Annotated in this window: 57 protein-coding genes (2 of these 57 running past the window's edge); 38 read left to right on the forward strand and 19 right to left on the reverse strand. The window is 35.3% G+C overall.

What is annotated here, in order from left to right; translation table 11 throughout:
• From LV842_RS05590 to LV842_RS05620, 7 genes are all read left to right on the forward strand, one after another.
• Positions 1-176: the end of a cation:proton antiporter gene (locus tag LV842_RS05590; protein ID WP_233110473.1), read on the forward strand. The gene continues 1,111 nt to the left of window position 1, outside the view; 176 of the gene's 1,287 nt are visible here — the last part of the coding sequence; its start codon lies beyond the left edge, outside the window; its stop codon occupies positions 174-176.
• A 23-nt stretch (positions 177-199) separates the two neighbouring features.
• On the forward strand, positions 200-910 hold the full coding sequence (locus LV842_RS05595; protein ID WP_233110474.1) for a DNA alkylation repair protein: 711 nt from the start codon (positions 200-202) through the stop codon (positions 908-910).
• 20 nt (positions 911-930) lie between these two features.
• Complete coding sequence (locus tag LV842_RS05600) at positions 931-1,599, forward strand: hypothetical protein (RefSeq protein WP_233110475.1); 669 nt, start codon at positions 931-933, stop codon at positions 1,597-1,599.
• Positions 1,600-1,688: 89 nt separating this feature from the next.
• Positions 1,689-3,644 (forward strand): hypothetical protein, encoded by a 1,956-nt coding sequence (locus LV842_RS05605; RefSeq protein WP_233110476.1) that lies wholly within the window; start codon positions 1,689-1,691, stop codon positions 3,642-3,644.
• Entirely contained in the window at positions 3,644-4,873 is a 1,230-nt protein-coding gene (locus tag LV842_RS05610; RefSeq protein WP_233110477.1) for a hypothetical protein, read from the forward strand. Before LV842_RS05605 ends, LV842_RS05610 begins: the two co-directional genes overlap by 1 nt.
• Before the next feature lie 26 nt (positions 4,874-4,899).
• Positions 4,900-5,238 carry a DUF6122 family protein gene (locus LV842_RS05615; RefSeq protein ID WP_233110478.1) on the forward strand — a complete coding sequence of 113 codons (339 nt, stop codon included), beginning with the start codon at positions 4,900-4,902 and terminating at the stop codon, positions 5,236-5,238.
• Between the two features lie 64 nt (positions 5,239-5,302).
• Positions 5,303-6,373, forward strand: coding sequence for a calcium:proton antiporter (locus tag LV842_RS05620; RefSeq protein WP_233110479.1), 1,071 nt, complete (start codon positions 5,303-5,305; stop codon positions 6,371-6,373).
• A 17-nt stretch (positions 6,374-6,390) separates the two neighbouring features.
• Here the strand turns inward: LV842_RS05620 and LV842_RS05625 are convergent, their stop codons facing one another.
• A complete protein-coding gene (locus tag LV842_RS05625) occupies positions 6,391-6,771 on the reverse strand; it encodes a group III truncated hemoglobin (RefSeq protein ID WP_233110480.1) in 381 nt (126 codons plus the stop codon).
• Between the two features lie 140 nt (positions 6,772-6,911).
• Here LV842_RS05625 and LV842_RS05630 point away from each other — a divergent pair, with 140 nt between their 5' ends.
• Positions 6,912-7,883, forward strand: a complete 972-nt coding sequence (locus LV842_RS05630) for an ion channel (RefSeq protein ID WP_233110481.1) — start codon at positions 6,912-6,914, stop codon at positions 7,881-7,883.
• Positions 7,883-8,371, forward strand: coding sequence for a YkgJ family cysteine cluster protein (locus LV842_RS05635; protein WP_225687383.1), 489 nt, complete (start codon positions 7,883-7,885; stop codon positions 8,369-8,371). Before LV842_RS05630 ends, LV842_RS05635 begins: the two co-directional genes overlap by 1 nt.
• Before the next feature lie 122 nt (positions 8,372-8,493).
• Here LV842_RS05635 and gdhA read toward each other — a convergent pair whose 3' ends face one another.
• The 3 genes from gdhA to LV842_RS05650 all read right to left on the reverse strand — a co-directional run bounded on the left by gdhA (position 8,494) and on the right by LV842_RS05650 (position 11,957).
• Positions 8,494-9,852, reverse strand: a complete 1,359-nt coding sequence (gene gdhA / locus LV842_RS05640; protein ID WP_233110482.1) for an NADP-specific glutamate dehydrogenase — start codon at positions 9,850-9,852, stop codon at positions 8,494-8,496.
• A gap of 190 nt (positions 9,853-10,042) precedes the next feature.
• Positions 10,043-11,152, reverse strand: coding sequence for a DNA-processing protein DprA (gene dprA / locus LV842_RS05645; RefSeq protein ID WP_233110483.1), 1,110 nt, complete (start codon positions 11,150-11,152; stop codon positions 10,043-10,045).
• 37 nt (positions 11,153-11,189) lie between these two features.
• Positions 11,190-11,957, reverse strand: coding sequence for a rhomboid family intramembrane serine protease (locus tag LV842_RS05650; protein ID WP_233110484.1), 768 nt, complete (start codon positions 11,955-11,957; stop codon positions 11,190-11,192).
• Positions 11,958-12,168: 211 nt separating this feature from the next.
• Between LV842_RS05650 and LV842_RS05655 the strand changes: the two genes are divergently transcribed.
• Positions 12,169-13,101 carry a DUF3078 domain-containing protein gene (locus tag LV842_RS05655; protein ID WP_233110485.1) on the forward strand — a complete coding sequence of 311 codons (933 nt, stop codon included), beginning with the start codon at positions 12,169-12,171 and terminating at the stop codon, positions 13,099-13,101.
• Positions 13,102-13,168: 67 nt separating this feature from the next.
• Here LV842_RS05655 and LV842_RS05660 read toward each other — a convergent pair whose 3' ends face one another.
• The 4 genes from LV842_RS05660 to LV842_RS05675 all read right to left on the reverse strand — a co-directional run bounded on the left by LV842_RS05660 (position 13,169) and on the right by LV842_RS05675 (position 17,671).
• Positions 13,169-13,810 carry a 50S ribosomal protein L25/general stress protein Ctc gene (locus LV842_RS05660; protein ID WP_233110486.1) on the reverse strand — a complete coding sequence of 214 codons (642 nt, stop codon included), beginning with the start codon at positions 13,808-13,810 and terminating at the stop codon, positions 13,169-13,171.
• A 56-nt stretch (positions 13,811-13,866) separates the two neighbouring features.
• Positions 13,867-14,805: a ribose-phosphate pyrophosphokinase gene (locus LV842_RS05665; RefSeq protein ID WP_233110487.1), complete on the reverse strand. Its 939-nt coding sequence runs from the start codon at positions 14,803-14,805 to the stop codon at positions 13,867-13,869.
• 84 nt (positions 14,806-14,889) lie between these two features.
• Positions 14,890-16,422, reverse strand: coding sequence for an SGNH/GDSL hydrolase family protein (locus tag LV842_RS05670; protein WP_233110488.1), 1,533 nt, complete (start codon positions 16,420-16,422; stop codon positions 14,890-14,892).
• A gap of 10 nt (positions 16,423-16,432) precedes the next feature.
• Complete coding sequence (locus LV842_RS05675; protein WP_233110489.1) at positions 16,433-17,671, reverse strand: OmpP1/FadL family transporter; 1,239 nt, start codon at positions 17,669-17,671, stop codon at positions 16,433-16,435.
• Positions 17,672-17,947: 276 nt separating this feature from the next.
• Between LV842_RS05675 and LV842_RS05680 the strand changes: the two genes are divergently transcribed.
• From LV842_RS05680 to LV842_RS05700, 5 genes are all read left to right on the forward strand, one after another.
• Positions 17,948-19,375, forward strand: coding sequence for a PSP1 domain-containing protein (locus tag LV842_RS05680; RefSeq protein ID WP_233110490.1), 1,428 nt, complete (start codon positions 17,948-17,950; stop codon positions 19,373-19,375).
• On the forward strand, positions 19,368-19,829 hold the full coding sequence (locus LV842_RS05685; protein WP_233110491.1) for a gliding motility lipoprotein GldH: 462 nt from the start codon (positions 19,368-19,370) through the stop codon (positions 19,827-19,829). The genes LV842_RS05680 and LV842_RS05685 overlap by 8 nt, the downstream gene beginning before the upstream one ends.
• 6 nt (positions 19,830-19,835) lie before the next feature.
• A complete protein-coding gene (locus LV842_RS05690) occupies positions 19,836-22,211 on the forward strand; it encodes a penicillin-binding protein 1A (protein ID WP_233110492.1) in 2,376 nt (791 codons plus the stop codon).
• Positions 22,212-22,276: 65 nt separating this feature from the next.
• A complete protein-coding gene (locus LV842_RS05695) occupies positions 22,277-23,818 on the forward strand; it encodes a protein adenylyltransferase SelO (protein WP_233110493.1) in 1,542 nt (513 codons plus the stop codon).
• A gap of 100 nt (positions 23,819-23,918) precedes the next feature.
• Complete coding sequence (locus tag LV842_RS05700) at positions 23,919-25,193, forward strand: DUF6080 domain-containing protein (RefSeq protein WP_233110494.1); 1,275 nt, start codon at positions 23,919-23,921, stop codon at positions 25,191-25,193.
• A 48-nt stretch (positions 25,194-25,241) separates the two neighbouring features.
• Here LV842_RS05700 and LV842_RS05705 read toward each other — a convergent pair whose 3' ends face one another.
• Positions 25,242-25,775, reverse strand: coding sequence for an SPOR domain-containing protein (locus tag LV842_RS05705; RefSeq protein ID WP_233110495.1), 534 nt, complete (start codon positions 25,773-25,775; stop codon positions 25,242-25,244).
• Between the two features lie 184 nt (positions 25,776-25,959).
• On the opposite strand from LV842_RS05705, the gene LV842_RS05710 reads away from it, so the two are divergent.
• From LV842_RS05710 to ribH, 11 genes are all read left to right on the forward strand, one after another.
• Positions 25,960-27,327, forward strand: coding sequence for a c-type cytochrome (locus LV842_RS05710; RefSeq protein ID WP_233110496.1), 1,368 nt, complete (start codon positions 25,960-25,962; stop codon positions 27,325-27,327).
• Between the two features lie 22 nt (positions 27,328-27,349).
• Positions 27,350-30,415: a TAT-variant-translocated molybdopterin oxidoreductase gene (locus tag LV842_RS05715; RefSeq protein WP_233110497.1), complete on the forward strand. Its 3,066-nt coding sequence runs from the start codon at positions 27,350-27,352 to the stop codon at positions 30,413-30,415.
• Positions 30,416-30,440: 25 nt separating this feature from the next.
• Positions 30,441-31,838 (forward strand): NrfD/PsrC family molybdoenzyme membrane anchor subunit, encoded by a 1,398-nt coding sequence (nrfD, locus tag LV842_RS05720; RefSeq protein WP_027381049.1) that lies wholly within the window; start codon positions 30,441-30,443, stop codon positions 31,836-31,838.
• Positions 31,825-32,346 (forward strand): DUF3341 domain-containing protein, encoded by a 522-nt coding sequence (locus LV842_RS05725; RefSeq protein WP_233110498.1) that lies wholly within the window; start codon positions 31,825-31,827, stop codon positions 32,344-32,346. The genes nrfD and LV842_RS05725 overlap by 14 nt, the downstream gene beginning before the upstream one ends.
• A complete protein-coding gene (locus tag LV842_RS05730; protein ID WP_233110499.1) occupies positions 32,339-33,025 on the forward strand; it encodes a c-type cytochrome in 687 nt (228 codons plus the stop codon). The genes LV842_RS05725 and LV842_RS05730 overlap by 8 nt, the downstream gene beginning before the upstream one ends.
• Before the next feature lie 8 nt (positions 33,026-33,033).
• Entirely contained in the window at positions 33,034-34,365 is a 1,332-nt protein-coding gene (locus LV842_RS05735; RefSeq protein ID WP_233110500.1) for a quinol:cytochrome C oxidoreductase, read from the forward strand.
• A gap of 165 nt (positions 34,366-34,530) precedes the next feature.
• Positions 34,531-35,547 carry a hypothetical protein gene (locus tag LV842_RS05740; protein ID WP_233110501.1) on the forward strand — a complete coding sequence of 339 codons (1,017 nt, stop codon included), beginning with the start codon at positions 34,531-34,533 and terminating at the stop codon, positions 35,545-35,547.
• A 50-nt stretch (positions 35,548-35,597) separates the two neighbouring features.
• Positions 35,598-36,788: a hypothetical protein gene (locus LV842_RS05745; protein ID WP_233110502.1), complete on the forward strand. Its 1,191-nt coding sequence runs from the start codon at positions 35,598-35,600 to the stop codon at positions 36,786-36,788.
• Entirely contained in the window at positions 36,789-37,325 is a 537-nt protein-coding gene (locus tag LV842_RS05750) for an adenine phosphoribosyltransferase (protein ID WP_233110503.1), read from the forward strand.
• A gap of 180 nt (positions 37,326-37,505) precedes the next feature.
• Positions 37,506-38,213: a YfgM family protein gene (locus LV842_RS05755; RefSeq protein ID WP_233110504.1), complete on the forward strand. Its 708-nt coding sequence runs from the start codon at positions 37,506-37,508 to the stop codon at positions 38,211-38,213.
• A 3-nt stretch (positions 38,214-38,216) separates the two neighbouring features.
• Entirely contained in the window at positions 38,217-38,735 is a 519-nt protein-coding gene (gene ribH, locus LV842_RS05760; protein WP_233110505.1) for a 6,7-dimethyl-8-ribityllumazine synthase, read from the forward strand.
• 50 nt (positions 38,736-38,785) lie between these two features.
• On the opposite strand, the gene LV842_RS05765 is transcribed toward ribH, so the two are convergent.
• Genes LV842_RS05765 through LV842_RS05775 form a run of 3 tightly spaced genes read right to left on the reverse strand, consistent with a single transcriptional unit; the run spans position 38,786 to position 40,574 of the window.
• The gene (locus LV842_RS05765) at positions 38,786-39,913 is read right to left on the reverse strand and encodes a glutathionylspermidine synthase family protein (RefSeq protein WP_262909387.1); all 1,128 of its coding nucleotides are present in this window, start codon (positions 39,911-39,913) and stop codon (positions 38,786-38,788) included.
• Between the two features lie 2 nt (positions 39,914-39,915).
• Positions 39,916-40,248 carry a hypothetical protein gene (locus tag LV842_RS05770; RefSeq protein WP_233110506.1) on the reverse strand — a complete coding sequence of 111 codons (333 nt, stop codon included), beginning with the start codon at positions 40,246-40,248 and terminating at the stop codon, positions 39,916-39,918.
• Between the two features lie 2 nt (positions 40,249-40,250).
• Complete coding sequence (locus tag LV842_RS05775) at positions 40,251-40,574, reverse strand: hypothetical protein (protein WP_233110507.1); 324 nt, start codon at positions 40,572-40,574, stop codon at positions 40,251-40,253.
• A 76-nt stretch (positions 40,575-40,650) separates the two neighbouring features.
• Between LV842_RS05775 and ypfJ the strand changes: the two genes are divergently transcribed.
• Positions 40,651-41,511 carry a KPN_02809 family neutral zinc metallopeptidase gene (gene ypfJ / locus LV842_RS05780; protein ID WP_233110508.1) on the forward strand — a complete coding sequence of 287 codons (861 nt, stop codon included), beginning with the start codon at positions 40,651-40,653 and terminating at the stop codon, positions 41,509-41,511.
• A gap of 48 nt (positions 41,512-41,559) precedes the next feature.
• Here the strand turns inward: ypfJ and LV842_RS05785 are convergent, their stop codons facing one another.
• The gene (locus LV842_RS05785; RefSeq protein ID WP_233110509.1) at positions 41,560-42,399 is read right to left on the reverse strand and encodes a GLPGLI family protein; all 840 of its coding nucleotides are present in this window, start codon (positions 42,397-42,399) and stop codon (positions 41,560-41,562) included.
• A 148-nt stretch (positions 42,400-42,547) separates the two neighbouring features.
• Here LV842_RS05785 and LV842_RS05790 point away from each other — a divergent pair, with 148 nt between their 5' ends.
• From LV842_RS05790 to LV842_RS05820, 7 genes are all read left to right on the forward strand, one after another.
• A complete protein-coding gene (locus tag LV842_RS05790; protein ID WP_039371260.1) occupies positions 42,548-42,877 on the forward strand; it encodes a HesB/IscA family protein in 330 nt (109 codons plus the stop codon).
• Positions 42,878-42,921: 44 nt separating this feature from the next.
• Positions 42,922-43,296: a four helix bundle protein gene (locus LV842_RS05795; RefSeq protein ID WP_233110510.1), complete on the forward strand. Its 375-nt coding sequence runs from the start codon at positions 42,922-42,924 to the stop codon at positions 43,294-43,296.
• 38 nt (positions 43,297-43,334) lie between these two features.
• Positions 43,335-44,783, forward strand: a complete 1,449-nt coding sequence (gene sufB, locus LV842_RS05800; RefSeq protein ID WP_233110511.1) for a Fe-S cluster assembly protein SufB — start codon at positions 43,335-43,337, stop codon at positions 44,781-44,783.
• 141 nt (positions 44,784-44,924) lie between these two features.
• On the forward strand, positions 44,925-45,668 hold the full coding sequence (sufC, locus tag LV842_RS05805) for a Fe-S cluster assembly ATPase SufC (protein ID WP_233110512.1): 744 nt from the start codon (positions 44,925-44,927) through the stop codon (positions 45,666-45,668).
• Between the two features lie 114 nt (positions 45,669-45,782).
• Positions 45,783-47,090, forward strand: a complete 1,308-nt coding sequence (sufD, locus tag LV842_RS05810; protein ID WP_233110650.1) for a Fe-S cluster assembly protein SufD — start codon at positions 45,783-45,785, stop codon at positions 47,088-47,090.
• A gap of 135 nt (positions 47,091-47,225) precedes the next feature.
• Positions 47,226-48,446, forward strand: coding sequence for an aminotransferase class V-fold PLP-dependent enzyme (locus tag LV842_RS05815; protein WP_233110513.1), 1,221 nt, complete (start codon positions 47,226-47,228; stop codon positions 48,444-48,446).
• Between the two features lie 146 nt (positions 48,447-48,592).
• Complete coding sequence (locus LV842_RS05820; protein ID WP_233110514.1) at positions 48,593-49,408, forward strand: T9SS-dependent choice-of-anchor J family protein; 816 nt, start codon at positions 48,593-48,595, stop codon at positions 49,406-49,408.
• Between the two features lie 125 nt (positions 49,409-49,533).
• On the opposite strand, the gene hemE is transcribed toward LV842_RS05820, so the two are convergent.
• From hemE to hemA, 6 genes are read right to left on the reverse strand one after another with little or no spacing between them, the layout of a single operon-like run.
• Positions 49,534-50,571, reverse strand: a complete 1,038-nt coding sequence (gene hemE, locus LV842_RS05825; RefSeq protein ID WP_233110515.1) for a uroporphyrinogen decarboxylase — start codon at positions 50,569-50,571, stop codon at positions 49,534-49,536.
• A 40-nt stretch (positions 50,572-50,611) separates the two neighbouring features.
• A complete protein-coding gene (locus LV842_RS05830) occupies positions 50,612-51,295 on the reverse strand; it encodes a uroporphyrinogen-III synthase (RefSeq protein ID WP_233110516.1) in 684 nt (227 codons plus the stop codon).
• Positions 51,295-51,951 carry a peptidoglycan recognition protein family protein gene (locus tag LV842_RS05835; protein WP_233110517.1) on the reverse strand — a complete coding sequence of 219 codons (657 nt, stop codon included), beginning with the start codon at positions 51,949-51,951 and terminating at the stop codon, positions 51,295-51,297. Before LV842_RS05835 ends, LV842_RS05830 begins: the two co-directional genes overlap by 1 nt.
• A gap of 5 nt (positions 51,952-51,956) precedes the next feature.
• Complete coding sequence (locus LV842_RS05840) at positions 51,957-52,538, reverse strand: DUF1287 domain-containing protein (RefSeq protein WP_233110518.1); 582 nt, start codon at positions 52,536-52,538, stop codon at positions 51,957-51,959.
• A 22-nt stretch (positions 52,539-52,560) separates the two neighbouring features.
• Positions 52,561-53,469, reverse strand: coding sequence for a hydroxymethylbilane synthase (gene hemC, locus LV842_RS05845; protein ID WP_233110519.1), 909 nt, complete (start codon positions 53,467-53,469; stop codon positions 52,561-52,563).
• Positions 53,456-54,730 (reverse strand): glutamyl-tRNA reductase, encoded by a 1,275-nt coding sequence (gene hemA / locus LV842_RS05850; RefSeq protein ID WP_233110520.1) that lies wholly within the window; start codon positions 54,728-54,730, stop codon positions 53,456-53,458. The genes hemC and hemA overlap by 14 nt, the downstream gene beginning before the upstream one ends.
• A 380-nt stretch (positions 54,731-55,110) precedes the next feature.
• Here hemA and LV842_RS05855 point away from each other — a divergent pair, with 380 nt between their 5' ends.
• The 4 genes in view from LV842_RS05855 to LV842_RS05870 are tightly spaced (at most 30 nt apart) and all read left to right on the forward strand, a layout consistent with a single transcriptional unit that may run on beyond the window.
• Complete coding sequence (locus LV842_RS05855) at positions 55,111-56,136, forward strand: rod shape-determining protein (protein ID WP_039371224.1); 1,026 nt, start codon at positions 55,111-55,113, stop codon at positions 56,134-56,136.
• Between the two features lie 30 nt (positions 56,137-56,166).
• Positions 56,167-57,021, forward strand: coding sequence for a rod shape-determining protein MreC (gene mreC / locus LV842_RS05860; protein WP_233110521.1), 855 nt, complete (start codon positions 56,167-56,169; stop codon positions 57,019-57,021).
• Complete coding sequence (locus LV842_RS05865) at positions 57,014-57,520, forward strand: rod shape-determining protein MreD (RefSeq protein ID WP_233110522.1); 507 nt, start codon at positions 57,014-57,016, stop codon at positions 57,518-57,520. The genes mreC and LV842_RS05865 overlap by 8 nt, the downstream gene beginning before the upstream one ends.
• Positions 57,517-57,671 carry the beginning of a peptidoglycan D,D-transpeptidase FtsI family protein gene (locus LV842_RS05870; protein ID WP_233110523.1) on the forward strand. The gene runs 1,888 nt beyond the window's last position, so 155 of the gene's 2,043 nt are visible here — the first part of the coding sequence; its start codon is at positions 57,517-57,519; its stop codon lies beyond the right edge, outside the window. The genes LV842_RS05865 and LV842_RS05870 overlap by 4 nt, the downstream gene beginning before the upstream one ends.

Consider the following 57,671-nt stretch of genomic DNA (forward strand, 5'->3'; position numbering starts at 1 on the left):
TGGCGATGTCTATTCCTAAAAGTGAATACAGCGAAATTATTTTAAGTATTACTTATTGTGTGGTTGTTTTTTCTATTATTGTTCAGGGGCTTACTATTGCAAAAGTGGCAAATCCGAAGAAGATAGAGACAGAAGAAAAAGAGCAGGAAAGCATTGCTTTAGATGAAAACCATTAATGAATTGTAAATAAACACTTAATATGATAAAAGAAATTGAAGAAGCTCTTGCGGTTTTATCCATTCCTGAAAAAGCGGAGTTTTTCCCAAGGTTTTTCAAAACCGGAAAAGGAGAGTATGGCGAAGGAGATATGTTTTTAGGGGTAAAAGTTCCGGATCAGAGATCTGTAGCAAAAGAATATTATGCTAAAATTTCGCTGAACGAATTAAGTGTTCTGCTTTCATCAAAATATCATGAACATCGCTTAACGGCTTTGTTTATGCTGATCTCCAAATTTGAAAAAACAAAAGATAAAACGGTAAAAGATGAGATCATTGAGTTTTATTTAAACCATTTGCAGTATGTCAACAATTGGGATCTGGTGGATTCAAGTTGTTATAAAATTCTCGGGAGATATGCGTTTGAAAATCAGAAGGAAGATTTGTTGAGAAAACTCTCTTCTTCCGAAGAGATGTGGCACAAAAGAATTGCAGTGGTAGGAACAATGCATTATGTAAAAAAAGGCTCTTATGATCTGACAAAAGAGTTTGTAACACAGAATCTGAAGCATACCCATGATTTGATGCATAAAGCGAATGGCTGGTTATTGAGAGAAATGGGACAGAAGAATGAGGAAGAATTGCTTAATTATCTGAATCAATATTATAAAGAAATGCCTCGAACCTGTCTTAGATATGCCATTGAAAAGTTAGATGAGGATTTAAGACAAGACTATTTGAAAGGAAGAATTTAAAAAAATACAAAAAACCAAATATGAAAAATTTACTTAAACAGCTTGTTCTGTTGATACCGCTGTTGCTTCTGACGAGTTGCTTTGATATTTTAGATAAAGTGAACGTAAAAGCTGACGGAACTGGAGAGTATACTATTATTCTTAACGCAAGTAAAAGCAAAACCCGATTGGCTTCCATCTCTAAAATGGAAACAATTAATGGTAAAAAAGTTCCGAAAAGACCTGAAATTGAAGCTAAAATCAATGAAGCAGCGAGAGTTTTTAAAGCAACTCCGGGAATTTCCAATGTAAAAACTTCAATGGATTTTACCAATTACATCATTAAACTAAGCTGTAATTTCAAAAAAATCGAAAATATTAACGCCGGATTGGAGCAATTAAAGGCTAAAAATATTGTAGGAAAAATGATTCCTACACAGATTTACAATCAGAACCTTGAAAAGAAATCATTCCTCAGAAATAAGGTCAATACTTTCAAAAGCGATTATGACAAGATGAGTAAGGCAGATAAAGAAGTCTTTAATGACGCCAAATACACTTCCATCATGCAGTTTGAAAATACAATAAAATCTCAGACAAATAATTCGTATTTGCTTTCACCCAACAAAAAAGCGGTAAAACTTGAAGCAAATGTTCTGGATTTTATCCTTCAGAAAAAACAATTACAAAACACAATTTTATTTCAATAAATTTTTCACACACAATGAAATCTATTTTACAAAAAACACAAATTATATTTTTACTTTTTGGGTGTACGTTCGTATTCTCCCAACAGAAAATGAAGCTTCCGAAAGATGCTCTTTTTTATATGGAAATCAACGGAAAACAGCTAAATCAGAAAATAAATTGGCAGAAACTGAATCCTTTTTTGCTTGAAGTAATAAAAGAAGATAAAGAAAAGCAAGCCTCATGGAACGATTATTCCAAAACAGGAATCAAATATGATGCGACACAATATCACTATGCAAGTTTTAATGATTCTGTGAAGATTTATACTGCTCATTTTATTTTAGATCAAAAAGAAAAGTTTCAGGAATTTATTAATTCATCCAAGAAAAAAGGATTAGAAATTTCTAAGAAAAACAACTATTCTTATGTCAATCTTGATGATAATATGTTTGTAGCATGGAGCGGAGATCGTGCCGTTTTGAAAATGATAAGCTACACAAAACCATATAAATATGACTGGGATGATGCAACAGTGGTTGATAGTGTGGCAGTAACTATAGATAGTACTGCTGTAGCTGTTGATAGCGCGTATGTTGAAAAACCTTTCGATTATAAAGAAGAAATCAAATATCTGAAAGATGATATTAAATATTTAAAGGAAGATATTAAAGAACATAATGCTGAAATCGCAAGAAAGCAGAAAGATATCAAATACCTTGAAAAACATCACAAATACCCAGAGGAAAAGAAAGGTTCTACTGATAAGGACTATTCAGAGCCGGAAACTGAAGTTTTGCCTCCTGTTCAGGATGAAGAAATGGATGAAGTAACAGAAGAAGATCTGGCTTATCAGAAAGAGCTCGACTCTATAAGGATAGAAGAATTTAAAATTATAAAAAAACTTGCAGAAAGTGATTTTGACCAATATTTCAATTCCAATCTGGAGTTGGAGGTTCCAAAAGAAATGTTACGTTTCAGAGATTCCAATTCAGATGTTTTCGTATACACGGATTATGGAAATATCGTGAAAAATGGAGACTACGGAAAACTCATGAGTCGCTATGCTTTCGGCAGTTTGTTTGAAAAAGCATACAATTCCAATTCTTCTTACAATCTGTATTTTGATAAAGACAAAGTAAGACTGGTCAACAGTTATCAGCATAAAGATGCAGACGTTCAAAAAAGCATAGCATCGGTGTATAAAGGCAAGAAGAATAAAAAACTGACCGCTCTTATTAACGATAAAAGTATCGGATATTATGCAGTAAATGTAGACGGAAGCAAATATTTTGATATGATGTATAGCTTCCTGAAAGATTCCGGGGAAGGCGAATATCAGAAAGAAATGGAACTCGTGATGGAAACCATGAAAATCGTATTGGATGAAGAAGCGATTGCTAAAATTGCTCCAGGAAACGGAATTTTTGTTTTAAATGAGCTGAAATCAAAAACGGTAGAATATACAGACTTCGATTACGATGAAGATTACAACGAAAAAGAAGTAAAAAAGACCAAAGAAGTGATGATGCCGAATTTTACCTTTGCTTTTGCTACAGAAAATGAAGGATACTGGAATCGTATTTTCAATCTGTTGACCACTAATAAGAAAACGGCGAAAAAATTCTCTAAAAAAGGAGCGTTTTATCAATTTAAAGAAGGTGAAAGTGACGGGTATTTTGATCAGTTGTTTTTCACCGTGAAAGACGGAATTGTTTACGTGACATCCTCAACAGATAATCTTTTACCTAAAAATAAGTCAGAAATTTCTGAAAAATGGGCAAAAGATTCAGCTAAATATCCTTTATCGGGAAGATTTGATATCCAAAGACTTTTAATAGGTCTTGAAAAAGAATTCAAAAGTACTTCCGAAAGAAAGACTTTGGATTTGATGAGAAAAAATGTAGGTGAAGTCTATTTCAAAACGGAAGCAAAAGGCGAAAGAATAGAAACTGAAATTGATTATAACATCAAAAATTCTTCAGAAAACAGCTTAATGTATTTCTTTGATCTGTTTGATGAAATATATAAGATTCAGGAATCAGAGAAAAAACCAGCTGTTTTGTAATGAAAAAGAAGCTTATTGTTTTAGTTGTACTTTTGTTCGTAACGACGATCTATTTCGTGTTTTATCATAAGGACAAGACATTGAAATTCGTTCCTGAAAATGCGGATGTTTTGGTATTGATTGACGTGAAAAAATGTACAAGACAATATATTTCCAGCCTTGCAATGCATCCTTCGCAGTGGTTGAAGGAAAAAAACAAAAATGAAAATGTAATTTCTATACAAAAATCGGGAGTGAAAATTCCCGATTTTTTGCCCATTTTTCATATCGTTAACACAAAGTTTTCTGAATGGTACAGCGTTGTTGAAATTGAAGATGAGCAAAAATTTTTAAACTATCTGAAACAGCAAAAGTTTATCCATAAAGGGAAAAACAGATTTCAAAAAGATCAGTTATTTCTTACCATTGATGGGAAAAAATGCATCATCGGAACTTCTGATCTTGCTTTTAAAAATATAAGCAATTCAATTGCCTCGAAGAAAGAAAATTATCCGGTCACTTCTTTTATTCACGGGAGTCTGGGAAGTATTTCTTTTATTTCAGGATCACGAACCCGTAACTTTTCCATTGAGTTGAATGCTGATGATATTGAAATAAAAGACGAATTAAACGCTAAAGATTTTCATACTGTAATATCTAAACTTCAACAAAAAGAAAGCTTTTTAGAAACAGAGCTGGACTCTAAAAATCTCGGGAATTTGACTTCATTCTTCAATAAAAACTTTGTTGATTCTTCTCAGATTACTCATGTCAAAGCAACTGCAGACCTGGAGCAAGTGAACGACACAATTATTACGTATGGCTACGACGATAATTTTAACGAGATTGAAAAAAAATCTTTCCAGAAAATTATTCAGCCTAATTATGTAATGGCTCTTCAAAGTTCGGATCCTCAAAAAACAGAACAGCTTTTTCAGCATAAAAAATGGATTAATACACAAAATCAATTTACGGCGATCCCGTTTCAACCTAATGTAATTGAAAAAAATAAGTCAGGTTTTACAATACAATCAACCAGGAAAGCCGTTCAGTTGTCTTCAAAACTGAATGAAAACTATATTTTTGTTCGAAACACTACCTTATTATCTTCTTCTTTTAAATCTTTAACGGCTGATGAAAAGAAAATAATTTCAGACATAGATTATATTTTTTACGGAAATAAATCGGAAGATTATTATGTGAAATTGAAATTTAAAAAAGAAGAATTACCTCTTATTTTAAGATGGTGAAAACATATTTTAATATCTAATTATTGATGGATCAGTCGCAGATTTTATTATTGAAAACTTTTACGCACTATTTCCTACACTTTATTTTCCCGGTTTTTATCGCCTTGATTTTTTATCGTGAAAATTGGAAAAAAGTGTATTTGATTCTTTTAGCGACCATGCTTGTAGATCTGGACCATTTGTTTGCCAATCCTATTTTCGATCCGAATAGAGGAAGTATAGGCTTTCATTTTTTACATTCCTACTATGCGATTGCTGGCTATTTTCTGATGTTGTTTTTTAAAGGAAATATTAGAATTATTGGTATTGGTCTTTTACTTCATATGTTCGCCGATTTTCAGGATTTTTATTGGTGGAGTCACTAAAACCACATTATATTGTATTTGAATATTTCAAAATCTGCAGTTTTTTTGTAATTTGTAGACACTTATGAGACTAAAAGAATTATTACATTATACCTATGTTTTCCCCATTCTTGCAGTTGGGTATTATTTCTCCGGATTGTTGGGACAGGGAACAATTTATGATATAATTGGAGGAGCTTTGCTGATTGGAAGTGTTCTTTCTGCGGTGCATCATGCAGAAGTGGTGGCTCATAAGGTAGGAGAACCTTTTGGAACCATTATTTTAGCGCTTTGTATTACGATTATTGAAGTGGCTTTAATTATTTCGTTGATGGTTGCTGGTGGAGATCAGGCAATGACTTTGGCGAGAGACACGGTTTTTGCTGCGGTAATGATTATTTTAAATGGTATTTTGGGGATTTGTATTCTTGTAGGAGGAGTGAAGTATCATGAGCAGTTTTTTGCGAGAACTTCTGCTACCACTTATCTTGTAAGTATTGTTTCGATTCTTGTACTTACTTTGGTGCTGCCTAATTTTACCTCAAGTGTCAATGGTCCTTTCTACAATGAAGCGCAGCTTGCTTTTGTTTCCATTGCCTGTCTTGTTATTTATGGGGTGTTTCTGATGGTGCAAACGGTACGACACAGAAGCTACTTTATCATTCCGGAAGAACATCCGGAAGAGCATTATATTCCTTCATTGACTAAAACGATAGTTAGCTTTGTTTTTCTTGTGATTTGCTTAGCTATTGTAGTGATGATGGCAAAAGGACTGTCTTCAACAATTGAAGATATGGTACGGAGTTTTGGAGCTCCGAAATCTTTGGTTGGGGTAATTATTGCTGCCGTTGTTTTGCTTCCAGAAGGTGTTGCAGCGATCAGAGCTGCAAAAAGTAACCAGATTCAATCAAGTTTAAATTTGGCTTTGGGGTCGGCTTTAGCAAGTATTGGATTAACGATCCCGGCAGTTTCGGTGGTCTGTATAATGTATGATATTCCTTTGGTTTTAGGACTTGATAAGAAAGATATTATTTTACTTTCTCTGTCAGTATTTATCGTAATGCTTTCGTTGAGTAGAGGAAAAACCAATATCCTTTACGGAACAGTTTTATTGGTAAACCTTGCAGCTTACATCTTTACAGTAATTGTTCCGTAACTCAATATTTAATTGTTTTAAAGCCTTCTGGCAATTTCCATTTTAAAAGCCATCAATTTGGCTATGTTTTGAGCTTTGTAAATAGCTAAATCGGCATTTTCTCCGGTGAAGATTTCTTCCACAGTTTCTGTCCATAATTCAAGCCATCGGTTGAAATGCTCCTGTTCCATCGCTTTAATTTCATTGATGGGGAAGTGAGCGCCCATTGGATTGCCTTTGTAAGTCATTTGTCCGAAAAGAATAGATTCCCAGAATGAGTACATTTTAGGAAGATGCTGGTCCCAATTCACTTTTGCAATGTCTGTGAAAAACGATGCAATCTTCTCATTTTTAATGACTTTGGTGTAAAATGAATTAACAAGCTGTTCAATGTCTTCTCGTGTTTCCAATTTTTTCATATTTCAAATTTAGTTTAAAATCAAATGATAAATTCATTCGATGAGTTGATAAATTTCATGAAAACAATATTTTATCTTTGCAGAAGATGAGGAATGAAATTTTTAATGCAGATATCAGTAAATAAAATTAAACCATAAAAATGGCAAGAGGATTCAAACAAAAAATTCGCCAAAAAAATACGGAAAACAGTGGCTTTGGAAACAACGCTTCCGGAAGGTTTATCAATAAGGATGGCTTTCCCAATGTTAAAAGGAGAGGCGTGAATGTTTTCAACAAGCTCAGCTGGTATCACACCATGCTGAATCTTTCGTCATTCCGTTTTCTGTCTTATTTGGTGATTGCTTATATTCTTGTTAATCTTGGTTTTGCCTTTATCTATTATTTAATTGGAGTAGAACATCTTACAGGGATCGATAAAAGTGATCCATTGAACGAATTTATCGATGTATTTTTCTTCAGTTCTCAGACTTTTACCACAGTTGGATATGGAAGAATTGCTCCGGTTGGTTTTATGGCGAGTTTGGTGGCAACCTTTGAAGCTTTTTTAGGACTTCTTACTTTTGCTATTGCTACCGGTTTATTTTATGGAAGATTTTCAAGACCGAGAGCTTATTTACGATTTTCTGATCATACCATTATTGCTCCTTTTCAGGATACAACTGCTTTGATGTTCAGACTTGCTCCTTACAAAAATAATGCATTAACGGATGCAGATGTAATTGTCTCAACGGCGATCGAAGTGATTGAAAATGGCGTTCCCAAAAGTAATTTTTACAGATTAGAAATCCAGATGAGTAAGATTAATACGCTTGCTTTGAACTGGACGGTTGTTCATAAAATTGATGAAAATTCCCCATTCTACGGTTTTACAGAAGAAGATTTTAAAAATACAGATATTGAAATCATTGTTCAGGTAAGAGCGTTCGATGAAGTATTTTCCAATACGGTGGTGCAGAGGACTTCTTATGTTTCCGATGAAATCGTTTTCGGAGCTAAATTTGTCCCGATGTATTATCCTAGTAAAGACAATTTATCGACGATTCTTGATCTTGATAAAATAAATGCATATCAAAAAACAGAGCTTCCGGCTACAATGGAAGTACAATCATAATGAATTTAGATTTTTATAAAAAACAGGCGATACAAAAGCAGAAAGAGCATAAGAAGTTTTTGGACGGATTAAAGAAAAAACCGCCCAAAAATCTTGATTATATTGTCCAGGATACCCATGATGAAGTTTTTGAAAAAATAGACTGTTTACAATGTGCAAACTGCTGCAAAACGACAGGACCGTTGTACACCGAAAAGGATATTGAACGTATCGCAAAGCATCTTCGGATGAAAACAGCTGATTTCGAAGCGAAATTTTTGAGAGTAGATGAAGATAATGATAAAGTACTTCAAAACCTTCCTTGCTTTTTCCTGAATGATGATAATACCTGTTCTATCTATGAAGTGCGGCCGAAAGCTTGCAGAGAATATCCGCATACAGACCGAAAAAAGATTTATCAGATCAATAATCTGATGTTGAAAAATACGATTATTTGTCCTGCTGCCTATGAATTTGTAGAAAGCATGATGAAAAATATAAAGCAATAAATAAAAAAGCGTTGAAAATATTTCAACGCTTTCTCCTTTCACTTTTTACTTTTATCCCATTTATAATCCCGGGAACAGGTTGTATTAAAAAAGGTCGGGAATTTTTCCCAACCTTTATATTTTTATACTACTCCTTGAGCTAACATTGCTTCTGCAACTTTCACGAAACCGGCGATATTGGCACCTTTTACGTAGTTTACATAGCCGTCTTCCTCTTTTCCGTAGTCTCTACATGCTTTGTGGATTCCGATCATGATTTCTTTCAATCTTGCGTCTACTTCCTCAGAAGTCCAGTTTAGACGGATTGAGTTTTGTGTCATTTCAAGACCTGAAGTCGCAACACCACCTGCGTTAGAAGCTTTTCCTGGAGAGAACAATACTTTGTTGTCTAGGAAATAGTTGATTGCGTCTAATGTTGAAGGCATATTAGCCGCTTCAGTTACACAAACACATCCGTTTCCTACCAATACCTTAGCATCGTCAAGATCCAATTCGTTTTGAGTTGCAGAAGGGATAGCAACATCACACTTCACTTCCCAAGGACGTTTTCCAGCGTGGAATTCTGCAGATGGGTATTTCTTAGCATAATCTTCAGCTCTATTGTTTCCTGAAGACCTTAGCTCTAATAAATAATCGATTTTATCTCCATCGATACCGTCTTTATCATAGATGTATCCGTCTGGTCCGGAAATAGTAACTACTTTACCTCCCAATTCGTTTACTTTCTTGATAACTCCCCAAGCTACGTTTCCGAAACCTGAAACCGTTACTGTTTTATTTTTGAAATCTTGTCCGATAGTTTTAAGCATTTGCTCAGCGAAGTAAACAACTCCGTATCCTGTAGCTTCAGGACGGATTAGTGAACCTCCATAAGCCAATCCTTTTCCTGTAAGAACTCCGGTAAACTCGTTTCTGATTTTCTTGTATTGTCCGAATAAATATCCGATTTCTCTAGCTCCAACACCGATATCTCCTGCAGGAACGTCAGTTTCAGGACCAATATGTTTGCACATTTCTGTCATGAAAGCCTGGCAAAAACGCATTACTTCCATATCAGATTTACCTTGCGGATCGAAGTCAGAACCTCCTTTACCTCCTCCCATTGGAAGAGTTGTCAATGAATTTTTAAATACCTGCTCGAAAGCTAAGAATTTAAGAACAGAAAGGTTTACTGTAGGGTGAAAACGGATTCCTCCTTTATATGGTCCGATCGCAGAGTTCATTTGAATTCTGAATCCTCTGTTTACCTGAATTTCACCTTTATCATCAACCCATGGAACTCTGAAAATAATTACTCTTTCAGCTTCAGCCATTCTCTCTAGCAACTTCATCCCTGTATATTCCTTTTTAGTCATAATAAACGGAATTACAGTTACAGCAACTTCTTTTACAGCTTGTAAAAACTCTGGTTCATTAGGGTTTTTTGCCTCAATCTTTGCAATAAACTCTTGGATTTTCTGGTCAATATTATATTGTTCCATATATTAAGGTTGAAAATTATTGCCAACAAATTTAATTTTTTTTTCAAGATTCACAATACCTTGTTTGAACATTGCTGAAAGTTTAATAATAATGAGTCGAAATATTATTAAATTAATAATTATTGTTTAAATTTTATTAAAAATTAAATGTTATGTCTGAAATAATGTAATATTAAGAAATCGTTAAATCTTAAATAGATACAAATTGTCTCCCGGAAAATGATTTTACCTTCCCCAAAAGCTCTAACTCCAAAATTGTTGTCAAAATTTTATGAGTTGGCTGCTCTATTTTTTCGGCTAAATCATCTAAAGAAATTTGTGGATAGCTGGTGATAAATTTGTGTATTGATTCTTGATTTTCAGAAAGTTGAATTGTTGTGTCTGAGTAAGGAAATAATTCTTCTGTTTTTTCTTTAGGACTTTTGAAGCCTATTTGATTGATCAGATCTTTAACGGTTGATATAGCAATGGCTTTATTCTGAAAAATAAGATGATTGCAGCCTTGGCTGAATTTGTCTGTAACTTTTCCAGGGAGCGCAAAAACCTCTCTGTTGTAATTGTTTGCGAAAGTTGCCGTACTGATAGAACCTCCTCCAAAAGCTGTTTCTACAACAAGGGTTGAAGGGGATATTCCAGCAATAATACGATTTCGCTGGATAAAATTTTCTCTGTCAGGTTTTTTTGATGAGTTGAATTCTGTGAAAAGGGCTCCATTTTCAGATAAGATTTTCTCAGACAGGGTTTTGTGACCTGAAGGATATAGCGTGTGAAAACCATGGGCAAGAACAGCGATAGTTGGAATTTTTTGTCTGATAGATTCTTCATGAACTTCTTTATCGGTACCTAATGCTAACCCGCTTACGGATATGAACTTGTGCTTTTTAGTATTTTCAAAAAAAGTTTCGATAAAGTTTTTGCCGTAAGATGTAATGTTCCGGGTTCCTACTATGCTTAAAGGGTGTAATTTCCGATTAATCTTTCCTTTTTGGTAGAGTATAGCTGGAGCATCTTCACATTCTTTCAGTAAAAAAGGAAGCTGATCGAAATGGCGAAGGTTGATTTGAATATTGTTATTTTGACAAAAGGCAATTTCTTTTTCAGCAAACTTAAGATGCTTTTCGTTGCCAATGTCAGATATTATTTTTCTCCCAATTCCTGTTATTTTTTGAAGCTCCTTTGAAGAGGCTTTCCATGCATTTTGTGCACTTCCAAAACCCCGAATAATTTTGTGGAAGTTGATGTCGCCTATATTGATACATTCTCTAAGGGCAATAGAAAAAAGGTGTTCTTCCGTATACATTTGTGTGTTATTTTATTCAAATGTAACAAATTATGAATTATTTTTTTCTGATTTCTTCTAAATATTCCCAAATGTCGTCACTTTTTTTATAGGGCAATTCTAAAAAATCTTCGGGGTGATTTTCTTTGTATTCTTGCCACAGCTTATCATCTTTTTCGTTGTAATAATTAGGGAATTCCCAGATGTATTTCTTTTTTTTGTCACCGACTTGTTTGAAGGTGTAAGCAAGAATCACACCTACAATGGCTCCGGATAAATGTGCTTGCCAAGAGATTTTACTCGGCTCCTGAAGATTATAGAATAGCTCTTCGGGAACCATGCCCCAAACTAAGCTGCCATAATACAGTACCACAATCAGTGAAATGGTAAGGAGTTTCATATTCCATTTAAAAACCCCGCTGAAAAACAGAAAAAAAGCTAATACGTATACGATTCCACTGGCTCCAATCGTGCAGGTGTACATATAGTCTCCTGTCAGAATATCGATAGGAGGTAGTATCCAAAGAAGGAAACCGGTAGCAACCCATCCTAAAAGAAATACTTTATCAGCTACTAAAGGATAAAATTGATATAACAAGAACATTAAAATCGCTATAGGGATAGAGTTTCCTATAATATGCTCTAAATTTCCATGAAGTAGAGGGGAGGTGATGATTCCAACAAGTCCTTCAGGAAGTAGAGGAATGATGGCTCCGGTACAATTGGAGAAAAGCCCCATTGTTTGCAGAAGAAAACCTAGCCACATTACTGAGAGCATGAGTATAGGGTTTATGATTGCTTTTTTGTGAATGATATTCTTTAACATACTAAATGACTCTCAAATAAAAAGCCAGTACTAAATTTCGGAAATTTTGGCGAAAATTTTTATTTCTCTTTTTTTATTTTGACAAAAGAGGTCGGTTTTTTAAATTTATAAAAAATTTTGTCATTTATTTATTTTTTAGAACTCAATAAGTAGAAGATTTGTGCTGAAGTTTTTCTTTGGTCAATATAACGCAGGTAGAAGATTGTTTAATATGAAAAGAATTTTGTTGGTAATTTCTGTTCTGGCTGGAGGGGCAATTTCAGCACAGGAAATAAAAGAGGTAAAAGAAGAGTCAACGGTTGTAGATACTGTAAAAGTATGGTCTGTTCATGGTCAGAATACATTGATGTTGAATCAGGCGGCTTTTTCAAACTGGGTAGGTGGTGGAGCGAATAATGTAGGTTGGTTGGCCGGAGCAAATTATAATATCACCTACGAAAAAAACAAAGTACTGTGGGAGAATATCATTATTTTAGGGTTTGGACAAAATAATACAAAAGGAATAGGGACAAGGAAAACGCAGGATGTTGTAAACATTTCGACAAACTATGGGAGAGAATTTACAGAACATTGGTATTTTTCCGGAGGAGCAAGTTTGCAAACCCAGTTTGCATCAGGCTACGAAGATGGGAACAATCCTTCAGCGGCTAAAATTTCAAGCTTTATGGCTCCCGGATATGTAAATGTAGGAGCAGGTATCACTTACCGACCGAATAATGACCTTACAGTGACTCTTCGTCCGACCAACGCAAGATGGACGTTTGTTTTGGATAAAGATCTTCAGTACGCAGGTACATATGGTTTGAAAAATGATGGGGATTCTTGTTTGTTCCAGTTTGGTTTCCTGGGGTCGACAGTTTACAAATTGAAAGTAATGGAAAATGTTGATTTAGTAAATACGGGTTCTGTTTTTTCAAACTATCTGGATCATCCGACAAGGTTTGTTCTTTCGTATAACGGAGCATTGAATATGAAAATTAATAAATATATTTCAGCTAATATTACTTTAGATTTGCTGTATGATCATAATCAGATCCAAAAAACACAACTAAAACAAACGTTGGGAATTGGTTTTGCTTATACCATAGAAAAAGGAAAAAAACGTTCAGATAAAAAAGATAACCGTTCTTGGAAAAATAATTAAACGAATTTATATAAATAAAAAAACCTGTCATAAAGACAGGTTTAATATGTTGCGTAATAAGGAATTCTTATTCTGCTGCAGTTTCTTCTGCTGCCGGAGCTGCTTCTTCTGCTACAACTTCTTCTTCATCTTCATCATCCATTGCTGCTGCACCACCTTTCATTGCATTTCTAGACATCTTAACAGCTACAACAACTGCATTGTCTGGGTGCATGAAAGTATATCCTTCAGGCTTAAGACCTCCTACATAGATTTTGTTACCGATTCTTAAAGGAGTAACATCTACAACTACCTCATCAGGTAAGTTTGCAGGGATAGCTTTTACTTTTAATTTTCTGAAAGACTGACGTAGAACACCACCAGCTACAACACCTTTTGAACGACCAGTGATTCTTACTGGAACTTCCATAATTACTGGCTTATCATCAGCTAATTGATAAAAGTCAGCGTGAAGAATTTTGTCAGTAATTGGGTGGAACTGAATATCCTGAAGAACTGCAGGGATTACCTGTCCGTCAACTTCAATAGATACCGTGTGTGCTTCAGGAGTGTAAACTAAACCTTTGAAAGCTTTCTCTTCAGCAGAGAAGTTTAAAGGAGCTGTTCCTCCATAAACAACACAAGGAACTAATTCAGCATCACGTAAAGCTTTTGTAGACTTTTTGCCCACGCTTTCTCTTTTTGTACCTTGAATTGTAATAGATTTCATTTATAAAAATTTAAAAAATTGTTTCTTTTTTTAATTTGCAAAAACTTGAATATTAATTAAATAACAAACTTGCTGCTAATTGATTGGTGTTCGTGAACCATCTTCATAACATCCGCAAATAATGGGGCGCAAGATAGCACTTTTATTTTAGATGACAAATTATTTTTCACAGGAATTGAGTCAGTTACAATAACTTCCACCAATTTTGAGTTTTCGATATTTTCGTAAGCCTTTCCGGAAAGTACCCCATGAGTTGCCATTGCTCTTACAGATTTTGCACCTTTTTCAATAAGGATGTCTGCAGCTTTGCAAAGTGTTCCCGCAGTATCAATCATATCATCGATAAGAATAACATTTTTTCCCTCTACATCTCCGATAAGGAACATTTCTTCTACAACGTTTGCTTTCTTTCTTTCCTTATAAGCAATTACTACTTCAGCACCTAAATGTCCGGCATAGTTTTTTGCTCTTTTTGCACCTCCCATATCCGGAGAAGCAATTGTAAGGTCTTCTAAATTCAGATCTCTGATATAGTCTACGAAAATTGTAGAAGCATATAAATGATCCACCGGAATTTCAAAGAATCCTTGAATCTGATCTGCGTGAAGATCCATTGTCATTACTCTCGTTGCTCCTGCAGCAGTCAAAAGATTTGCTACCAATTTTGCACCGATAGGAGCTCTTGGCTTGTCTTTTCTGTCTTGTCTTGCAAGCCCGAAATAAGGAAGTACTACTGTAATGCTTTTAGCAGAAGCTCTTTTCGCAGCATCAATCATTAAAAGAAGTTCTAAAAGATTGTCTGCTGGAGGGAATGTAGATCCAATTAAGAAAACCCTTCCTCCTCTTACAGATTCGTCCAAAACAGGTTCGAATTCCCCATCGCTGAACTCCTGGAAGTTGATTTTTCCTAATTCCTGCCCATAATGCTGGGCAATTTTTTCTGCCAAGTCCTTACTCGTCCTTGTACAAAATAGATAACTTAACTGATCGGCCATTTTTACTTTTTAAAGATTTTGCAAATTTAAAAAAAAACCACAAGATTTACTCTTGTGGCTTCTAAGTTTTTATTTTACCAATTATTATGGGAATTTTACACCCGAATATTTGTTAGGATCTACCTGTGGAAGAGTAGATTTATATTTGTTGTTAATCGCTTTGATAAACTCATTCGCAACAATTGCGTATCCTCTACCTGTAAGGTGAACTCCGTCTAATGAGAAAGTTCCTCCTGTTACAAATTTTGCAGAATATTTTACACCATCCCAAGAAATTCCTGATTTCCCGTTTAGTTCTACCATTTTTGAGTTTGCATCTACAAAAGCTAATCCGTAAGAATCTGCTAAACCTCTAATTGAAGTATTGTAAGCGTCAACAGCTGTTTTTACAACTGCCGCTTCTGCTTTTGTTAATACATGCTGATTTTGTAAAGGGTAAGAAATTCCATATACATTTACCGGAGAAGGAGCTCCTGCTGCGGTTGTTCCGATTACGGATCTTGTCGTAAGAAGGATATAATCATCTACAGTGGTTTGTCTCGCCTGTCCGAAAATTTGTCCGAATGCAGCTGCGTTCACGGGACCTAAAGAAGGTGTTAAGGCAACTGTAAGCTGTGCAGATAAGTTCGTAAGAGAAGTATCTTTAATTAAGACAGGGTTTGAAGCTGTAGTAGAAAGTAAATTAATTCTGTCTCCTGCTCCTAAAGCTGTAAGCGCTTGCTTCAACGGACCGTATAAACTAGTGTTAAGTGTTGCTAGGTTTGATCCTAAAGCTGTTGGTGTCAACGGATTGTAAGGAACAGTTGTAAAGAAAGGAATGGAAGTTACATAAGGAATATTTGCAATAACTCCTTTAGTTGCTCCTCCTGCTTTTAGTTTGTCTAATCCTGCTTTGATTGCTCCTGCTACTACGTTCGGATCTGAAATATCGTTTGCTCCGTAAGTTGCGGGGTTTGTGTTTCCTGTTTGGTTGGTTCCGTTTCCTCCACTTGTTGCGTAGCTTAGCACGTCATTGTTTCCAATCCAGTAAGAAAAGAATGTAGGGTGCTTTAATACAGCGTCATCAATGACTGTCGAAGTAGTACTTGTAGAAAATCTTACATAATATGGATTCGCAGTTCCTAATAAAATTCCAGACGGATTTCCGTATCCTGGAGCTACCAAATGGAATGATTTTGCACCCGGAACACCAAAATTATTTAGTGGGCCTGTGATTTTCGTCATAACATCTGTTGTAGGTGTTGCAGCAACATTTACAATGTCCGGAGATCCGTTTGTAAATGATTTAATGTAAAGCTTCGTTGCCTGAATAGTATTTCCTAATAATATCAGACCACCGTTGTTGTCTGCCATTAAAGGTTGTACGAAGTTTCCGCCACCGGCAAGTTTCATCTGACCTGCGATAATGTTTGGATAAGATTCATTTTGTCCGTCAATATATAAAGCATTATCTCTATATCCTGAAGTTAATGAATTTCCGATAGAAACATAGTTTGAAAAATCGGCTTCACCTTTGGTTACAACAATATCTTGTACATCTGTGTCAAAATCATCCTGGCAACTTGTTGTAAAAAGAAGTGCGGAAATGGCGAATGTAGAAATTATAATTTTTTTCATAGTCTTTCAATTAAAAAGGGTTGTAAGATAAACCTAGACCTAAATAGAATGCAGTAGCTTTAGCTTGTCCGTAGAAGCCAAGGGTAGCATTTTTTACATCTCTTGCTTGAGGCATTGCATATCCTCCCGCAACGTCAACTCCGAATTGTTTTAATTTGAATCCAACTCCACCTGTCACTACAAAAGTGTTGAATGAAGGAGTTTCCGGAATAAAGTTTTCATCAGTATAAGGAGATTCATCGTAATATGCACCTAAACGACCGTAGATCATATTGGTGAAAGCGTATTGAGTTCCTAATCTAACTGTTTTGGAGTTTCTGAAGTTTTTAGGAGAAACTGAAATGGTAGGATCTGCCTGGTTTCCAATTGGAGCTGTGGCAAAATCCAATGTTAGCTGGCTGTATCTTTCCCATCCGTGATAGTTAAAGTCTGCAGAAACTAGCCATTTCGGAGTGATTTTATAAGTTAAACCTACAGTGTATTCTTCCACTAAAGGTAAAGTTGCTGTGAAATCATCCGTTCTTTTTGCAGGATCCAGTCCTAATAAAGGATAAATAGAATTTGATGGGAAGTTAAAGGTTGCTTTCCCGTTTTTAGCTTTCATATCTACCGCTGAACGGTAAGCGATACTTACATCTAATTTAGGATCAGGTCTGAAATAAAAACCGAATCCGAAACCATGTCCGCTTGCTTTTTCATCATTAATATTCACCTGACCGCCAAATTGAGTAATGGCTTTGTCCCAGTCCACTTTTCCTTTTGCGTAAATATAGCTTGCTCCAAAAGCTAACCAGTCATTAAATTTATATGAAACCATTGGTTGGAAATAGAAACTCTTTAGCTCAAGTTTCTGAACCATTTCTTTTCCTTCCCAATCATTTGGCCATTCAATAGTGCTTCCAAAAGGAGTAGTGAAACTAAATCCAACGGATAGTTTGTCTATTGGTTTGTAGGTAATTGCTGCGTAGATAGGAGTTCCTGTTGGATTGTCTGTTTGTGTACTTTGTAAAGTATTCAGATTTTGAAAAGTTATTTTGTTGCTTGCTCCAAATCCTCCTGCAACGATACTTAATTTAGAAGGAATGAAAGACATTCCTGCAGGGTTGAAAAATGCAACACTTGCATCTTCAGCATGAGCACTGGTGTGTGCCATTGCCAATTGTTTTACCCCTTGCAGGGAAACTCTAAAACCTCCTGCGTAGGATAGAACACCTGCCAATAAAGCGGTTGATACTAATATTTTTTTCATAGACTATTATTATATAACCCAAATATAAAATTATTTTAGTTACGACTGTTAATATTTCCCAATAATTTAAACAATATGATAAAAGAAAACTATGTTTAAAATAACAAGTGTCGTTTTTGTTTTTATAATATTTTGCTTTTTAGAGTTTTGTGGTGTTTTTTAGCTCTTTTATTGTTTTAAGTTTAAAATTAAACAAATACTGATTTTAATATTTACTATTTTTAGAATCGGATCAAAATAAAAATATATAAATTTGCAAGAATAAATAATTGTTATATGAGTTGTGGATGTAAAACATCTGGCGATTCTGCACATTCGTGTGGTCCTAAAAAAACAGCGAATGGTTGTGAAAATGTAAATACCTGTGGTAATAGTTATAAATTAAGTGTTTTCGATTGGTTATCTAATATACAAAACCCTGTGTCTAACAGGTGTGATTTTGTTGAAGTTAGATTTAAAAATGATAGGAAATCGTTTTATAAAAATGTAAATAATATCCCTTTACATATAGGTAGCGTAGTAACAGTAGAATCTAGTCCCGGACATGATATAGGTGTGGTAAGTCTCACCGGAGAATTGGTTAAGATTCAGATGAAAAAGAAGAAAGCTTCTGATGAATCTGCTCTTAAAATATACAGACAGTCAAACCAAAAAGATATTGAAGTTTGGCAAGAAGTCAGAAAAAAAGAAGAGACTGTAAAAATAGAAGCAAGAAAGATAGCTCAGAGACTGGGGCTTGAAATGAAAGTTACAGATGTTGAATATCAGGGAGATGCTTCGAAGGTTACGTTTTATTATACAGCTGACAATAGGGTTGACTTTAGACAGCTGATCAAAGAATACGCGGGTGCGTTTCGTACTAAAATCGATATGAAACAGATCGGTTTTAGACAGGAAGCTGCCAAAGTAGGTGGAATCGGATCTTGTGGAAGAGAACTTTGCTGTTCGACATGGCTTACAGACTTTAGATCTGTAAACACGAACGTTGCAAGATATCAGCAACTAAGTATCAATCCTCAAAAATTAGCAGGACAGTGCGGTAAACTGAAATGTTGTCTGAATTATGAATTAGACAGTTACTTGGATGCATTAAGCAATTTTCCTTCTTCATCTACAATGCTGGATACAGAGAAAGGACGTGCGTTTTGTATCAAAATTGACGTTTTCAAAAAGAAAATGTGGTTTGCCTATGTTGAAAACTCTATGGCTTGGTATGATTTCGATATCGATTTGGTGAAAAAATTAATTGCTAAAAATAAAAGAGGTGAAAAAACATTGCCGCTTGAAGAATTAAAGCAACCTGAAACTTCAATGAAGAGCATTGATTTGATTCAGGAAAATAATGTAGACCGATTCGAAAAGAAAAACAGAGGGAACAACAGGAATAAAAATCAAAACAGACCAAATAATAATCAGAACAATCCAAATCAGCAAGGTCAGGGTCAGAAAAAAGCCCATAACAGACCTGAAAGACAAGATCGTCCTGAGAATGAAAAATCTGCAAAACCTCAGAGACAGGAGAAGCAACAGCAAAATCCGAATGCAAATTCAAACAACAACCAACCAAGAGTACAAAAGCCTCAACAGCCGAAACCTCAGTTGGAAAAAGTAGCTGCTCCTAATTCTGATGCCGAGAAAAAACCGAACCCGAATAAGAAAAAATTCAAAAAGAAGTTTCCTCCCAAAAAAGATAACAATGCGTAAAATTTTCGGATTATTAACTCTTATCCTTCTCTTTAGCTGTAACTCTTCGGGTGAAGATGTGATCATGAATTCTATTGATAGCAAATGGAGCAAGAAGCAGGAACAAAAATTTAATCTTGAAATTTCAGATCCGCAGAATCCAAAAAATATTATTTTTGTTGTAAGAAATAATAATGATTATCCGTATAGTAATATCAGATTCATTGTAAATTTTACCAATCTTCAAAACAAGAAAAAAGACGTAGATACGTTGAATTATGTACTTGCCAAACCAAACGGGGAATGGCTTGGTACAGGTTTTGGAGATACGAAAGAAACTTTTTTTCAGTATAAACTGAAATATAAATTTCCGGAAAAGGGAAAATATGAAATCGGAATGATTCAGGCGATGAGAAATGATAATCTCCCGGGAATAGAAGACATCGGAGTAAAAATAGAAACGGCTAAACCGTAACCATACATGGAAGAAAACAAACAAAACAACGGAAGTAAGGGCAAAACATTTCCTCTTCCACCTAAAAAAAAGAAAGACACCGCTTGGAAAAAGTGGGCAAAAGTAGTCTGGATAGGATTTATTGCTGTCGTTTTAGGGATTTCAGGGCTTTTCTTTGCGGTATCTCAAGGTTTTTTGGGAGAAATGCCGGATGTGAAAGAGCTTGAAAATCCAAATATCTATGTGGCGTCAGAAATTATTTCTTCAGACGGAGTTGTTTTAGGAAAGTTTGAAAAAGAAAAAACACAACCTATTTTTTATAAAGACCTTCCTCCATATCTTGTGTATGCATTACAGGCGAAGGAAGACGAGCGTTTTAAAGAGCACTCGGGAATCGACTTAAAATCTATTTTAAGGGCGGTGAGATATGGTGGTGATAGAGGAGGAGGTTCCACAATTACCCAGCAGTTGGCCAAGCTTTTATTTACAAAAGAGCCTTCAAGAAATCCTGTATTAAGAGCTATTCAAAAGCTAAAAGAATGGGTGGTTGCGGTAAGCTTGGAAAAAAGATATACCAAAGAAGAAATTGTAACCCTGTATTTCAATAAGTTTGATTTCTTGTATAATGCGAATGGTATTGAAATGGCTTCAAAAGTGTATTTTAATAAAACCACTTCTCAACTTACATTACCAGAAGCTGCTGTTTTTGTTGCTATGTTGGAAGCTCCAAAGGCAAACAATCCAATGAAGAATCCTGAAAGAGCAAAGAGAAGAAGAGATGTTGTGCTTTCTCAGATGCTGGAAACAGGTTATATTGATAAAGAAACTTACGATAAAGCGATTGAAACACCCGTTAGTGTAGATTTTCATCCGATAAAAGATATTACAGAAGGGTATTCTGCATATTACAAACATTATCTGAGAAAAGAAATTGATAAGTATCTTGAAGATTACGAAAAGGAAACAGGAAAAAAGCTTAATCTTTATAAAGATGGTCTGAAAATATATGTGACATTGGATTCTAAAATGCAAAAATATGCGGAAGAATCTATTAAAGAACATTTAACTGATCTTCAGAAAAGATTTGATGCAGAGCAGAGAGGGAGAAAAGACAGACCTTTCTATTATCTTAATAGTACACAGATTAATAATCTAATGGTTCAGGCAATGAAAAGAACCGGAAGATATAAATTGTTAAAAGAAGATGGTCTTTCTGATGAAGCGATTATAGAAGAATTTAAAAAGCCGGTTAAGACCTCTCGTTTTACGTGGAGCGGAGAAGAAGAAGTGGAAATGTCTCCATGGGATTCTATCAAATGGCATAAGCAAGTTGCTCAGGCAGGGCTAATGTCGGTAGTTCCTGGGACAGGAGAAATTAAAGCTTGGGTAGGAGGTATCGATTGGCAGCACTTCCAATATGATCATATTAAACAAGGTAAAAGACAGGTAGGATCTACCTTTAAACCTTTCGTATATGCGACAGCTATTATGAAGTTAGGTTTAACACCGTGTTCTACGATTTCTAACGCAAGTTTCAATAAAGGAACCTATCATGTTCCGGGAAGAGGAGGAATGCTTACATTAAAAGATGCTTTAGCGCATTCTCAAAACCCGGTTGCATTACGTTTGGCTGAAATGACAGGAACACAAAGTGTAATCCAAACGGCAAGAGATTTAGGAGTTACAGAAGAAATATCAACCAGCTTGCCAATGGCATTAGGAGCTTCGGATATTACCATTTACGAAATGGTAGGAGCGTACAGTACTTTTGCTAACTACGGAAATTACAATAAGCCGGAAATGATCTGGAGAATTGAAGATGCCAACGGAAGAGTAATAAAAGAGGTGAATGTGGAGCCTAAAGAAGTAATGAATCCTTTGTATGCTTATACAATGATTGAGTTGATGAAAGGAGTTGCTCAGTACGGAACCGCATCCGGAGAATTAGGCAGAAAAGGAATCTCTAAAGATGTAGAAATTGCTGGGAAAACAGGAACAACTCAAAATAACTCTGATGGTTGGTTTATGGGAATTACTCCTAGACTGGCAACAGGAGCTTGGGTAGGATGGGAAGACAGAGCAACCCACTTCTTTGGAACAGGAGAAGGACAAGGTGCTAAAATGGCTTTACCTATTTGGGCGATTTATATGAAGAAAGTGTGGGCAGATAAAAGCTTAGGAATTTCTCCTCAGGATAAATTCATAAAACCATCAGAATGGAAAGATGGATGTTCCAATTTAAAAGGATTGGGAAGCGGATACGGAGATGATGGAGGATTACAGACTATGGATGAAATTAAAAATCCTAAGCCGGTAGAGCCTTCAAAAAAGAATCCGGAAAAGAAAGATGAAAATGTAAATGAAAATCTCAATAAAGGAGAAGAAATTGATTTCAATAAATAGATAAATTAAATAAAGCCTTCCAGAAATGGGAGGCTTTTTTGTATTCAAATTAATATCTTTGATAGATGAATCTTACTAGTATAAAACAGCCCTTTACAGATCTATTTCCGGGAGATTTTTCAGGAAATCCAATGCAGAGAATGACTCCCAAAGTTTTATTCTCAAGTGTTAGTCCGGAGGAATTTAAAAATCTTAAGCTTATTGTTTTTAATGAAAAACTTTCAGAGGAAATAGGATTGGGGAAATATGAAGAAAAGGATCTTGGTTTTCTGGTAGGAAATCATTTACCGGAAAATATTAAACCCTATTCGACGGCTTATGCAGGTCACCAGTTTGGAAATTGGGCAGGGCAATTAGGTGATGGCAGGGCAATTTTTGCAGGAGAGATCGAAAATCACTCAGGAAAAAAAACTGAAATACAGTGGAAAGGAGCGGGAGCAACACCCTATTCGAGACACGCAGATGGAAGAGCTGTACTAAGGTCTTCACTTCGGGAATATCTAATGAGCGAAGCAATGTTTTCTTTGGGAATTCCTACTACCAGAGCGTTGAGCTTGTGTCTTACGGGAGAAAATGTGGTTCGCGATATTTTATATAGTGGCAATCCTCAGGAAGAAAAAGGAGCAGTAGTGGTAAGAACCGCGGAAAGTTTTTTGAGGTTCGGTCATTTTGAGCTTATGTCTGCACAAAAGGAATATAAAACAGTACAAAACCTTCTGGATTTTACCATAAATAATTACTTCCCTGAAATTCAGTCTGAAGGGAATCAAAAATATAAAGATTTTTTTGAAAATGTTGCCGAAAGAACGGCTGATCTTATGGTGGAATGGTTTAGGGTAGGTTTTGTACATGGTGTTATGAATACGGATAATATGTCGATTCTTGGGCTTACAATAGATTATGGACCATTTTCAATGATGGATGAATATGATTTAAATTTCACCTCCAATACCACGGATCTGCCGGGAAGAAGATATGCGTTTGGGAAACAAGGGCAGATTGCTCAATGGAATCTTTGGCAGCTGGCAAATGCTCTTCACCCTATCATAAAAGATGAAAAATTTTTAGAAGATACATTAAATAAATTCGGAGACTATTTTTGGAAAGAACATGATAACATGTTGTGTAATAAATTCGGGTTCGATCAATTATTAGATATTGACGAAGCCTTTTTTATCAATTGGCAAGGTTTGATGCAGGAAATGCAGTTAGATTACACGCTCTTTTTTAATCTGTTGGAAAAAGAAGATGAAAAGCTGGATCTAAAATCTGAGTTTGAAAAAATAGCTTACCTTTTATTAGATGATAAAGCTTTGTCAAAAATCAAGGATTTTCTTAATCAATATGAATTAAGACTTGAAAAAAATAAAATTTCAAGAACAGAATCTATAGCACTAATGCAAAAAAACAATCCGAAATTCATGCTAAGAAATTATCTTCTTTATGAATGTATTGAAGAAATTGAAAACGGAAATACTTTTTTATTAGAAAAACTCATTACAGCGCTCGAAAACCCTTACGAAGAAAAATTTCCTGAATTTTCGGTAAAAAGACCGTCAAAATATGATGATGTATCGGGATGTTCTATGCTTTCGTGTAGTTCGTAATAATTGAGATAAAGAAACTTACTGCATTCAGATTGTTGGAAAATTTAAAATAGTTAGTCATTTCAGGTTGTGTTTTTTTATTTTTGCAAAAAATTGAACAGTGTCCATACAATCAAAACTTTATAGTTTTTTTAAAATAGTTTTCCCTTCTACTTATATAGAATTTGGTGTTTTTCTCTTCTTTCTTTGTGTTTATGGGATTTTGGGATCTTATATAGCGGTTAACTATACTGTTATTTTTGATAATAGAATTCCTTGGGATGCCTATTTTAGTTTTGACAATCGCTCGATCGTAATGACGGGAGGAAGTTTTGAACGACATCCTTTGTCATATTATTTTTTTAATTGGCTGCGTGAGTTTGCTTTTCTTTTTTCAGATGGAAAGAAAAATGATGTTTTCAGATTGGTTTTAGCTTGGGCGAGTAATCTGATGGTGAGTTTAAGTATTGTTCAGATTTTTAAATATTTGAAGAATATCATCAAATTACCTTTATTGATCAGTCTTTTATTGGTTGTTTTCTTTTCTCTTTTCTCTACAGCTATTTTGCTTTCATTTACCCCTGAAAATTTTACTTACACATTGTTTTTATTAATGTTGTTTAATTATTATGCAGCGGTAAGGCTTGAAAAAGATAAAAAGATCTCTACTTTGGCTCTCGTTGCCGGGGGAATTACTATTGGAGGGCTTACAATTACTAATTTGGTGAAGGTTTTTATTCCTGTCTTTTTTGAGAAGAATCTGTTTAAAAATTGGAAAAACCTCATGAATGCTTTTCTAAGAGGCTTGGTGACGGTGGTATGCTTTGTTTTGCTTTATTTAAACAGGATTGAATTTAAATATCAAAATATTTTTTCTAAAACCAGTAGTCAGTACGAAAAGTTTTCTAATGCAGAACCTGCTTCGATCTGGGATATGATTGTTTCTTTCTTTTTCGGAGGAAATATGCTTTTCTCAAGTTTTATTATCAGAGATAAACATAATATGAAAGGCTTTCATTACAAAGGATTATTTATGGATGTGTATTCATCTCCGATGTTATATTTATTCGTGTTTGTTGTGATGGGACTTTTGGTATGGAGCTATTGTAAGAATTTTAAAAATAAATTTGTTCAGATTATTACAATATCTCTTGTTTTAGATATCGTTATTCATTGTTTTATGAGATTTGGTCTTCATACGTCTTACATCTACGGAGGGCATTTTGTTTTTGTATATGTTTTGCTTTTAGGATGGCTTTTTTATGCCTATAAGTCCTCACCGAAAATGTTGTCATTTCTTTCAACAATAGTAGGTGTACTGCTGATGTATTTAGGCTATAATAATTATTTGAGGATGGAAGAGTTTTTTGACTTTCTGAATAAATTTTATCAATAAAAAAAGCTGAGAAATTTCTCAGCTTTTTTTATTTTGTATATCGTGTAATTACTTTGCTTCCGCACAGAATATTCTATATTGTACAGCAATAGCAGATTTGAAATATTCCTTTATTTTAGAAAGATCAGAGGCCGCGCTTTGCTTAGTGAAGTAGCTTCCTGCTAAAATTTTGTAATTAGGACGTAAAGAAGCATCTGTTTCAACTTTTAGATTTGGAAATCTTTTTCTGAAGTAAGTTTTGATTTCATTGGCCTCGTCATTGCTCTTTACAGTCGTTATTTGTATTTTGTAACCTAATATTCTAGGGTTTTTTCTGCAGATTTCAGCATTGGTGAGTTCTCTATTCGGAACTAAAATTTTTGTTGGTTTCGATGGGGTGTCGTCTATGATGTTAGAAGATTTCCCATATGAAACTTTAGAACATTTATCCTCCAGACTCGTCAATGCATCATTTACACGAGCGTCCATACTTATCGTAAGTTCTGTACCAGATAATGTATCTTTTTTTACAACCTGTTGTGCATCAATATTATAAAAACTTATCAGAGATAATATCGAAAATAATTTTATCAAATTTTTCATTTAAAAGTTGTTTCAGCAAATTTATACAAATAAAAAATTATACCAAACTGAGTTATTTAGAATCAATACAAATTAAACTGAAATGATATTTCCCCTTTCTATATGCCGTTAAATTTCTGTTAAATATGTTATTTTTGCCGAATTGATTGAATGTTCAATATTTTACTAACATAAGATAATTTAAATGATTAGTTGGAGAAAGCATTATAAACAAACGTTGGTTGCAATAGGCTTATTGTTATCAACCAGTGCTTCAATTTACGGGCAAGACGGCGATCCTAAAAACGGAGAGAAACTTTTCAAAGCGAATTGTACTGCATGTCACGCGCTAGACAAACAAGTTGTAGGACCACCATTGAAAGGAGTGGTAGAACGAGTTAAGACAGAGGGCGGCAAAGATACAGAGTGGCTTCATAAGTGGATCAAAAACAACAAAGAAGTCAGAGACTCTGGCGACAAGTACGCCAATGAGATTTTTGAAAAATTTAATAAGACTGAGATGCAGCTCTTTCCTAATCTTACAGATAAGGATATTGATGACATCTTAGCATTCACAACTAATCCTCCAGCTCCGGAAGAGAAAAAACCGGAAGCGGGAGTAGCAACTGCAACCGATGCAACTGCTACGGCAGCTCCTGCAAGCAGTACTACAACAAGTGTTGTAATTATTTCTCTTTTAGCAATCGCAGGTTTATTAGTTTGGATTTTAATTAAACTAAGACAACTTGTAAAACTAGGTCAGTCTGAAGACTTAGCTGGGCTAAATGAAACAAGAGTAAAATCTTTCAGCGAAGTTTACGAAAAATACCATTATATAGGAAAAGGAATTATTGCTATTCTTGCAATCCTTGCGATGTATGGTGTTTGGAACTGGATCATGTGGATTGGTGTTTATAAAGGATATAAGCCTGAACAACCGATTTACTTCTCTCACAAAATTCACGCTGGAGAACAGAAAATTGACTGTCAATTATGTCACTCAAGTGCTAAATACGGTAAAGTATCTGAGATTCCTTCTATGAACGTTTGTATGAACTGTCACAAAGCGATTGGTGAATACAATGCAGATCATTATATGGAACCAGGAAAAGATAAAGCATTCTATGACGGAGAAATCCAGAAAATTTATGCTGCTACAGGTTGGGATCCTGTGAAACAACAGTATACAGGAAAAACTCAGCCGGTTGAATGGACGAGAATCCACAATATGCCAGACTTTGTTTACTTTAATCACTCTCAGCACGTAGTAGCTGGTGAACAAGCAATCATTAATTCTTTCAACAAAAAGAATCCTACGAACAAAATTGATGTTGTTTGTAAAGCTTGTCACGGAAAAATCGATACAATGAATGTTGTTCAGATGGCTAATGATTTCACTATGGGATGGTGTATCGAATGTCACAGAACTACTGAGGTTGATATGAACAACGGTTATAATAAAGAATACTTCAAGAATCTACACGACAAGTTGAAAAAACAATACCCTAAAGATGGTGGTAAGATTACTGTAGATGCAATTGGAGGTCTTGAGTGTGGTAAATGTCATTATTAATAACTAAAAATTAGAAGTATAAATGGCTTCAAACAAAATACAATTTAGAAGTATTCATGAACTTAAAGACCCGGCTTTAAATAATAAGCTGGCTCAGAAAGAGTTTCAGGAAGAAATTCCGGTAGAAGATTTCCTTGGAGATGCTGAACAAAACGGATCTAGTACTTCAAGAAGAGATTTCTTAAAGTTATTAGGATTTTCTACTGCAGCAGTTACATTAGCTGCTTGTGAAGCTCCGGTAATTAAAACGATTCCTTATGTGGTAAAACCACATGATATTATTCCGGGAGTTCCTAATTATTATGCATCAACATATTTCGATGGATTTGATTTTGCGAGCGTTTTAGTAAAAACACGTGAAGGAAGACCTATCAAAATCGACCCGAACCCGGCAGCTGGTGATTTAGGAAAAACCAATGCAAGAGCTCAGGCAAGTGTACTTTCTCTTTATGATAACGATAAAGTAAAGCAGCCTAAGTTTGAAGGTAAAGATGAAACTTTCGATAAAGTAGATAGTTTTGTTATCAAAGGATTGGAAGAAGCGAAAGCTGCAGGTAAAAGAATTGTGTTATTATCACATTCTTTTGCTTCACCTACGTTCAAAAAATTATTTGCTGAATTTAAAGCAAAATATCCTACAGCAGAATTAGTAACTTATGATGCTTTCCCTTACGCTGCAGCATTAGACGCAGCTCAGGAAGTTTTCGGACAAAGAGCATTGCCTGTTTACGATCTTAAAGGATCTGAATTGGTAGTTGCTTTCCAAGCTGATTTCTTAGGTGATTACAACGCAGGAAGTTTAGAAACTTCTTATGCAGCAGCAAGAAAACCGGGTGCAAACATGTTGAGACACGTACAAGTAGAATCAAACATGTCTATCACTGGTGCTAATGCTGACGAAAGAATCAGATTAAAACCAAGTGCCGTAAACAAAACTTTAGTTGAAGTTTACAATGCAATCGTAGGAGGTGGTACTTCAGATAAAACGGCTTCTGAATTAGCTAAGGAATTATTGGCAAAAGGAAGCAAAGCTGTTGTTTTTGCTGATGGTTCTAAAGGTGCTCAGGTTTTAGCTCACTTAATTAACCAAAAATTAGGTTCAGTTGCTTTCACAGGTAAAGCAAACTTCCTAAAAGATTTCGATAAAGCAAGATTCCAGGAATTCCTAGGATGGGTAAATGCAGGTCAGGTTGGTGTATTGATCGCTAACAATGTGGACCCTATTTATTCTTACCACAAAGGAGAAGATTTCAAAAAATCTTTATCTAAAGTTCCTTATGTAATCGCAGTTGCTGATAAGAAAAATGAAATGTACAAAGCAGCTAAGGCTGTAATTCCTGTAGCTAACTGGCTAGAATCTTGGGGTGATATTGAGCCTCAGACAGGTGTATATTCATTAATGCAGCCAACAATCCAGAAAATCTACAAATCAAGACAGATCGAAGAATCTCTATTGGTTTGGAAGAATGGTAAAAACAATGCTGCAAATAATTATTATGATTATTTAAAAGCTAATGCTTCTTCTATCTTAGGAGGAACTTCTTTCAACAAAGCTTTATATAATGGTATCAATGTTTCTCCAAATGCTACGACTTTGGCTTACGCAGGAGGAAATGGTGCACAAGCTGCTGCTGAATTAAGTGGATTCAAAGCTTCTGATTTAGAATTGGTATTATATACTAAGACTTCTATGGGAGACGGTACTCAGGCAAACAACCCTTGGTTGCAGGAATTACCAGATCCATTAACAAGAATGTCTTGGGATAACTACTTGACTATTTCTCCGAAAGATGCAGAAAGATTAGGTATTGATAATGATCTTAATGCGAGAATGCAGTTAGATGGTTCTATCGTAAACCTTACTGTAAACGGAGTAACAATAAAAGATGTTCCTGTATTCGTACAACCAGGACAAGCTGACGGATCTGTAGGTCTTGCGCTTGGTTATGGTAAAAAAGATTCAGGAGCTACAGCTGATACTGGTGTAAATGCTTATCCTTTATTCGACGGTTCTAACTTAGTTCTTGCTAATGCTAAAATCGAAAAAACAGGAGAAGACCACGAATTTGCGGGTATCCAGCTTCAAAACACTCTAATGGGTCGTTACGAAATTGCTAAAGAAGTTCCTTTAACGGAATTCTTAAACGTAGCATTCGACGATGAGCACAAAGGATGGAATAAGCCTTTGGAATACCACACGATCAGTGGAGCTCTTCCTGCAAGAAAGATTGACCTTTGGGATGCTTTCGATGATACGGATGGTCCTCACTTCAACTTATCAATCGACTTGAACTCTTGTACAGGTTGTGGAGCATGTATTATTGCTTGTCAGGCTGAGAACAACGTTCCTGTTGTAGGTAAAGAAGAGATCAGAATGTCTAGAGATATGTATTGGTTAAGAATTGACCGTTACTATTCTTCAAGACAAAAAGTAGAAGTTTATGAAGGATTAAGAGATGGATTGGCTGTTCCTGAATTGTACGGAACCGCTTACGGTGACGGAGGTGCATTGAACCACCCTGCTGATAATCCAGATGTAATCTTCCAGCCGGTAATGTGTCAGCACTGTAACCACGCTCCATGTGAAACGGTATGTCCGGTTGCGGCTACTTCACACGGTAAGCAAGGTCAAAACCACATGGCTTACAACAGATGTATCGGTACAAGATATTGTGCAAACAACTGTCCTTATAAAGTAAGACGTTTCAACTGGTTTACATATAACCTAAACGATAAGTTCGATTTCAACATGAACAACGATTTAGGAAGAATGGTACTTAACCCGGATGTTGTTGTAAGAACAAGAGGGGTTATGGAGAAATGTTCAATGTGTATCCAGGAAACTCAGGCTACAATCTTAGCTGCTAAGAGAGAAAACAGAAAAGTAACAGACAATGAATTCAAAAATTCTTGTGCTTGTGCTGCTGCTTGTTCTACCGGAGCAATGACGTTTGGAGACATGAATGACAAAGAATCTGAAGTAAGAGAACTATACTCTAGCAACAGAAGATATTATTTACTAGAAGAGATCGGAACAAAACCAAACGTGTTCTATCACACTAAAGTAAGAAACAGAGTAGAAAAATAAAGTTTAAATAATAAATAGGTAAAAAATGTCAGGACATTACGAAGCTCCGATAAGGGAACCTCTAATTATTGGTCACAAAACTTATCACGATATCACAGAAGATATTGCACGACCTATCGAAGAAAGAGCAGGTAAATTATGGTGGATTTCATTATATGCAGCCTTAGTTCTATTCATCTATGGATTCGGATGTATCGCTTATACTATCGGAACAGGTATTGGAGCATGGGGGCTTAACAGAACTATTAACTGGGGTTGGGATATCACCAACTTCGTATGGTGGGTAGGTATCGGTCACGCCGGAACACTTATCTCCGCAGTATTATTATTATTTAGACAGAGATGGAGAATGTCTGTAAACAGATCTGCAGAGGCGATGACGATCTTTGCGGTTGTACAGGCGGCTATCTTCCCGGTAATTCACATGGGTAGAGTTTGGGTAGGATATTGGGTATTCCCTTTACCAAACCAGTTCGGTTCTCTTTGGGGGAACTTCAACTCTCCTCTACTTTGGGACGTATTTGCGATCTCTACGTATTTCTCAGTATCAACTGTATTCTGGTTCATGGGACTAATCCCTGACTTTGCAATGATCAGAGATAGAGCTAAAACTCCTTGGACTAAGAAAATTTATACATTCCTAGCATTCGGTTGGGGTGGTAAAGCAAAACACTGGCAAAGATTCGAAGAACTTTCTTTGGTTCTTGCAGGTTTGGCAACTCCACTTGTATTCTCAGTACACACTACCGTATCTTTTGACTTCGCAACTTCGGTTATTAAAGGATGGCACTCTACGATCTATCCTCCTTACTTCGTTGCTGGTGCGATCTTCTCAGGATTTGCAATGGTACAAACACTATTGTTAGTTGCTAGAAAAGTGTGTCATCTTGAAGACTATATTACAATGTATCATATCGAAATTATGAACATCGTAATCATCTTAACAGGTGGTATGGTAACTGTAGCTTATGCAACTGAATATTTCATCGGATGGTATTCTGGATCTAGATTTGAAGACTTTACTTATCTTTCTCCGGGTGCTGCTGTTGGACCTTACTGGTGGGCTTTCTGGTCACTAATTATTTGTAACCTTGTTGTTCCTGCTTCTTTCTGGTTCAAGAGACTAAGAACGAACATTATCTGGACATTTATCGTTGCATTAATTATCAACATCGGTATGTGGTTTGAGCGTTTTGATATCATCGTTATCAACCTTTCAAGAGACTACTTACCTGGTTCTTGGACGATGTTTAAGCCAACAATTATTGACGTGGGTGTATACTTAGGAACGATCGGATTCTTCTCTGTATTATTCTTATTATATGCAAGAACATTCCCTGTAATTGCACAGGCTGAATTAAAATCGATTTTGAAAATCTCAGGTGAAACTTATAAAGCAAAAGAAGGAGATGAGCACCACTAAAATTGTATACGGACTTTATGCTGACGACGACGATTTAATGAACGGCGTTAAAGCATTCAACGATAAAGGAATCGCAATCAACGAAGTTTATACTCCGTTTCCGGTTCACGGACTAGATAAGGCTTTAGGGTTAAAGAAAACTAGAATTTCTGATGCTGCATTCATCTACGCTCTTTACGGTGTTACTATCGGTGCTACTGTAACTTGGTATGTGATGAACCATGACTGGCCTCAAAATATTGGTGGTAAACCAGCTTTTGACTGGGCTCACAATATGCCTGCATTCGTAGTTCCAATGTTTGAGCTTATGGTATTCTGCGCTGCTCACATGATGTCATTAACTTTCTTGGTAAGAAACAAAATGTATCCTGGAGCTCCTGCACAAAACCCTGATCCAAGAACAACGGATGATAAATTCATGATGGAATTTGTAACTGAAGATGTAGAATCTGTAAAACAGTTGCTAATTGAAACTGGAGTTGAAGAAATAACTGTTAAAGATGCTTAAAATGAAAAAGAATGTATTAAAAATTACAGCAGTTTTAGGTTTAACAACGATTTTACTTAACTCTTGCGGACCAAAAGAAAATGTACCATTGGTATATTTCCCTGATATGTACTTCCCAGTAGCATATGATCCGTTGATGAAAGCTCAGGATGCTTATTCAGATCATGAAAATGAAATTCCGGCATTTGTTAAAAATAATGGTGCAACAGGTCTTTCTCCAGTAGAAGGGTCAGTAGCTCAAAATAAAGACGGTGTTTTTGAAGAAGGAAAATTACCTAAGACAACAGATGAGTATAACGCAGGTTATGAAGCTTCAAAAGGGCTAACATCATCTCCTTTAAATCCTGCAAATGCAGAAAAAGATATTGAAAGAGGGAAAATGTTATTTGAAAAAACTTGTGCTGCTTGTCACGGTGTAGGTGGTGACGGACAAGGACCTATCGTACAAAGTGGAGCATATTCTGGTGTACCAAACTATGCTGACAGAGATGTTACTGTAGGATCTGTTCATTATGTATTAACGAATGGTAGAAACAACATGGGATCTTATGCAGGTCAATTGAATGCAGGAGACAGATGGAGAGTAGCTATGTATGTAATGAGTGCTTTCAAAAAAGGAGCGGCAGCACCAGCAGCGGCACCGGCAACAACTGAAACGACTACCGAAACTAAAAAATAAGAAAAGAAATGTATAGTTTTTCACCAAAATTAAAATCAACTTCTATAATCCTTCTTGTTGTAGGTTTAGTTCTATTTGGTATTGGTTTCTTTATGAACAAAGGAATCTCTACTGAAAAGATAGGGGAAATGATGGAAGCTGTTCATGCTTCTGGTCATAATGCACCTACACATTCAAGTGAAATGGTAGGACCTCAGGATCACGCTGCTCACCTTGAGCATGCTACACTACAGGTTCACAACCAGCCTTTAGCAGCAATACATTTCGTAGCTGTATTTTTCTTCGGAATCAGTTGTGCAGTATTATTCTTCTACTGTATTCAACACGCTGCACATGCAGGTTGGCCAATTATTATTACAAGAGTAATGGAAGCTATTGCTTCTTATATTCCATACGGAGGAGCTATTTTGATCATTTTAATGCTTTTAAATATCTTCCACCAAGGACACCTTTTCCACTGGATGGATCCGGATTTGACAGATCCTAACTCTGCTCATTTCGATGTGATCTTATTCGAAAAGAAAAGATTCTTGAATATTCCTTTCTATGCAATCAGAACGTTCATCTATGTACTAGGTGCTTCTTTCTTCGCTTGGAAACTAAAAGCTCAGTCTAAAAAAGTAGACGAGACAAAATCAAAAGTAGAATATCAATTCCTTTACAGATGGGCAGTAGGATATATCGCATTCTTCGGATTTGCTTCTGCAGCTTGGGCTTGGGATTGGTTGATGTCTATTGACCCTCACTGGTATTCTACAATGTATATTTGGTATTCAATGGTTAGCTGCCTTTCAAGTGGTATTGCAGTAATCATTCTTCTAAGTGTTTACTTAAAGAAAAATGGTTTCTTACCACAGTTCAATGATAATCACTTACACGATTTAGGAGTTTTCCTTTTCGCTACAAGTATGCTTTGGACATATACATGGTTCGCTCAGTTCATGTTGTACTGGTATGCAAACGTTCCGGAAGAGGTTAACTACTTCTTTGGAAGATTCCAGCACTATGGAACAACGTTCTTACCAATGTTGATCGTAAACTTCTTATTACCTCTATTGGTATTAGTAAGTAGCAGCATTAAGAGAAACTACAAAGTAGTTACAACAATGGCAGTAGTAGTTATCTTAGGTCACCTTTTAGATTATTTCAATATGGTAATGCCGGGAACGGTTGGTCCATACTGGAACACTCCTGAAGTATTCATTCTGATCCTTGGAGCTGTATTATTCGTAGTTGGATTATTTATGTTCACAGTGCTTTCAGCCTTATCGAAACTTAAACTTATTCCTACAGGAAACCCTTTCCTACACGAATCTGAAATTTATGAATATCCTTTCTAAGGAATATTGTAACAAAATAAAATTGTAAAAGACTGATTAGTAAAATAATCAGTCTTTTTTTATGTAAAAAATTGAAAACTTTTTATCCCGGGTGCAACCTTTTTCAGTTTTGATGTGTCTTAGTAATAAGGAGTGATTAATATAAAATATCAAAAAACAACTTTTATGAAAAGAAATTACCTGTTACAAATCTTTTTTTTGTTGGCATTACAATTTTTCAATGCACAAACAATTACATTCATTTCAGAAAAGACAAATAAACCATTACCTAAAGTTTCAGTGTTTGGAAAAGACGGAAGCATTCTTGCGTATTCAGATATTGATGGGAAGATTGACAAACAAGTATTAAAACCTGAGCAGGAGAAGTTTCAGATTGTTTATGATAATTTTTCGGTGGCGAGTTTAGCGTATTCAGATTTTGATAAAGAGGTGATAAAAATTAATGACAGGGTAAAAGATATCGAAACCGTAGTCATAAAAAATAATAAACCTGCAAAGTACATTTTCGTAAAAGGTAATTTTAATACTTACGTTACAGTTAACAGTAAATTGAATTGCTATGCTGACGGAATTGTTACTTACATTTTCGATAACAAGACCAAAAAATTAAAAAGTACGAATGTCGAGCAATATCGTGTATACAGATTGGAAGATGTTAAGTTTGAGAAAAAACAAACAGCAATGTGGGACTATGATAACACGATGGATATTCCGGATATGAAGGAAGTCGGAAATATTCTGGAATACAAAAGAAAAAATGCAGTCATTAAAGAATTGAAAGGAGAACAAAAAGATCAGATCGAAATTACCGGAGAAGCCTTGCAGAAAAAAGAATTTGCGTTCTTTGGATACCGTTTTTTTGATGTTAAAAGTATTATCAATGCTTCATACGAAAAGTCAACTCAAAAAACATTGAGAGATCTGTTGGAATTCAATGAAATTGCTTTTATTAAATTAAAGCATAAGACCGAGCCGGATTACAATCAATTAGTTCTTTACACTAATTTCTATCCTACAGAATTAGACTTTAAAAATGATAACGACATTGAAAGAGTAAAGTTCGATACAGACAACAGCAACTATACAACTCAATACTGGAAAGACGCTGCTTTTCCGAATATGCAGACCGTTTTTAGCTCGTTTTTTAAAGATGATTTAAAAGAAAAAGAAAATAAAAAATAAAATCTTCATTAATAAATGGTTTTACTAAATTTGCAGCAAACCCGAAAAAAATGAAAAAGTTTTCTTTTCTGCTAATTCTTAGTTTATTGCTGTTTACAGCATGTAAAAAAGATCATGTAGATGCATCGAGTACAAAAACATTACAGTCTAGTATTAATGATATGACTTCAAGTCTGCCAACAATTAAGCAGATTAAATTTAATGAAGCCTTATACATTCTAAAAACATTTGGAGTAGATGCAGACGGAGATATTAATGAACTAAAAGCTTTAGGACAGTTAATTAACGGGAAAAAAGTACCGGAAATAATGACTATGGCAGATGAAGTGGCTCAGAAAAACGGAATAGAATGGGCAAGTACAGCGCCACCGTCGTTAGGTGAAATGAATATTTTCGGGGACGATAAAGCAAAAGAAAGTGATGCGAATGATGTGAAAGCAAGCTCATTAAGTATCATTACAAGACCTACAGGTGACGATGGAACAGGGGCGCCAACTGCACTTCAGATTGTTCCAAGATTGGTAGATAACGCAGGTAATCCAGTAGCTTTTACAGGAGCTGGTTTAGAAGCAACTCTTGAGGTTTTCAGTAACGGAGAAAAGCTTGCTACTGCAAAAAACCTGATGCAGGATAATAATTTCAAAGGGTTTAATTTAAAATTTTCATCAATTCCTGCAGCTAAAGTGATCGATAATAAAATCGATATCACGGTTTCAGTAAAAACTACAGCAAAGACTTTCAAAATGTCAAAAATAGGATTAGATGTTAATCCTTCAGCATTAAAAGTTCCTGCACCTCCAAAAGTAGATTCTACAGCAGTTAACCAAGATCCGGCTATCGTAGACCCAAATAATCCGGCTACAACACCGACAACAACAGATCCGGCTGCAACAACAGCTCCTGCAACACCAAAACAACCTACTGCAGATCCAAGAACTACCGTAAATAGTTTTTTAAATAATGTAAGCTCACAAAACCTTAAAGCAGCTTATAACTCTTCTAATAACCCAAGTTGGGGAAGTTATGAGTCTTTCTCCAATCCGAATTCAGGATTTGGTGCGGTAAAAAATGTGAGTGTTAAAAATATCACGACTACCGGAGCTAACGCAAATGGAGCAAGTGTAAATGCGACATACGATGTTACAGATAAAAGTGGAAAAACAACTTCTCTGAAAGTAACTTTCGGACTTAAAAATGTAAATGGTGATTGGAAGATTTCAAGCTATAAAATAAACCCGTAAATGGCTTCACAAGAACTTATTAAAAGACTTGAAACGACTATTGAAAACATCCCTGATTTTCCGATTCCCGGAATTCAGTTTAAAGATATTTCTCCCATCTTTCTTGATCCAAAATTATATGAAGCTGTCATTGAAGATCTGGTTGCTTTCAGCAAAGGAAAAATAGATGCCGTTTGCGGAATTGAAAGTCGAGGATATTTGTTCGGAATTGCCATCGCAGTAGCATTGGAAGTTCCGTTTATCCTGATCAGAAAGGCTGGAAAACTTCCTCCACCCATTATTTCTGAGAAATATGATTTGGAATACGGAAGCGCTATTATTGAAACGCGTGAAGGACAAATAAAACCAGGACAAAGAGTGCTGATTCATGATGATCTTTTAGCAACAGGAGGAACTACAGAAGCCGCGGCAAAATTAGTAGAAAAACAAGGAGCAACGGTATCGCAATTCAGCTTCTTGATTGGTCTTAAAGGATTGAATGGGGATGAAAAACTGAAAAAGTTCAACGCAGAAATCTATCATATTTTAGAATATTAAGAATTCTCAAAAAATATTTAAAAGCTTCATAAACTCGATTTATGAAGCTTTTTTTATGATTGACAATTAGCAATTTGCTCCATTCAAATAATATTTATTCACTTTTATTAATAATACGCATAAAGTATTTTGTAAATCCCTAAGAAACAATTAAATTTGCAGTTCAATTTTTAAAAATTTATGGCAAAATTGGGAAACAATGCTCAGAACGAGCAAGAAGGTAAAGAAACAGTAGAGTTTTTTAAAGATCTTGACAGAGAAGCTTTAAACACTGAAAGATTTCTTGAAAAATACTCAAAACAACTAGGTATCGTTTTCGGGATTTTGGTTTTGGGAGTTTTAGGTTTTTTTGGATATAAGCAATTTATTGAAGCTCCAAAAAACGTAGAAGCTGTAAAAAGTTACCTTTCTGCACAGAAAAATGCTGTTGATGGAAAAGACAAAGAAGCTCTTGGAGGTAAGTCTGCTGCAAATCCTGGATTTTTAGGAACGTACGAGGATTATTCCGGGACTAAAGTAGGAAAGCTTTCTGCTTACAACGCAGGTCTTTTGAAGTTCAAAGAAGGTAAATTTCAGGAAGCATACGATCTTTTAGATAAGTTTTCTTCAGATAATAAAACTTTGATGGCAATGAAATACGGAGCAATGGCAGATGCAAAATCAGGTCTTAACAAGAATGACGAAGCTCTTACATTATTAGACAAAGCTTCTTCTGCTTCTGATGATCCATATACTAGCTATTATTTCACAAGAAAAGCAGGGATCGTAGCATTAGGTCTTAAGAAAAATGCAGAAGCTAAAAAGTATTTTGCAGCAATTGACGAGAAATATCAGGACTACGACAACGGAATGTCTGATTCTTATATTGAAATGACTAAATATTACTAAAAAATGGCAACAGTTAATCTTTCCGATTACAAGCCACTTCATATAACTAATGCCGATGAGTTTTCAATCGGCATTGTTTTTTCTGAGTGGAATGATTTTGTAACGTACAACCTTCGTGATGCAGCCTTGGAAATTCTTGAAAAAGAAGGGGTAAAAGTAGAAAATATTACACTTTTTTCTGTTCCGGGAGCATTTGAACTGAACTATGCAAGTATGCAGCTTTGTAAGGAGCGGAAATATGATGCAGTGATTGCGATTGGATGTGTTATCCGTGGAGAAACACCACATTTCGATTTTGTATGCTCTGCAGTAGCTCAAGGGATCAAAGATTGTAATGTTCTTACCGATACACCTACGATCTTCTGTGTACTGACTGATGATACCAAAGAACAGTCTATTGCAAGAAGCGGAGGAGATCTTGGAAATAAAGGAGTAGAAGCGGCAGTTACAGCGTTGAGAATGATTGATTTTAAAAAGAATCTATCCGTTAAAAAAGGAAATATCGGATTTGGACATTCTTAATGAGAAATAAAGAAAATATAAAAGGAGCTTAATTAAGCTCCTTTTATATTTTAATCAATCAGATGAGGGATAAAACGACTCTGATTATTGGTAATTAAATTAACAGACTCTCTGATGCCGATTCCGGCAGATTCCTGACCAATCACCCAGCTTCCGATAATCGGGTAATTTCCATTGAAATTCGGAAGATCGAATAACTGCTGATAAATATACCCTTCTTTACCATAGACTCCATTGTTCTGCTCTAAGGGGATGTTGTTTTTAAACAATGTTACATTAGCTCCTTCTCTGGAATATATTGGTTTTTTTACGAAATCCTTTAAATGTTTAGGCTCAAAATACGATTCAAGTAAATAAGGATGATTCGGATACATTTCCCAAAGAATAGGTAAAATTGCTTTTGATGAAAGAAGAAGTTTCCACGCCGGTTCTATCCATTGAGACCTGAAATTATTTTTAACGAGCTTTTCTCCAAAACCATCATCAAGAATCCATTCGTATGGATATAGTTTGAAAATATATTCCATAATGGTTTTGTCTCCCGAGATAAATTCTTCAATATCTTCTGCCCATCCAATATCCTGAATGGCGATAAATTCAGTGTCGAAACCGGCTTGAGTGGCACAGTCTCTTAAATATTCCACATTCGTTGCATCCTCAATATTTGTAAGAGAGGCAAAATAGATATAATGAGGATTCATGTAATTTTTAAGATACTTCCAGTAATCGACCAGCTTTTCATGAATAGAGTTAAATTGGTCTTTGTACGGATACATCTCCTGAAGCCAATACCATTGCACTACAGAAGCTTCATACAATGAGGTTGGAGTATCTGCATTGAATTCTAAAAGCTTTAGATTTTTACCATCAAAACCGAAATCAAACCTTCCATAAATTGATGGATGATCTTCTTCCCAGCTTGTAATGATATAGTTTTTAAACCATTCCGGAATATTAAATCGATACCAAAGATTTTTTTCAATGATATAATCTACCGCTTCAAGACACATCTGCCAAAGTTCGGCGGTAGCATTTTCTATGGTGTTGATTTCTTCTGAGGAAAATTGATAATAATGGCTTTCATCCCAATAAAGCCCTTCTAAAGAGTGATAACCGAAGCCTAAATTTTCAAGTTTGTGTTCCCAGTTTTTTCGGAAACCTGATGTAATTCTTTCCATACTTATGAAGATGCTCTAAATCCGCTTCTGCCTAATCCTCCTCGTACTACATTTCCCTTATAGGTACTTCTGCCAACATTTGATTTTGAACTGATGGCGTCACTGTAATATCCGGCTTTTTGATAAGAACCATTGTGAAAAGATCCATACGGTCTGAAAGCATGATACCAAAAATATCCGGGCATAAAACCATGGCTTCTGGAGTAAGAAGCAGTGGAATCAGATCTCATATATACTTTTTTCTCATTCTTCCATTGATCTTCAGGTTTGTTTTGGGTACATGAAGCAAGAATTCCTGTTACAAAAAGCAATTTTATAGAATTAGATTTTTTCATAACTATTGTACTGTTATATAAAACTCGTAATCTTTTTTGGTTTTTGCGGTCTGATCATAGCCGTCATTACCTTCTCCAGTCACAAGAGTATCTCCTAAAGAAGGAATGGTATCTGTCTTAATAATCTCTCTAAAAAGCTTGTTGTTTTTCCAGATTTTATGTTTGGTGATTAAAACGTCTGCGCTGTCAATATGCTTTACAGAAAGTTCTGTTTCGATAGCTGCGTGTTTGTCGATGTCGCTTACTTCGTCTTCCTTATATTCTTCATTACATGAGTGTAAACTTAATACGCCCAGTAATAAAAAGAAAATTTGAATTTTTTTCACTTTAGTTTTAATTTTTCACAAAAGTAATTATTTAGTAATGATATTATTTTAAATTTACATATAAAATAAACAAAATATGAAATGGACAGACGATAGAAGCGGTAATGTAGAAGACAGGCGAGGTTCCGGAAGTGGCGGAGCAATTGTAGGAGGAGGTCTTGGTACCCTTATTATTGCAGCAATTGTATTCTTTTTGGGAGGTGATCCTTCTTCTATCCTTTCTTCAGGAAGTATGGGAAATGGAGGTGCCCAAACCGAACAAAGAGACCTGAGTGCCAATGAACTTAAAGTAAGAGAGTTTGTACAAATGGTGACTGCCGAAAATGAAGAAACCTGGACTAAAGTTTTTGCGGAGAATGGATTGAAATATCAACCCGCAAGAGTCGTTTTGTTTGAAAATACAACAAGATCGGGATGTGGAACGGCACAGTCTGCAATGGGACCTTTTTATTGTCCTGCAGACCAAACGGTTTATATGGATATGAGTTTTTTTAAAGAATTGGAACAGCGTTTCGGAGCTAAAGTGACAGAATTCTCTATTGCCTATGTAATGGCTCATGAAATGGGACATCATGTACAAAATCTTTTAGGAACTTTGGGAGAAACGGATAAAGTAAGAACAAGCGGAAATTATTCCGAAGCACAGATTAACAAAGTTTCTGTGGCTACAGAGCTTCAGGCGGATTTTTATGCAGGACTTTGGGCAAAACAGACAGATAGCAGAGAACGTATTTTAGAACCGGGAGATATTCAGTCTGCGATAGATGCTGCGGAAGCGGTGGGAGACGACAATATTCAGAAAAGATCGCAGGGATATGTAAATCAGGAAAGCTTTACTCACGGATCATCTGCTCAGCGTAAAGAATGGTTTATGAAAGGATACAATACCGGAGATATCAGACAGGGCAATACTTTCAATCAGCTTTTAAATAATTAATGTCATCAAAATAAAAAATTCCTGAAGATTTTCTTCAGGAATTTTAGTTTATGGTAATTCGATAGGATTGCTGTTTCTCTTGGCTTCTTCTTTTACTCTTTCTTCCATTCTCTTTCTCATATCAGCCGGATTTTGATTTCCACCGCCGCCTCCAATTCTCATCGGTGCAGAAATTCCGCCGCCACCGCCTTGATTCATGAATGACATGGGATCTGTTTTAAATTTTTCCTGTTGCTTTACAAAATCGGTTCTTTTTACTTTGATCACAGTTCCAAACTGGTTCAAAGCCGGAATTTCTGAGATTTTATAATTTTTCATTAAGTCAAAAGAATACTCTCCTTTGTCATCTTCAGCTTTTACAATAAGACCAGGAAGTCCACTAAATTTATACGGTCCATCCTGATAGGGTAAATCTGTAGTAAACCAGGCTGTCCATTTTCTGCCTCCAAAATCTGTTTCTGCTTTTTGAACTTTATAATCTCCTATTTTGGTAGTTTCTGAAGAAATTTTCCAGTTAATTGGGCGATCTTCCTCATAAACATAAATGTCTCGACCTAATCTGTCTTTATAAATCGTTTTCTGATTCCCTTTGTCCTTTTCAATAGAGTAGTTGATGTTTGATCTTAAGCTTTCCATCTGATCCCTGTTGAAGCTTCCTCTTCCGCCTCCGCCTTGAAAGGCTTTTTGCATAATAGAATCTCTTTTAACCCTGTTTTCGGAATAGAAAAGAGATTTTTCAGCCGAAATGTCTAAATACGCATTTTCGGTTTTGATGTCGGCTTTATTGGATGCATCAGGTTTCATAGTAACCTGATAAACAAATCTGTTGGTTTGTGCAAAAATATTCTGTACGAATAGCGCTAAAGCAATGATGCCTATTTTTTTCATTTCTGGGTTAATTTATTATTTGGATTTCAAAAGATTACCAAAGTTAAAGCTTATCAATGATAAAAATCGATAAAATAAAAAAGCTGATTTTTATATCCTGATTTTTGTTCGTATTTTTGCAGAAAGTAAATCATTCTAAATAAATACAATGATAAAAGTTTCAGATCAAGCAAAAGCGAAAGCCATCCAGCTGATGACAGAAGATGGTTTTAAACCTTTTGAAGACTATATAAGAGTTGGAGTGAAAAGCGGGGGATGCTCAGGATTAGAATATGTTTTGAAGTTTGATAACGAAAAAACAGACACTGATCAGGTTTTTGAAGACAATGATATTAAAATTATTGTAGATAAAAAATCAATTCTCTATTTGGCAGGTACAATTTTGGAATATTCAGGAGGGTTGAATGGAAAAGGATTTGTTTTTAACAATCCGAACGCATCCAGAACATGTGGATGTGGAGAATCTTTCAGCCTTTAGGCTGATTAAAAAGATTTAGAGATTAAGAAATTAAAAAAATATTTATGGCTGTTTCATTTGAAAATTTCCCAATTTATAAAAAGGCAATTTCATTTACAGTCAAAGTTTTTAAAATTCTTGATATTGAAAATTTGCAAAAAGAATTTTCACTCAAAGATCAACTAAAAAGAGCGACTTTATCAATAACTAATAATATTGCAGAAGGCTCAGAATATGGAAGTAATAAACAATTTATCAAATTTCTTTGGATCGCAAAAGGAAGCTGCGCTGAAGTAAGAAGTATGTTATTTGTTTTATACAGTTTAGAGAAAATCAATGATGAGACTTTCAATACACTTAATAATGAGTGTCTGGAAATAACAAAAGAGATTTATCATTTTATAAAATATCTTGAAAAGAGCACTTTAGACGCTAAGTAATATCTAAATTTCTTAATCTCTGAATCTCTTAATAAATTATGAGTAAATATACTGAAGACGATCTAAGAGTCGATCTAGAAAATAAAAAATATGAATTCGGTTGGGAAACAAAAATCGATTACGAAGATTTCCCGACGGGTTTGAATGAAGACATCGTCCGTGCAATTTCTGCTAAAAAAGAAGAGCCGGAATGGATGACTGAATGGCGTTTGGAATCTTTCAGAATCTGGTTGAAAATGGTGGAGCCGGAATGGGCAAACATTAAATATGAAAAACCGGATTTTCAGGCGATTAAATATTATGCCGCTCCAAAAGCAAAACCTGAGCTGGAAAGCCTGGATCAGGTAGATCCTGAATTATTGAAGACTTTTGAAAAATTAGGAATCAATATCGAGGAACAAAAAAGACTTTCGGGAGTTGCGGTTGATATCGTAATAGACTCTGTTTCTGTGAAAACAACTTTCCAGGAAACATTGATGGAAAAAGGAATTATTTTCTGTTCTATCTCTGAAGCAATCAAAAACCATCCTGACTTAGTAAGAAAATATCTTGGAAAAGTAGTTCCAAGAGGAGATAATTTCTATTCAGCATTGAACTCTGCAGTTTTCTCTGACGGAAGTTTCTGTTATATTCCAAAAGGAGTAAGATGTCCGATGGAATTATCAACGTATTTCCGTATCAATCAGGCAGGAACAGGTCAGTTTGAAAGAACACTTGTCATTGCTGATGAAGGAAGTTATGTTTCTTATTTGGAAGGTTGTACAGCGCCGTCGAGAGATGAAAATCAGCTTCACGCAGCTGTGGTTGAGCTGATTGCCATGGATAATGCGGAAATTAAATATTCAACGGTACAAAACTGGTATCCTGGAAATGAAGAAGGAAAAGGCGGAGTTTTCAATTTCGTAACGAAAAGAGGGCTTTGCGAAAAGAATGCGAAAATCTCTTGGACACAGGTTGAAACTGGTTCTGCAGTAACTTGGAAATATCCTTCATGTATTTTGAAAGGGGATAACTCGGTTGGAGAATTTTATTCAATCGCGGTAACCAACAATCACCAGTATGCAGATACAGGAACAAAGATGATCCATATCGGAAAGAATACAAAATCTACCATTATTTCTAAAGGTATTTCTGCCGGAAAATCTCAAAACTCATACAGAGGTCTGGTAAAAGTAATGCCTACTGCAAAAGGAGCGAGAAATTTCTCTCAGTGTGACTCTTTATTGATGGGTAACGAATGTGGTGCACATACTTTCCCTTACATCGAAATTAAAGATCCTACGGCACAATTGGAGCACGAAGCAACGACTTCAAAAATCGGTGAAGACCAGATTTTTTACTGTAACCAAAGAGGAATCGATACGGAAAGAGCAATTGCTTTGATCGTAAACGGTTTCAGTAAAGAAGTTTTAAATAAATTACCAATGGAATTTGCTATTGAAGCTCAGAAATTACTTGAGATTTCTTTAGAAGGTTCTGTAGGATAATCTTAGTTTATTGAAAAGGAAAATTAAGATTAAAAAAAATAAAAATAATATTTCATTCGCTAGCGTTAATGCCTTTGTTAATTGTAGTTTAGTGTTACAAAGGATGTACTCAAAGTTTGACCTTGCGATAAATTTGAATGTATGTTAAATATAAAAAACTTGCACGCCAAAATTGAAGATGGCGCAGAAATTTTAAAAGGTATCAATCTTGAAATAAAACCAGGTGAAGTTCACGCTATCATGGGACCGAACGGAGCTGGTAAATCTACTCTTTCTTCTGTGATCGCAGGAAAAGAAGATTATGAGGTTACAGACGGAGAAATCATTTTCAGAGGTGAGGATATCATCGAAGATGCTCCTGAAGAAAGAGCTCACAAAGGTATTTTCCTTTCTTTCCAATATCCGGTAGAAATTCCGGGAGTTTCTGTAACGAACTTCATCAAAGCAGCGATGAACGAAAACAGAAAAGCAAACGGATTAGGAGAAATGCCTGCAAAAGAAATGTTGGCTTTAATCCGTGAAAAATCTGAGCAATTAGGAATCAAAAAAGACTTCCTTTCAAGATCATTGAACGAGGGATTCTCCGGAGGTGAAAAGAAAAGAAACGAGATCTTCCAGATGATGATGCTTGATCCGAAGTTGGCTATTCTTGATGAAACTGATTCAGGATTAGATATTGATGCGCTAAGAATCGTTGCAGACGGTGTAAATGCATTCAAAAATGAAGGAAATGCAGTTCTTTTGATTACACACTATCAGAGATTGCTTAATTATATTCAACCGGACTTCGTTCACGTTTTGGCAAACGGAAAAATCATCAAAACTGGTGACAAATCTCTTGCTTTAGAACTTGAAGAAAAAGGATACGACTGGCTTCTTAATTAAGAAGAACAATTTTTAGTTAAGATGTTATCAATCCTAAACTAAAAGCAAAGCGGAAAAACCGCATTATTTTACAATATTTAAATAAATAAAGGTGTGATGGCCGAAATATCAGTAATGGCTTTATACGATCAGATTGTTGAAAATCACGGTGAATTTTTGGAGAGTCTTCATCACAGATTTCTGGATGGGGATAGAAAAGCAGCTCTTCAAAGATTCGAAAACGTTGGTTTTCCGACTAAAAAAGACGAAGAATATAAATATACCAACCTAAAGGAGATTACTGAAAAAGGATACAACTTTTTCCCGAAAGAAAGTCACAATATCACCAAAGAGCAACTGGATCAGTTGCATTTGGGAGAAGAGAATTTTGACTGGATTACTTTCGTAAATGGTAAACTTCATAAAGAATTATCAAAAGTTTCGATTGAAAATGTTGAGTTTCTTTCATTTAATTATGCATTGAATGATGAGAAGCATAAAGATGTTTTTGATCAATATTTTAATACAATTGCTGCAGATAAATCAGCTTTCACAAACTTAAACCAGGCGTATTGCAAGTACGGTTTCTTTTTGAAAGTTCCTAAAAATGTAGTGATTGAAAAACCAATCCACGTTTTCTACATCTCTCAGAATCAGGAAGAAAACACGTTCTACAACACGAGAAACTTATTGATCGTAGAAGAGGGGGCAAAAGTGGAAATCATTGAAAGTCACCATAACTTTGACAGCACTTATGTGTTGACCAACTCTGTGACTGAAATTTTCACTTACCCGAACGCAAAAGCGGATTGGCATAAATTACAAAACGATAACGATACTTCTTATTTAATTGACAACACTTTCGCAAAACAGGAAAAAGACAGTTTAACGACTGTAAACACATTCTCTTTCGGAGGTAAATTGGTAAGAAATAACTTAGATTTCATTCAAAACGGATCGAATATCAATTCATTCATGAACGGAATTACCATTATCGGTAAAGATCAATTGGTAGATCACCATACGGCGGTTCACCACAATCAGCCGAATTGTGAAAGTTATCAGAATTACAAAGGAATTTTCGACGGAAAATCTCATGGAGTTTTCAACGGAAAAGTTTTTGTAGATAAAATTGCTCAAAAAACAAATGCTTATCAGCAAAATAATAACGTTTTATTGAGCGAAGGTGCAACCATTGATACAAAACCTCAGCTGGAGATTTTTGCAGATGATGTGAAGTGTTCTCACGGTTGTACGGTTGGGCAGTTGAACGAAGATGCATTATTCTACTTGAGAGCAAGAGGGATTTCTAAAAAAGAAGCTCAGGCGTTGCTTTTATATGCTTTCGCCAACGATGCGATGCAGAATATTGATATTGAGCCTCTAAAAGAGAAAATTTCAAAACTTTTAGCAGAGAAATTAGAAGTAGATATTGAATTTTAATCAATCTATTGGATAATATAAAAAAGCACTTCAAATCGAGGTGCTTTTTGCTTTTCTTTAACAGCAAGTATTAATAAAAAAGCCGTAAATTTGAAGAGTTCTAAATAAGAACGTTTTAATTTAAAATTTTAATAAATGTTTGACATTCAGGAAATCAGAAGTCAGTTTTCTATATTAGATCAGAAGGTGAATGGTAAACCATTGGTTTACTTAGACAATGCGGCAACCTCTCAGAAACCCAATTCGGTTTTAGAAGTTTGGAATACATATTATACAGAGATCAATGCTAATGTACATAGAGGAATTCATACATTAAGTCAGTTAGCGACTGAAGAAATGGAGCTTTCGAGAAGAAAAATCCAGAAGTTCATCAATGCTAAACATGATTTTGAAGTTATTTTCACGAAAGGAACTACAGAAGGACTGAACCTCATCTCTTATATTTTAACTCAAAAACTAAAAAAAGACGATGAAATAATCATCTCTTATCTTGAACATCACTCGAATATTGTTCCGTGGCAATTGCTTTGTGAAAGAACAGGAGCTAAATTAAGAGTTATTCCTATCGATGAAAACGGAATTCTTCAGCTAGATAAATTAGATGAGTTTTTAAGTGAGAAAACGAAGGTTGTTTCGGTAAATCAGGTTTCAAATGCTTTGGGGATTGTAAACCCGATTGAAGAAATTATTGCAAAAACAAGAGCACATTCAAATGCTTATATCGTAATCGACGGAGCTCAGTCTGCACCGCATTTTACAATTGATGTTCAGAAATTAGACTGCGATTTCTTTGTGTTTTCAGGCCATAAAATGTATGCTCCGATGGGAACGGGTATTTTGTATGGAAAGCAAGAAGTTTTGGAAGATCTGCCGCCGTTTCACGGAGGAGGAGAGATGATTGCTACGTGTTCTTTTGATGGAACAACTTATGCGGGACTTCCATTTAAGTTTGAAGCAGGAACACCCAATGTAGGAGGGAATATTGCTTTGGGAGCTGCTGTTGATTTTATTCAGAAAGTAGGGCAGGAGAATCTTCAGAATCATGAAAATGCTTTGCTGGAATATGCTCAAAAACAGCTTTTGGAAATCGAAGGACTGAAAGTATATGGTGAAAAAGCTCACAGAACTGGTGTTGTTTCTTTTAATCTTGAAGGAGTAGGGATTTCTTCCGATGTAGGAATGATTCTCGATAAAATGGGAATTGCTGTAAGAACGGGACACCATTGTACACAGCCTATCATGAATTTCTTTAATATTGCAGGAACGGTGAGAGCCAGCTTTGCAGTTTATAATACGTTCAATGAGATTGATGCTCTTGTAGAAGGGGTTAAAAAGGCGCAACGAATGCTAAGCTAATGCTTTGAAAAAATAAATTATAAAAAGCACTTTCAAAATATGAAAGTGCTTTTTTTGTAACATATTTGAAATGAATAAATTATGTAATTTTTTACGTCGTTGGTATAAAATAATTCATTAAATTTATTCTACCTTAAAATGTTACCATGAAACAACAATTACTTTTCTTTTTGTTAGCTTGTGGAATATCTAATGCACAGGTGTTTTCAGAGAATTTTAATGGAGGTTCTATGCCTTCAGGATGGACGGTCAACAATCCGGATACTACGTATAATTGGGGAGTAGGCAGTCAGTCAGGTTTTGCAACTTTTCCAAGTGGTGCTGCTTTTTTCGATGATGATGATGCAGGTCCTACAAGTATTAACTCTAATGCAAGATTAGTATCTCCGGTTATCAATCTTGTTGGGGTGGCAAGCCCAAAATTATCATTTAAATATGCTAATATGATCTATGATCTGGATTCCACCGTAAAAGTCGAGGCTTTCAACGGGACTTCCTGGGTTCAGGTGTTCAGTTCTTCGGGAGATTCAGGACAATGGGGAATTGACTTTAATACTTTTATGTATATTGTTGAGGCTTATGACAATGCTATAAACATCGACTTGACACCCTATAAAAATGCCAATTTTCAGCTTAGATTTGTATACAATGATGCTGGAGATTATTCTTATGGAGTGGCAATTGATGATGTAACGATTACAAACGCAGCGTTAGCGACTTCTGATATTTCTGTTGAAGCTAAACTCCAGATCTATCCGAACCCTGTAAAAGACAACCTTTACATCAGGTCTGATCTAAAGCCTAATTCGAAAGTTTCTGTAGTTGATATGTCCGGAAAACTGGTGAAAACATTCACAGGAAAATCAGGATCATACAACCTATCTGATCTTCCGAAGGGAACTTATATAATTCTTATAGATGAAGATAAAGAAGTGATTAGAAGAAAAATTATCAAACAATAATTAACAAGGCTCCTGTAACAAGGAACTGTGTCTTTTTTTTAATAAAAGATTATTTTATAGAAAAATCCCTTTCAACAACTGAAAGGGATTTTAATTTATTTTAAAACAGAAAAAATCTGAGAGAATTAAAACTGGGTTGTCGGTTTCCAATCTACTACCGCTCTGATGAACGCTTCTGCATTTTCTACAGGAATATTAGGCAAAATACCATGCCCTAAGTTCGCAATATATCTGTCTTTGCCAAAACGGTTGATCATTTCAGTCACCATTTTTTTAATGGTTTCAGGCGTAGAATGTAATCTTGCAGGATCAAAATTTCCCTGAAGAGTCATGGTGTGATTCGTCATTGTTCTTGCCAATTCCGGAGTAATCGTCCAGTCAACACCTAAAGCTGAAACTTTAGACATCGTCATATCTTCCAATGCAAACCAACATCCTTTTCCGAAAACAACCACATGAGTTAAAGGACTTAAAGCCTCAACGATCTGATTGATGTATTTCCAAGAGAATTCCTGATAATCAGCCGGAGAAAGCATTCCTCCCCAAGAATCGAAAACCTGAACAGCAGAAACACCTTTTTCCACTTTTCTCTTCAGATAAGCGATTGTAGTATCTGTAATTTTTTGAAGCAATAAATGAGCGGCCTCCGGCTGTTGGAAACAGAATGATTTAGCAATATCAAAAGCTTTACTTCCTTTTCCTTCTACACAGTAGCAAAGAATCGTCCATGGAGAACCAGCAAAACCGATCAATGGAATTTCATTGTCTAATTTTTGTAAAGTCAGTTCAATTGCATCAAAAACGTATCCTAATGTATCATTTACATCTGGAACCACAACATTCTGAACTTGTTCCATTGTTCTGATCGGAGTATCCAACCAAGGTCCAACAGATTCTTTCATTTTAAAGTCAATTCCCATTGCCTGTGGAACCACCAAAATATCAGAGAACAAAATAGCGGCATCCAACGGAAATCTTCTGATAGGCTGTACAGTGATTTCAGAAGCCAATTCAGGAGTCTGACATCTTGTAAAGAAATCATATTTATCACGCAGTGCAATGAATTCCGGCAAATATCTTCCGGCTTGTCTCATCATCCAAACTGGTGGTCTTTCTACGGTTTCTCCGCGAAGTGCTTTTAAGTATAGGTCGTTCTTAATCATAATATGGTAGACTGATATTGTCAAAAAGACAATTAAATATTCAATTTTTGTTTATAATTTCCTTTTTAATCAATTTCAAAACAGAGATCAAATTATTTCCTTCTGAGGTTAAAATTGGTTTTGAAGTATACTTTCTCAATTCATTGGCTGTCGTTTCACCAATCGAAACAAGTTGCATCTCTTCAAAGGAATTTCGATTTGCAAAACTACGAACTCCGCTCGGACTAAAAAATACACTCACATGATATTTTTCAGTTATTAACGGATTGATTTCCTCCGTGTTGTAAACAGTGATTTTTTTATAGCTGATATTTTGTAGAGGAAGATTTTCGTCAAGCACGTCCAATGCTATGTTTCCACAGAAATGTAAGAATTTTTCATGTTGACAGTGGCCGATTATGAATTTTGAAAGTGTGTCCGCATTTTTCAGCATTTTAAAAGTTCCAAAACCGTTTTTTCTTAATTCCCGTTTTGTTTTTTCACCGACACAATAAATTTTATTATAATTTTTTGCAGTAAAAGTTTCGTTGGGTTTAAAACCGTTTTTAAAAAAAGAACTTACTCCTTTTGCGCTTGTAAAAATCAATGAATAATTTTTAAGGTCAAAAGGGGAGATTTTTATAGGATTTGTTTTAATTACCTCAACATAATCGACCGAAATATCCTCTCCTAATTCTTTGGATATAATAGATGGTTCTATGTTTTTGGTAAATAAAATCTTCATTAAGGCTTATCTTTTAAATGTAAATCGGCGACCTGAAGTCTCACTTTGCTCATGAAATCTTTTCCCGGGTCTTCTTTTCCAGTGAAATATTTCGGATCAGATTCTTTCCACAGTTTTGAGTTTCTGAAAATACCGTATTCTGAATGGCCGATAAGATATTCGATTTTATATTTCTGAGCTAAATATCTTACCAATTGAGCATTGGCTGCAACCTGTTTTTCGGTCAGCGGTTCTTTTTTACTCCCGATGTTTTCAATTCCGATGGCGCAATAATTCAGTCCGATCGTGTGTCTTGCAAACTGAGTCGGCTCCATTAACTGGTAAATTGTACCATCACGATCAATAATAAACTGTGAAGAAACATTTAAGGTGCTTTGTTTTTTTAGAGTGCCTCTTGCGTTTTCGAGATTGGTTTTGTTGAAATATTTGAAATTACTTTCTACATTTCCGCCTGCTGTGTAATGCAGAATGATCATTTTAGGAACAATCGTCGGTGTTTTCTGAACCAAACCATGATGCTCTTTCAAATACTCTAAACTTAAGCGAACTCTTTCTTCAGAATAACTGATAGGCTTATTGATTATTTTCGGTTCATTTTTCTGTCCTGCAGCGAAACCTATTATCAAAATAAATAAAAAGCAAACAATATTCTTCATGATCTTTATTTCTGATATTGATAATGTCCGGTAATGGTAAATTTAAATAAGCAATCTTCGATAACTTGTCCACCTCCGATATTATGAACAATTAAATATCGTTTTCCGTCCGCTGATTTTCTGTTGACCACAATACCGATGTGCGTTAAATTCCCAGGTAAAATCCAGGTTACAATATCTCCGGGAACATACAGTTCCGGTTTTGTTTCTATAGATTTTGATTTTCCGAATTTGGCAAAGAATACTCTAAGGTTTGGAACTCTGCGGTGATCAATATTTGTATCCGGTCTTTTCAAACCCCAGTTTTTAGGATATTTTGAAAAGTGTTGCTTCATGTCTTCATGAACTTCTTTCTGAAGATCAATTCCCAGTTTTCTGTACGCTCTGATGACAACATCGGTGCAGACTCCTTTGTCCGAAGGAACATCACCGTTCGGATAGGGTATCGTAAAATAAGCAGGATCGTAAGCTACCTTATCTTTTGTTATGTTTAAAGCGGCATCAGAAAGCTTTTGGGCAAACTGAGCTTGTGCTTTTGAAATAAAAACACAAAACAGAATGATAAGGATAGTGAGATACTTTCTCATTATTGGGGAAATTTAGAATCAATTAGATCTGGCTTTTAATTTCAGCCATTAATTCTTTTCCGCCATTTTCGAGAACGACTTTTGCAAATTTTTCTCCAAAATCTTCTTCTTCATTATAGACAAAACTTTCATCTGTAGCGATACAGTTTTTACCGTCTAATGAACAAAGTGCCGCTTTGAAACGGATCTGGTCTTCAAAAATCTCAGCAAATGCACCGATAGGCGCAGTACAACCTCCTTCTAATGTGCTTAGGAAATTTCTTTCCATTTCTACACAGATTTGGGTAGATTTATGATTGATTGATTTTAAAACTTCGTTGATTTCTTTTTTGTCAGAATGTCCTGCAACAGCAATTACGCCTTGAGACGGAGCCGGAATTAAAAACGGAAGCATTTCGTAATCGATGTCCATTTTCATCCTTTTAATCCCTGCTAAAGATAAAATCGTTGCGTCGAAATCTCCTTCTTCCAATTTCTGAAGACGGGTCTGAATATTTCCACGTATGTCGGAAAACTCAGCATTTGGAAAGTTCTTTAACCAAAAAGCTCTTCTTCTTAAACTGCTTGTTGCTAATTTTAATTCGTGGAATTCTTTATTTCTTGCAGATTCTTTTCTGATCAAAACATCTTGCGGGAAATCTCTTTCCAGATAGGCAATCATCTCAATATTCTGAGGCAATTGGGTAGGAACATCTTTTAGAGAATGTACAGCAATGTCGATCTCGTCATTCAGCAATGCTACGTCAAGATCTCTTGTGAAAACACCTGTGATTCCCAAAGAATAAAGAGGTTGGGTCAGGTTTTTATCGCCCGAAGATACGATAGGAACGATTTCCGTTAAATAATTATTGTTTTGAAGATGTCTCGCAACTTCTCTCGCCTGCCAAAGTGCTAATGCAGAATTTCGGGTTCCAATTCTAATGCTTTTCATTAAATTCGTTGTTTGGTTGTTCAACTAATATTTCGTGCATTAATTTACTAATTTCTTCGGCTTTTAACGGATTATCGATGATATATTTTGCAAAACGGTTGGTAATTTTCTGAATCATTTTGTCGGAAAGTTCCATGTCCGTGATATCTATATATTTATTTTTCTTATAAAAATTGTGCATTTCATTGCGTTCCATGTTCTTTAAAACCGCTTTGAAATGATGAATGTTGGGAGCCAGTTTTCTCTTTTTTTCCCACTCAAGAAAATCTTTGGTCAGCTCTTTAATGATTTTTTCAGCTTTCGGAATTTCTTTTTCTCTCTGCTGAATGGTTTCCTGAATTTGTTTTGAAAGTTCATCAACATCAATCAGGGTCACGTTCTCATTTTCTGTAACATCTTTTGCGACGTTATGAGGAATTGAAAGGTCGATCACCAAAGTTTCTTTTCCGTTCGGGAAATGAGATTTATTAACAATCGGATGTTTTGCCCCGGTTGCTACGATAAGAATATCTGTGTTTTTTAATTCTTTATCAAAATCAGCATAGTCGATATGCGGAATATTATATTTCTCGGAAATCTTTGCTGCTGTTTCCTGAGTTCTGTTGGCAATTTTAATTTTCGGCTGATAAACGTGTTTTACTAAGTTTTCAACCGTATTTTGTCCGATTTCACCTACTCCTAAAAGCAGGATGTTTTTCTCAGCAATCCTTTTCTGGCTATTTAAAATATAATGAACTGCTGCATAAGAAACAGAGGCTGCTCCATTGGAAATTCCGGTTTCGTTTTTGATTCTTTTGGAAATCTGAATAGCGGAATTAATGGCTCTTTCTAAAAAAGGATTAGAATTTTGTCTTTCTTTCTTAAAGCGGTTATATGCTTTTTTGATTTGCCCGATAATTTCAAAATCCCCGATAATCTGGCTTTCCAAACCTGCAGCCACTCTGAATAAGTGTGTTAAAGCTTCTTCTTTTGTCAGAATATTAGCAAACTGTAAGAAATCCATTAGATTTACTCCAATCGTTTTGCAATACTCTTCGGCAATCAAAAGATAATTTGGTGAAGTGGTATAGATTTCGGTTCTGTTACAAGTAGATACTACAAATGCGTCCCCTAAGTTTTCATCATGAATTTGGGTGACAAAGTTTTTGATATTTTCATCAAAGAAGGCGAACTTTCCTCTGGTTTCTACATCAGCCTTTTCAAAGTTAATGGAAAGTACCGAGAAATTCGCTGTTTGATGGATATTTGAATACTGTAACATAAGCGCAGCAAATTTACGTTTTTTTTAATTAATCATACTCAGATCGTATATATGATAATTATCGTAAAAAACTATTTCGTGACAACAAGAGATTTTAGATTTACGCTTTAAATAAGAATGTTAAAAGTTTTAAGACTTATCATATTATTTTAATATTGTATATTTATTATGTTAAATGTCTGTAACTTCTGTCTTCCCGCTTTCTGTCTGCAAAAGATCTTAAATCTGGTTGAGCTTAAAGTTCGTAAATATCTAACGTAAAAGTTAATAAGTGGTTAGAAAATTTAATAAAATTTTAACCAAATTATATGCTTTTGGAATGTCTTTGGTAGTGTTAAATTTATATCTTTGTAAATCTTTAAAAAAATCAGAAGTAAAATATGAGTTTATTCGATATGTTTACGCAAGAAATTGCGATAGACCTTGGTACAGCTAATACCCTTATCATCCATAATAATAAAATTGTTATAGATCAGCCGTCAATTGTAGCAATTGAACGTTCTACGGGTAGGCCTATAGCTGTCGGAGAGCAGGCAAAACATATGCAGGGAAAGACTCACGAAGATATTAAGACGATTCGTCCGTTGAAAGATGGAGTAATTGCAGATTTTCATGCTTCTGAGCATATGATTAAAGAATTTATCAAAAAAATTCCTGGAATTAAAGGTAAATTTATTCAACCGGCATTAAGAATTGTAATCTGTATTCCTTCCGGAATTACTGAAGTTGAAAAAAGAGCGGTAAGAGATTCTGCTCAAAAAGTAAATGCAAAAGAAGTGCGTTTGATTTACGAACCAATGGCTGCGGCAATTGGAGTTGGAATTGATGTTCAAAAACCTGAAGGTAATATGATTATCGACATAGGTGGTGGTACTACTGAAATTGCTGTGGTTGCTTTAGGAGGTATCGTTTGTGATAAATCTGTGAAAATTGCAGGAGACGTATTTACCAATGACATCGCTTATTACTTAAGAACTCACCATAATCTTTATATCGGAGAAAGAACTGCTGAGAGAATCAAAATTGAAGTAGGTTCTGCTGTGGAAGATTTGGAAGTTGATATTGATGATATTCCGGTACAAGGTAGAGACCTTATTACAGGTAAGCCAAAAGAAATTATGGTTGGCTACAAAGAAATTGCCCGTGCTTTAGATAAATCAATTATCAGAATTGAAGATTCAGTAATGGAAACTCTTTCTTTAACTCCACCAGAATTGGCAGCCGATATTTACAAAACAGGTATTTATCTTGCAGGAGGAGGTGCATTATTGAGAGGTCTTGCGGACAGATTGCACAAAAAGACAGGTCTTCCTGTGTTTGTAGCGGAAGATCCGTTGAGAGCGGTTGTTCGTGGAACAGGTATTGCACTTAAGAATATGGATAAATTCAATTTCTTAATTAAATAATTTTTTAACCTTTTACGACATTATATCTGAATGGGATTTTTGCTGAGATTATTTTCGAAGAATGCTCTTTTTGTCTTCTTTATATTTCTGCAAATTATTGCTCTGGTTCTGATATTTTCTAAAAATGCAATGCAAAGATCCTGGATTGCAGGTCAGTCTGCTGCATTGAATTCCTGGGTTTCCGGATATATTGACGAAGGGGTTTCTTATCTTAAGCTGAAGCAGACCAACGAAGATCTTGTTGCTCAAAACAAAGCCTTGATGATGGAGCTTTACGGAAAGCAGGGGATGAAAAATCCTCTTTTCAGAAAGGTTCATGATACATTGGGAGGAGGACAGATTTATACCTTCGTAGATGGTGAGATTGTTTTCAACAGCATCAACAGAAGAAATAACTATTTTACGATAAACCGAGGAAGAAGAGACGGTGTATTTCCACAAATGGGAGTTATGGCACCAAAAGGGATTGCAGGTATCGTAATCAATTCTACGGATAGTTATGCTTTGGTTCAGTCTGTTTTAAGTGTTAATAAAATTAGAATCAATGCTGCATTGAAAAACTCGGGGTATTTCGGGACCTTGTCATGGAACGGAGATAATTCCCGCGTAATGCATCTTGCGGATGTTCCAAAATATGTGGCTTTAAAAATTGGAGATACTGTCGTTACAGACGGGAAATCTGCAATTTTTCCGAAAGGGGTGATGATTGGGACTATTGCAGGATACTCTGTGGATAATAAAACTGGTTTCTGGGATATTTCAGTGGAACTGAGTGAAAAGATGGGGGCATTGAGTAAAGTTTATGTAATCAAAAACCTGAAAAAAGCAGAAGTGCAAAAAATTCAGGATACGATGCAAGCGGTAATAAAAAAGGAAAATGATTAGCAGAACGTTATTTACAGACATATTAATCATGATTTTTCTGGTTGCATTACAAATCTTTGTATTGAACAGAATTACGCTATTTGGGAAATATACTCCGGTTTTATATCCCGTGTTTGTTATGTTCTATCCTTTTTTTAGAAATAAATTTCAGTTTTTAGCTTTAAGTTTCTTAATAGGTTTGTCTATTGATATTCTTTTGTATTCAGGAGGAATCAATGCTTTTGCAACGACCTTGATTGCCTATTTCAGAACCTTGATTTTCAGAACTTCTACAGATACTTCTACAGACTTTTTCTCGTTTCAATCCCTTCAGTGGGGGCAGTTTTTACTGTTTTTGTTCTCAAGTATCTTCTTACATCAGCTTTTAGTACAGTATATCGAATTCTTCAAGTTGAGTAGATTTTTTGAAATTTTACTTAATGTATTGGTAACAAGTATAATTTCATTTATATTTATCGTTATATATGCATTAATATTTAAAATCAAACAAAAAGTTTGAACACACGTTATTTAAAGATTTTTTCCGTTCTCGTAGTTATAGCCTTGATCTTCGTGGCTAGACTTTCCTATTTGCAGTTATTTACAGACCGTTATGCTTTAAATGCGGCGAATACCTCCATTAAAATTGAATATGTTATTCCACAAAGAGG

Source organism: Chryseobacterium gwangjuense (genome assembly GCF_021311115.1).
Classification (GTDB): Bacteria; Bacteroidota; Bacteroidia; order Flavobacteriales; family Weeksellaceae; genus Chryseobacterium; species Chryseobacterium gwangjuense.

What these genes read in the sequence shown, in the direction of transcription:
- LV842_RS05595 (WP_233110474.1), top strand. Translation starts at nt 200, where the DNA reads ATGATAAAAGAAATTGAAGAAGCTCTTGCGGTTTTATCCATTCCTGAA.
- LV842_RS05600 (WP_233110475.1), top strand. Translation starts at nt 931, where the DNA reads ATGAAAAATTTACTTAAACAGCTTGTTCTGTTGATACCGCTGTTGCTT.
- LV842_RS05605 (WP_233110476.1), top strand. Translation starts at nt 1,689, where the DNA reads ATGAAGCTTCCGAAAGATGCTCTTTTTTATATGGAAATCAACGGAAAA.
- LV842_RS05610 (WP_233110477.1), top strand. Translation starts at nt 3,644, where the DNA reads ATGAAAAAGAAGCTTATTGTTTTAGTTGTACTTTTGTTCGTAACGACG.
- LV842_RS05615 (WP_233110478.1), top strand. Translation starts at nt 4,900, where the DNA reads ATGGATCAGTCGCAGATTTTATTATTGAAAACTTTTACGCACTATTTC.
- LV842_RS05620 (WP_233110479.1), top strand. Translation starts at nt 5,303, where the DNA reads ATGAGACTAAAAGAATTATTACATTATACCTATGTTTTCCCCATTCTT.
- LV842_RS05625 (WP_233110480.1), bottom strand. Translation starts at nt 6,771, where the DNA reads ATGAAAAAATTGGAAACACGAGAAGACATTGAACAGCTTGTTAATTCA.
- LV842_RS05630 (WP_233110481.1), top strand. Translation starts at nt 6,912, where the DNA reads ATGGCAAGAGGATTCAAACAAAAAATTCGCCAAAAAAATACGGAAAAC.
- LV842_RS05635 (WP_225687383.1), top strand. Translation starts at nt 7,883, where the DNA reads ATGAATTTAGATTTTTATAAAAAACAGGCGATACAAAAGCAGAAAGAG.
- gdhA (WP_233110482.1), bottom strand. Translation starts at nt 9,852, where the DNA reads ATGGAACAATATAATATTGACCAGAAAATCCAAGAGTTTATTGCAAAG.
- dprA (WP_233110483.1), bottom strand. Translation starts at nt 11,152, where the DNA reads ATGTATACGGAAGAACACCTTTTTTCTATTGCCCTTAGAGAATGTATC.
- LV842_RS05650 (WP_233110484.1), bottom strand. Translation starts at nt 11,957, where the DNA reads ATGTTAAAGAATATCATTCACAAAAAAGCAATCATAAACCCTATACTC.
- LV842_RS05655 (WP_233110485.1), top strand. Translation starts at nt 12,169, where the DNA reads ATGAAAAGAATTTTGTTGGTAATTTCTGTTCTGGCTGGAGGGGCAATT.
- LV842_RS05660 (WP_233110486.1), bottom strand. Translation starts at nt 13,810, where the DNA reads ATGAAATCTATTACAATTCAAGGTACAAAAAGAGAAAGCGTGGGCAAA.
- LV842_RS05665 (WP_233110487.1), bottom strand. Translation starts at nt 14,805, where the DNA reads ATGGCCGATCAGTTAAGTTATCTATTTTGTACAAGGACGAGTAAGGAC.
- LV842_RS05670 (WP_233110488.1), bottom strand. Translation starts at nt 16,422, where the DNA reads ATGAAAAAAATTATAATTTCTACATTCGCCATTTCCGCACTTCTTTTT.
- LV842_RS05675 (WP_233110489.1), bottom strand. Translation starts at nt 17,671, where the DNA reads ATGAAAAAAATATTAGTATCAACCGCTTTATTGGCAGGTGTTCTATCC.
- LV842_RS05680 (WP_233110490.1), top strand. Translation starts at nt 17,948, where the DNA reads ATGAGTTGTGGATGTAAAACATCTGGCGATTCTGCACATTCGTGTGGT.
- LV842_RS05685 (WP_233110491.1), top strand. Translation starts at nt 19,368, where the DNA reads ATGCGTAAAATTTTCGGATTATTAACTCTTATCCTTCTCTTTAGCTGT.
- LV842_RS05690 (WP_233110492.1), top strand. Translation starts at nt 19,836, where the DNA reads ATGGAAGAAAACAAACAAAACAACGGAAGTAAGGGCAAAACATTTCCT.
- LV842_RS05695 (WP_233110493.1), top strand. Translation starts at nt 22,277, where the DNA reads ATGAATCTTACTAGTATAAAACAGCCCTTTACAGATCTATTTCCGGGA.
- LV842_RS05705 (WP_233110495.1), bottom strand. Translation starts at nt 25,775, where the DNA reads ATGAAAAATTTGATAAAATTATTTTCGATATTATCTCTGATAAGTTTT.
- LV842_RS05710 (WP_233110496.1), top strand. Translation starts at nt 25,960, where the DNA reads ATGATTAGTTGGAGAAAGCATTATAAACAAACGTTGGTTGCAATAGGC.
- LV842_RS05715 (WP_233110497.1), top strand. Translation starts at nt 27,350, where the DNA reads ATGGCTTCAAACAAAATACAATTTAGAAGTATTCATGAACTTAAAGAC.
- nrfD (WP_027381049.1), top strand. Translation starts at nt 30,441, where the DNA reads ATGTCAGGACATTACGAAGCTCCGATAAGGGAACCTCTAATTATTGGT.
- LV842_RS05725 (WP_233110498.1), top strand. Translation starts at nt 31,825, where the DNA reads ATGAGCACCACTAAAATTGTATACGGACTTTATGCTGACGACGACGAT.
- LV842_RS05730 (WP_233110499.1), top strand. Translation starts at nt 32,339, where the DNA reads ATGCTTAAAATGAAAAAGAATGTATTAAAAATTACAGCAGTTTTAGGT.
- LV842_RS05735 (WP_233110500.1), top strand. Translation starts at nt 33,034, where the DNA reads ATGTATAGTTTTTCACCAAAATTAAAATCAACTTCTATAATCCTTCTT.
- LV842_RS05740 (WP_233110501.1), top strand. Translation starts at nt 34,531, where the DNA reads ATGAAAAGAAATTACCTGTTACAAATCTTTTTTTTGTTGGCATTACAA.
- LV842_RS05745 (WP_233110502.1), top strand. Translation starts at nt 35,598, where the DNA reads ATGAAAAAGTTTTCTTTTCTGCTAATTCTTAGTTTATTGCTGTTTACA.
- LV842_RS05750 (WP_233110503.1), top strand. Translation starts at nt 36,789, where the DNA reads ATGGCTTCACAAGAACTTATTAAAAGACTTGAAACGACTATTGAAAAC.
- LV842_RS05755 (WP_233110504.1), top strand. Translation starts at nt 37,506, where the DNA reads ATGGCAAAATTGGGAAACAATGCTCAGAACGAGCAAGAAGGTAAAGAA.
- ribH (WP_233110505.1), top strand. Translation starts at nt 38,217, where the DNA reads ATGGCAACAGTTAATCTTTCCGATTACAAGCCACTTCATATAACTAAT.
- LV842_RS05765 (WP_262909387.1), bottom strand. Translation starts at nt 39,913, where the DNA reads ATGGAAAGAATTACATCAGGTTTCCGAAAAAACTGGGAACACAAACTT.
- LV842_RS05770 (WP_233110506.1), bottom strand. Translation starts at nt 40,248, where the DNA reads ATGAAAAAATCTAATTCTATAAAATTGCTTTTTGTAACAGGAATTCTT.
- ypfJ (WP_233110508.1), top strand. Translation starts at nt 40,651, where the DNA reads ATGAAATGGACAGACGATAGAAGCGGTAATGTAGAAGACAGGCGAGGT.
- LV842_RS05785 (WP_233110509.1), bottom strand. Translation starts at nt 42,399, where the DNA reads ATGAAAAAAATAGGCATCATTGCTTTAGCGCTATTCGTACAGAATATT.
- LV842_RS05790 (WP_039371260.1), top strand. Translation starts at nt 42,548, where the DNA reads ATGATAAAAGTTTCAGATCAAGCAAAAGCGAAAGCCATCCAGCTGATG.
- LV842_RS05795 (WP_233110510.1), top strand. Translation starts at nt 42,922, where the DNA reads ATGGCTGTTTCATTTGAAAATTTCCCAATTTATAAAAAGGCAATTTCA.
- sufB (WP_233110511.1), top strand. Translation starts at nt 43,335, where the DNA reads ATGAGTAAATATACTGAAGACGATCTAAGAGTCGATCTAGAAAATAAA.
- sufC (WP_233110512.1), top strand. Translation starts at nt 44,925, where the DNA reads ATGTTAAATATAAAAAACTTGCACGCCAAAATTGAAGATGGCGCAGAA.
- sufD (WP_233110650.1), top strand. Translation starts at nt 45,783, where the DNA reads ATGGCTTTATACGATCAGATTGTTGAAAATCACGGTGAATTTTTGGAG.
- LV842_RS05815 (WP_233110513.1), top strand. Translation starts at nt 47,226, where the DNA reads ATGTTTGACATTCAGGAAATCAGAAGTCAGTTTTCTATATTAGATCAG.
- LV842_RS05820 (WP_233110514.1), top strand. Translation starts at nt 48,593, where the DNA reads ATGAAACAACAATTACTTTTCTTTTTGTTAGCTTGTGGAATATCTAAT.
- hemE (WP_233110515.1), bottom strand. Translation starts at nt 50,571, where the DNA reads ATGATTAAGAACGACCTATACTTAAAAGCACTTCGCGGAGAAACCGTA.
- LV842_RS05830 (WP_233110516.1), bottom strand. Translation starts at nt 51,295, where the DNA reads ATGAAGATTTTATTTACCAAAAACATAGAACCATCTATTATATCCAAA.
- LV842_RS05835 (WP_233110517.1), bottom strand. Translation starts at nt 51,951, where the DNA reads ATGAAGAATATTGTTTGCTTTTTATTTATTTTGATAATAGGTTTCGCT.
- LV842_RS05840 (WP_233110518.1), bottom strand. Translation starts at nt 52,538, where the DNA reads ATGAGAAAGTATCTCACTATCCTTATCATTCTGTTTTGTGTTTTTATT.
- hemC (WP_233110519.1), bottom strand. Translation starts at nt 53,469, where the DNA reads ATGAAAAGCATTAGAATTGGAACCCGAAATTCTGCATTAGCACTTTGG.
- hemA (WP_233110520.1), bottom strand. Translation starts at nt 54,730, where the DNA reads ATGTTACAGTATTCAAATATCCATCAAACAGCGAATTTCTCGGTACTT.
- LV842_RS05855 (WP_039371224.1), top strand. Translation starts at nt 55,111, where the DNA reads ATGAGTTTATTCGATATGTTTACGCAAGAAATTGCGATAGACCTTGGT.
- mreC (WP_233110521.1), top strand. Translation starts at nt 56,167, where the DNA reads ATGGGATTTTTGCTGAGATTATTTTCGAAGAATGCTCTTTTTGTCTTC.
- LV842_RS05865 (WP_233110522.1), top strand. Translation starts at nt 57,014, where the DNA reads ATGATTAGCAGAACGTTATTTACAGACATATTAATCATGATTTTTCTG.